The following is a 55,615-nucleotide window of genomic DNA, read 5'->3' on the forward strand; positions in this document are numbered from 1 at the left end:
CGCAGGGTCAGGGATTCTTCCTTCTCGTGGACCGGTCCACGAGAAGGGAGAATCCTTGCCAGCCCGCGCAGCCAGGCGGCCACGATGCTGCGTTCATGTGCGCAGGCCCGAACGATGCTGCGTTCACGACCGGATCCCGACACGAACGCAGAAGCGTTCGTCCCCCAGCGCACGAAAGCAGAATCCTGCGTCCCCCACGCGCGAACGCAGCATCGTGCGCCCCCGCACGTGAACGCAGAATCCTGCGTCCCCCACGCGCAAACGAAGAATCGTGCGCCGCGCCCAGCACCCGCCACGGCCCGAGAACCCGAGCCGCGTCCCGCGCCGGCCGCCCGGTCGAGGCCCTCTCGGAGGCGGACCCCAGCGCGAGCCGAGGCAGCGCAGCAGCGAGTCGAAGCCCCCGCAGGCACCGCAACGGGTCCACGATCCCGCAGGCGACGCAGCGGGCGATCGACCTACACGAACAACGTCGTCGCGGGGTCCTCGAGCAGCTCGACGCCCAGGACGTGGTCGTCGGGGACGTAGTCGATGGAGATCCGGATGCCCCGGTCGCGTGGGGTCACGTCGGCCTGGGGGTCGCCCAGGCCGAACGCGATGTCGCTCAGCGTGATCGTGGCCTCTCCGACCGGGTCCTGCGCCGGCCACTCCGCGATCAGCCGGTGCACGAGCCCGGCGAGCACCGCGCTCGACATGGCCCGGTCGATGCGGTGCTCCGCGCCGCGTCCGTCGGGCACGGTGCCGCGCACGCGGACCTCGGGGAGGCCGAACTGGGCCAGTCCGTCGGTCACGAGGTCACCGTCGAGCAGAGCCGCGTGGTCCAGCACGTACCACTGGGCCGCGTGCGCGAGGGAGACCTGCTCGCTCGTCAGCTCCACCACGCGCGGTGTCAGCAGCTCCACCACCACACCGTCGTGCCGGGAGGCCATCTCGAGGGCCTGGATGCGGGTGTCGCGCGCCGCGGCGGCGGCGGTCTCGACCGGCGCCTGGCTCTGCAGCACGACCTGGTGGGGGCACCGCTCGAGGCGGGCGAGGCCGACCTGCGAGGTGCCGTGCGCGCGCAGGAGCGCCGCGTTCGGGAGGGGCAGGTGGTCCTCGTGCTCGAGGGGCTCCGGCGTCATCACCGCATACATCCACTCGCACGTGGTGGGCACCGGCACGGGTCGAGAGGTCATAGCCGTCCATCCTAGGTCGGGCGCCGACTAGACTGGCGCGTGTGATCAGCGACGAGTTCCACGTCTACGACACCACGATGCGCGACGGTGCCCAGCAGGAGGGTCTCAACCTCTCCGTGCAGGACAAGATGCACGTGGCGCGTCACCTCGACGACCTCGGGGTGGGGTTCATCGAGGGCGGTTGGCCGGGCTCGAACCCGAAGGACACGGAGTTCTTCGCGCTGGCCGCGAAGGAGCTCGAGCTGCAGAACGCCACGCTCGCCGCGTTCGGCGCCACGCGCCGTGCCGGCGTGGCCGCCGCCGACGACCCGCTCGTCGCCGCTCTCCGGGACTCGGGTGCCTCCGTGGTCACGCTCGTGGCCAAGAGCCACGACCGGCACGTCGAGCTGGCCCTGCGCACCACCCTCGAGGAGAACCTCGCCATGGTGCGCGACACCGTGGCCCACCTGCGCGCCGAGGGGCAGCGGGTCTTCGTCGACTGCGAGCACTTCTTCGACGGGTACGCGGCGAACCGCGACTACGCGCTGCAGGTCGTCGCCGAGGCGGCAGGCGCCGGCGCCGACGTGGTGGTGCTGTGCGACACGAACGGCGGCATGCTTCCCAACCAGGTGGAGGAGGTCGTGGCCGACGCGCTCGGGGTCGGGGCGCGTCTGGGCATCCATGCGCACAACGACACGGGCTGTGCCGTGGCCAACTCGATGGCGGCCGTGCGAGCCGGAGCGACGCACCTGCAGGGCTGCATCAACGGCTACGGCGAGCGCACCGGCAACGCCGACCTCGTGACGTCCGTGGCCAACCTCGAGCTGAAGCTCGGCATGAGCGTGCTGCCCGACGGCGCGCTCGCCGACGCCACGCGCATCGCCCATGCCGTCGCCGAGATCACCAACTACCCGCCGTCGGCGCGTCAGCCCTACACCGGGGTCTCGTCGTTCGCGCACAAGGCGGGCCTGCACGCCAGCGCCATCCGGGTCGACCCCGACCTGTACCAGCACATCGACCCGGCGCTGGTCGGCAACGACATGCGCCTCCTGGTCTCGGAGATGGCCGGCCGGGCCACCATCGAGCTCAAGGGTCGCGAGCTCGGCTACGACGTGGCTGCCGACGCCGGCCGACTCGCCCGGGTGACCGACCGGGTCAAGGCGATGGAGCAGCAGGGCTACACGTTCGAGGCCGCCGACGCGTCCTTCGAGCTGCTCCTCGCCGAGGAGATGGAGGGTGGCCGCCCTTCCTACTTCGACGTCGAGTCCTGGCGCGTGCTGGCCGAGTCGGCCCGGGGCACGGAGGCCACCGTCAAGCTCCGCGCGGCCGGACAGCGGCTGGCCGTCATCGGTGAGGGCAACGGCCCGGTGAACGCCCTCGACCACGCCCTGCGCCAGGCGATCGAGCAGCTCTACCCCGACGTCGCGCGGTTCCACCTCATCGACTTCCGGGTGCGCATCCTCGACCAGGGCCACGGGACCGACGCCGTCACACGGGTGCTCATCGAGACGTCCGACGGTCAGGACTCCTGGGTCACGGTGGGCGTGGGAGCCAACATGATCGAGGCCTCGTGGGAGGCCATGGTCGACGCCCTCACGTACGGGCTGCGCCGCCACGGTGTCCCGGTCGGCAGTGCCTGAGGAGCGAGCGGCGTGACCCGGGGCCGCCTCCTCGCGCTGGTCCTCGCGCCGACGCTCGTCCTCGGGCTGGTGATCGGTGGGTTCGTCGTGGTCGACGCCCGCGCACGTCAGGCGGACGTGGAGCGGGCCGACGACGTCGCCCAGGAGTACGCCGGCGAGGCGGCCGGCTTCCGTGCGGCGCTCGTGAAGGACCTGGAGGCCGTCGACGCGGCCGATCCGACCGACGTCGCCGAGGTGATCGAGGCACGCGGTGACGACCTGCCGGAGCTCGCGTCGGCACCCGAGCGCGGCGAGTCGGGGTCGAGCGCCTACGCCGCAGCGCGCCAGGACGTGGTGACCCTGCGCGAGTCGTGGCAACGGCTGGGCGACGTGGTCGACGTCTCCGTCGACGCCCGGGCCTTCGTGCTGGCCGCGAACCGTGCCCTCGACCTGAACCCGGCCGAGCTCGCGCCGCCGACCGTCGTCACGAGTGGCGATCCGCTGCGGACGCAGCTGCTGCCGCCGATGCGCTCGGCCCTCGCCACGTTCGAGTCCACGGACGCGCCGGAGGCCGCCACGGCCGCTCGCGACGCCGTGCGCGCCGCCTTGCAGCACGTGGTCACCGAGGCCGAACGGCTCGCCGCCCGCCTCGACGCCGGGCAGGGTGGGAGCTTCCAGTACGCCGAGCAGTACACCGCGGCGCGCGCGGCCGTTCGTCAGTACGCCGACGGTGTGCGCGCCGACCTGCGTGAGGCGCTCGACGCGGTCGTGGCCGACTCCACGGTCGTGGGCTGAGCGTCACGCACCCGGCGCGCGGCGCATCGGGACGTGGTCGATCCCGGCCTCGAGGAAGTTGTCGCCGCACCGTTCGAAGCCGAAGCCCGCGTACCAGTCGTGCAGGTACGCCTGGGCGCCGAGCCGGATCTCGGCGTCGCCCCACCGGTCGAGCACCTCGCGCAGGAGCCGGCTGGACAGGCCCTGCCCGCGGCTGTCGGAACGCGTGGCCACGCGGCCGACCTTGCGCACGCCCGCGTCGGTGACGTAGGTCCGCAGGTAGCTGGTCGGTCCGGCCTCGTCGGCGTACCAGAGGTGGGTGCACGTCGGGAGCAGGTCGATGCCGTCGACGTCGGGCTCGTCGCACTGCTGCTCCACCGCGAAGACGGCGTCACGAATCTTCCAGATCGCGTAGACCTCCGCGGCGGTCAGGGCGTCACCGGCGCGGATGATGGGGAGGTCGGCCACCCGATGAGCCTAGTACCGGCGAGGTGGCTCCTGGCCCGGAGCGTCGAGCGCGGGGTGGGCGAGGAGCCGGTCGACGTGGTCGAGGAGGGTCCGGCGCAGTGGCTCGGCCCGGTCGGCGAACGCCCGTTGACGCCGCACGTACTCCGCCTTCCCCTCGGGGGTCTCGATCGCGATCGGCTCCAGCCCGAAGGCGCTCACGTCGTAGGGAGAGGCCTGCATGTCGACCGCGCGGATCTCGAGGGCCAGCTCGAAGCCGTCGAGCACCACCGTCGACTCCACGAACGGCAGCAGCCGGAAGGCGATGCGGTACAGGTCCATGTTGGCGTGGAGACAGCCCGGCTGCTCCTGGTCGAGCTGGTGCTCGCGACCGAGGTGCTGGGCGTTCAGCGGCGCAGCCTGCGGCGTGAAGAAGCGGAAGGCGTCGACGTGGGTGCACGCGAGGGGGTGGGACTCCACGACCGCATCGGTGCCGGAGCGGCCGAGGCGCAGCGGGAGGTCGTGGCGCGGTTGCTCGGCGCGGTAGACCATGGCCCACTCGTGGAGCCCGAAGCAGCCCCACCGAGCCGGCCGGTCGAGGGTGGCCGCCAGCAGGGAGCGAGTCCAGCGCAGTCCGGCCGCGCGCGACGTCAGGCGCTGCGCGTCCACGGTCGTCACCCCCTCGTGGGTGACGTAGGCGCCGAGGGCGGCGTGCGTCGGGGCGTGGAGGAGTCCGGTGCCGAGTCCGGGGTGCCAGCGCTCGAGCTGGCCGGGGGAGAGGTTGTAGTACTCGAACAGGAAGTCCACCACGGGGTGCGGCTCACGCCGTTCGCGTCGCAGCAGGTGCGGCGCGGTCCAACGACGAGCTCGCTCGCGGTGGGCCAGTGCGAGAGGCTTCCAGCGCTCCGGAGGCAGCGTCGTGGCAGGGAGCGTCGTGCCGGCGAGCGTGGTCACCGTGAGCAGTCGACGCAGGTGCCGAAGATCTCCAGCGTGTGCTCGACGTCGGTGAAGCCGTTCTCCGACGCCACCTTGGTGGCCCACGACTCGACCGCGGGGCCGGCCACCTCGACGGCGCGACCGCACGAGCGGCAGACCAGGTGGTGGTGGTGGTCGCCGGCCTCGCAGCGGCGGTAGAGCACCTCGCCGTCGTTGCCGCGCAGGGCGTCGACCTGCTCGGCGTCGACCAGCGCCTGCAGGTTGCGGTACACGGTGGACAGACCGACCTTCTCGCCGCGCTGGCCCAGCTCGCCGTGGATCTGCTGGGCGCTGGCGAAGCCCTCCAGCTCGTCGAGCACCGCGCTGACGGCGCGGCGCTGCCTGGTGTTGCGTACGTCGACCATGGTCCTCCTCAGGGCGAGCGTACCGACCGGCGCCGGAGCCCGACGGTCACTCCCCGGAGGACCGCGGCGAGGGCGAACGCCACGAGGGCGAGGAGCACGATCGTCGGGCCGGGCGCGGTGTCGGCCTCGAAGCTGACGACCACGCCGGAGACCGCGGTGACCAGTCCGATGGCCATCGCAGCCAGGTGGGTGGAGCGGAAGCTCCGGCTGACCTGCTGCGCTGCGGCCACCGGCACCACCATCAGCGCCGAGACGAGGAGCAGCCCGACGGTGCGCATGGCGACCGTGATGGTCGCCGCCGCGAGCACCGCGATGAGCACGCCGTACAGACGCACGGGCACGCCGCACACTCGGGCGTGCTCCTCGTCCTGGCAGACCGCGAACAGCTGGGGCGAGAGCACCAGGCACAGGGCGACCACGACGACGCCCAGCACCGAGACGACGGTGACGTCGGACGGCGTGACGGTCGTGATGGAGCCGAAGAGGTACCGGTTCAGCGTGGCGGCACCCTCGCCGGCGAGACCGATCAGCAGCACGCCTCCGGCGATGCCGCCGTAGAACAGCATCGCGAGAGCGACGTCGCCGCTCGTGCGGGTGAACGTGCGCAGCACCTCGATGAGCACGGCTCCCAGCACCGCCACGACGAGGGCGGTCAGTAGAGGCGCGGTGCCGGTGAGCAGGCCGATCGCCACGCCCGTGAGCGCCACGTGGCCCAGACCGTCGCCGAGCAGCGCGAGGCGGCGCTGCACCATGTAGGTGCCGATGGCGGGAGCGGCCAGGCCGGTGAAGACGGCGGCGACGATCGCCAGCCGCATGAACTCGTAGTCGAGGATCTGGAGCATCACCACACCCCTTCCTCGGGCAGGGGTCGGAGGCGACCGGGCTGCGCGGAGTGCGGGTGGGCGTCGCCGTGGTGCTCCTGGTGGGCCCCCGCGACGTGGTCGTCGACGGGCCCGTCGTGGACCACCCGACCGCGATCGAGCACGACCGCACGGTCGATCAGGGGGAGCATCGGGCCCAGCTCGTGGGCCACCAGCAGCACGGTGGTGCCGTCGGCGGCGAGATCGGCCAGCAGCCCCGCGAGGTCCTGGGTGTGGTGGGCGTCGACGCCTGCGGTGGGCTCGTCCATCACCAGGAGGTCCGGCTCCCCGGCGAGCGCCCGAGCGATCGAGACCCGCTGCTGCTGCCCGCCGGAGAGCTCCACGAGCGGGGAGCCGGCACGGTGGGCGAGCCCGACGCTCTCGAGCGCCGTCGTCACGGCCTCCCGGTCGGAACGACGGGGCAGCCCGAACCGGGGCCGGCGCGACAGCCGACCGCTCGCGACGACCTCACGGACGGTGGCCGGGACACCCGCCACGGCCGCCGACCGCTGGGGCACGTAGCCGATGCGCTGCCAGCCGTGGAACCCGTCGAGCGGCTCGCCGAACAGCTCGATGGTGCCGGTCGACGGCACGAGCCCGACGGCGGCGCGGACGAGGGTCGACTTGCCCGAGCCGTTGGAGCCCAGCAGCGTGACGAACTCACCCTGCGCGACCTCCAGGTCGACGTCGCGCAGCACCGGGTCCCCGCCGAGCGTGACGTCGACGCCACGCATCAGGAGCGGAGGGTGTGTCATGAGCAGTCGTTGGCCTTCTGCAGGGTGGCGAGGTTGGTGCGCATGATCGAGAGGTAGTCCTCGTCGGACGTCGCCTTGGTGAGTCCCTCGATCGGGTCGAGCGTAGCCGTCTCGACCCCGGCCTCGCGGGCCACGGTGTTCGCCACGGCGGGGCTCACGAGCGTCTCGGTGAAGACCGTGGTGATGCCGTCGGTCCTGACCAGGTCGGAGATCGTGGCGAGCTGGGCGGCGGACGGCTCCGTGCCGGGGTCGATGCCGGCGATCGGGATCTGCGTCAGGTCGTAGGCCTGGGCGAGGTAGGCGAAGGCTGCGTGGCTCGTCACGATGTCGCGGACCTTGCAGTCGGCGAGCCCGGTCGTCAGGTCCTCGTCGAGGGTCGTCAGGTCCTCGACGAGCGCGGCGGCGTTGGCGCGGTACTCGTCGGCGTGGTCGGGGTCGATCTCGACCAGGGCGTCGCGCACGTGCTCGGTGACCGGGACGAGGTTGGTCGGGTCGAGCCACAGGTGCGGGTCGACCCCGCCGTGGTCGTGGCCGTGGTCATGACCCTCGTGCTCGTCGCCCTCCTCGTGCGCGTGCTCGTCACCCTCCTCGTGGGCGTCGCCCTCACCCTTCTCCTCGGACTCCTCGATGAGCGTGACGCCCTCGGCGGAGTCGATGGTGGTGCCCTCGGTGCGGTCGGCCTGCTCGACGGCTTCGTCGACGGCCGTCTGGAACTGGCTCTGGTAGACGACCAGGTCGGCGTCCTGCACCGCGGCGACCTGCCGCGGGCTCAGCTCCAGGTCGTGCGGCTCCCCGCCGGGGGCCGTGAGGTTGGTGACCTCGGCGCGGTCGCCGGCGACGCGCTCGGTGACGAACTGGACGGGGTAGAACGACGTGACGACCGAGACGTCATCGGTGCTCCCTCCGGAGCTGCCGCACCCGGCCAGCACGAGAGCACAGGACGACAGCAGGACGGCGGGGCGCACGAGGGAGGACGTCATGAGAACGATTCTCAAGAGTTGCGGGAACGATTGTCAAATCGTCACCGTGTCGACCCGGTCACAACCGGCGTGGGTACGCTGAGGCCCACTCGGGCGCGCGCGGCCACGGACGCGCGCACGGCCCGCCGACACCCAGCCGGAACGGAGCGCCTCACCATGGCCACGAGCCTCATCGACACCGTCATCTCCCTCTGCAAGCGCCGGGGATTCGTCTACCAGTGCGGCGAGATCTACGGCGGCACGAAGTCGGCCTGGGACTACGGGCCGCTCGGCACCGAGCTCAAGGAGAACATCAAGCGTCAGTGGTGGCGCTCGATGGTGCAGGGGCGTGACGACGTCGTCGGCCTCGACTCCTCGGTCATCCTTCCCACGTCCGTGTGGGAGGCCTCGGGCCACCTCGCCGCGTTCGTCGACCCGCTCGTCGAGTGCCTCTCGTGCCACCGTCGCTACCGCCAGGACCACCTGCAGGAGGCGTACGCGGAGAAGAAGGGCCTGGCCGACCCCGACGCCGTGTCCATGAGCGACCTCGTGTGCGCCAACTGCGGCACCAAGGGCCAGTGGACCGAGCCGCGGATGTTCAACGGCCTGCTCAAGACCTACCTCGGTCCCGTGGAGTCCGAGGAGGGTCTGCACTACCTGCGCCCCGAGACCGCGCAGGGCATCTTCGTGAACTTCGCGCAGGTCATGACCACCTCGCGCAAGAAGCCGCCGTTCGGCATCGGGCAGATCGGCAAGAGCTTCCGCAACGAGATCACGCCGGGCAACTTCATCTTCCGCACGCGCGAGTTCGAGCAGATGGAGATGGAGTTCTTCGTCGAGCCCGGGACGGACGAGGAGTGGCACGAGCGCTGGCTCGAGACGCGCATGGGCTGGTACACCGGCCTCGGCGTGGATCCCGAGAACCTTCGCTTCTACGAGCACCCCGCCGAGAAGCTCTCGCACTACTCCAAGCGCACCGTCGACATCGAGTACCGGTTCCGCTTCCAGGGTTCGGAGTGGGGAGAGCTGGAGGGTGTGGCCAACCGCACCGACTTCGACCTGCGCACGCACAGCGAGCACTCCGGCAAGGACCTGTCGTACTTCGACCAGGCCACGGGCGAGCGCTACACGCCGTACGTGATCGAGCCCGCGGCCGGCGTCAACCGCTCGATGATGGCCTTCCTCGTCGATGCCTACGCCGAGGACGAGGCCCCCAACACCAAGGGCGGCGTGGACAAGCGCACGGTGCTGCGCCTCGACCCGCGGCTCGCCCCGGCCAAGGCTGCGGTGCTCCCGCTGTCGCGCAACGAGCAGCTGTCGCCCACGGCCCGCGGGCTGGCCGAGGAGCTGCGCGGCTTCTGGAACGTGGAGTTCGACGACGCCGCCGCGATCGGCAAGCGGTACCGCCGCCAGGACGAGATCGGCACGCCGTTCTGCATCACGGTCGACTTCGACACCCTCGACGACCAGGCCGTCACGATCCGTGACCGCGACACGATGCAGCAGGAGCGGGTGGGTCTGACGCAGGTGCGCGACTGGCTCGCGGCGCGCCTGCCCGGGTGCTGAACCCCGCCAGGGCCACAATCGTCCCGTGAGCACGCGCACCGGTCCCGTCGCCGCCTCCGTCCTGGTCCTGGCGCTGGCCGCTGCCTGCTCGTCCGCGGACGAGGCGCCGCCGGTCCCCACGCCGAAGGGCTTCGACGTCCCGGCCGGCGTCACGCTCACCCAGCCGGGAACGTCCCTCGCCCTCGGCAAGCCCGCGACGGTGGTGCTGGACCTCGGCGACGGTGCGGCGAGCGCGGTCACCGTGATCGTCGACGAGGTGCGCAAGGGCACGCTCAAGGACTTCCGGTTCTTCAGCCTCGACGAGCAGAGCTCGACCGCGACGCCCTACTACGTCGACCTCACCGTCCGCAACGACGGACCGGCCGGTCTGGGTGGGTCGTCCCTGCCGGTGCTGGCGCACTCCAGCGCCGAGACGGTGTACCCGGCGAGCGAGCTGGTCGGCGACTTCGAGCCCTGCCCGTCGTCGGCGCTGCCGGGCCGCTTCCTGTCCGGCGCCTCCGCCACGCTGTGCTTCATCTACCTCGTGCCGAAGGGGGAGACCCTCCGGACGATCGACCTCCAGCCGTCGGACGCCTCCTCGGCGGTGCGCTGGAAGCCCTCGTCCTGACCGGTGCCCGTCGGGGTCGAACGGCGGGAAGAATGACTTTTCCATGTTCTTTCCGTCATTCAGGAAGTTCTTTCCACTGAGGTGTTCCGTTGTCGGGTGCCCTGTGCCCAAGATGGACGAGGATCACGCGTCGACCAGGGGCACGCAGATCTGCTGGGAGCATCGACGACGTTCGTCGACCCGGACCGGCGGCGGGCTCGTCGGTGCTTCCAGATCCGGGTGCCTGCACCCGGCTCCCTGGCACAATTGAACTCGGGGTCGTACGCCAGGGCCCCACTCGAGCCTCCTCGTGGGACACGCCCACGGCAGGCGAGCGGCGCCGGACGACTCTCCCATTCGCCCGGCCTGTACGTCGCCCGCCCTCGTCGCCGGGACCGGAGCCACTCCCGCTCCGGGCCCTCCGGGCCACTGCTCACGAGGAACCCACCAGGGTCGGCGTCCGGCGACGGTCGGACGCCGACCCTGCGTGCTGTCCCGTGCACGAGCGACGAGGGCGACCAGGGATACTGGAACCCTCATGACCGTCACCGACCCGAGCGCCGCGCCTGGACTCCGCGAGCCCGCCGCGCTGCGCCTGGGCGACCTCGAGGTCGACGTCCCGGTGGTCCTGGCGCCGATGGCGGGCGTCACCAACGTGGCGTTCCGGCGGCTGTGCGCCGAGCAGGGCGCCGGGCTCTACGTGTGCGAGATGATCACGTCACGCGGGCTCGTCGAGGGTGACGCCACCAGCCTGTCGATGCTGACGTTCGCCGACAACGAGACCGTGCGGTCGGTGCAGCTGTACGGCGTCGACCCGGTGGTGATGGGGCGGGCCGTCGAGATCCTCTGCGCGGACCACGGCGTCGAGCACGTGGACCTGAACTTCGGCTGCCCCGTCCCCAAGATCACCCGCAAGGGTGGCGGGGCCGCGCTGCCGTGGAAGGCCGGGCTGCTCGGACGGATCCTGGAGGAGACGGTACGAGCGGCGCAGCCGTACGGCGTGCCGGTCACCATGAAGACCCGCCTGGGCATCGACGAGGACCACCTGACGTACCTGGACGCCGGTCGGATCGCCGAGGACGCGGGCTGCGCCGCCATCGCCCTGCACGGGCGCACCGCGGCGCAGCACTACTCCGGACAGGCCCGGTGGCAGGCGATCGGCGAGCTCAAGGCCGCGGTCGGCATCCCGGTGCTCGGCAACGGCGACATCTGGGAGGCCACCGACGCCGCGCGGATGATGGCCGAGACGGGCTGCGACGGCGTCGTCGTGGGTCGCGGCTGCCTGGGTCGGCCGTGGCTGTTCCGCGACCTCGCCGCCACCCTCGGCGCCGACTCCGGGAGTGAGGCGCCCACGCCGACCTTGCCGAGGCTCGGCGAGGTGGCTGCCGTCATGCGGCGGCACGCTGAGCTCCTGGGCGACTGGCTGGGGGAGGAGCGCGGCTGCATCGAGTTCCGCAAGCACGTCGCCTGGTACCTCAAGGGCTTCGCAGCGGGCTCGCGGATCCGGACGGAGCTCGGCGGCGTCTCGTCGTACTCCTCGCTCGACCGGCTGCTCCGCGACCTGGACCCCGACGAGCCCTACCCGGTCTCCGAGCTCGGGACGCCGCGCGGTCGTCAGGGCAGTCCCCGCAAGGTGGCCCTGCCGGACGGGTGGCTCGGTTCACGCGAGGTCGTGGGTGCCGTCGACCCCGCGGCCGAGGACGCCACCAGCGGCGGCTGACCCGACGTCGGCACGGGCCGACCGGGCTGCACCGACCGCCCGGAGCGCGACGTCCCGGGCGACGGGGCCCGCCAGGTGGTGGGCGTCGACGTCGACGGGTCCGTCGGGCGTGTGCAGCTCGACCGTGGCGACGCCGAGACGCCGCTGCAGCGGTCCCTGGCGCAGCGCGATCGACTGCACCTTCGCGTGGGGGGCGCTGCTGGTCCGTCGTGCCAACCACCCCGTCGACGACGTCGCGCGCCGCAGGCCCAGGTCGATCCAGCGGTAGCGCCAGCCGATCGGTGCGAAGGGCCACGACCGCCGGCTCGCTCGGACCGGCCCCGTCCGGTCGACCTCGTCGCCGACCGTCTCGGGAACGAGCTCGTCGACCAGAGCGGCCGCGAGGGCACGGTCCGCGATGGGCAGCAGGGTGGTCTCGCGGGCTGCCTCGTCGCCGGTGCCGCTGCCGGCGACGTCGACCTCGAGACGGCACCAGCCGAGAGATCGCCAGAGGATCGGCTCGACCACGGCGATGCCCTGCACCCGGGCGAACGGGATGGTCTGCGAGGTCAGGGACAGCAGTCCTCGCTCGATCCGCAGACCGTGTGGCGTGCGCCAGAGGGTGAAGCCCCACTCCGCCACCACGCGCCGCGAGATCAGCTGGACCGCCCAGGAGAGCGCCGGGAGCACGCCACCGAGGAGCACGAGCGGCGCGCCGAAGCCGATGGCGGCCAGCACCACCGCGGCGACGGCCGCCAGCGCGGTGAGCAGGTCCAGGCTCAGGAGGGCGCCGAGCAGCGTGCGCTCCGGTGTGACCCGGGTGATGAGGTCGCGGTCGTCCAGCGCCTCGACCGGGTCGGCATCGTCGGCAGCGCCACCGTGCGCCCGCCTCAGGAGCAGTCGACGGACGTCGTGGGCCTGGTCGAGCGGGAGGAACTTGACGACGAGCCGGGACTCGTCCCCTCCGGCCAGCTCGATCCGCACCTCGGCGAGGCCCACGACCCGGGCCAGGAGCGGTTCGGCGACGTCGACGGCCTGGATGCGCTCGAACGCGGCACGGCGCGACCGACGGTTCAGGACACCGCTGTCGATGCGCACCTCGTCGTCGTCGACGACGTAGCGGGTGAACCACCAGGACACGAAGCCTGCGGCCTGGCCGAGCAGGAGGCCTCCGCCGAGGACGCCGAGCAGGGCGGCCCACCACGGCACGCCGTCCCAGCGGTCCCCCTGGAGGTAGGAGGTGCCGATCGCGATCACCGCGGCACCGGCCCACAGCCCGCCCTGCACCGCACCGGTCAGGGGGTGGGTGCGGCTGCCGACGGTCGGCAGGGCGGTGCCCGGGTCGCCGGAGGTGGCAGCCTCGACGGGCTCAGACCCCGCCATCGCGCGCCTGCCCGAGCTCGGTGAGCCGGTCGCGGAGCAGGCGCGCCTCGTCGGCCGGGATGCCGGGCACGACGGCCGCGGTCTCGGTGCTGGCCGTGTGCAGGGAGACGCGGGCGATGCCCAGCCGTCGCTCGACCGGCCCGCCCTCGACGTCGACGAACTGGACGCGGCCGTAGGGCACCACCACGAGTCGGCGGAACATGACGCCCGAGGTGACGAGCAGGTCGTCCTCGGCCTCCGCCCAGCCCCAGGACCGACGGTTCCGCTCGGCCCACCACCAGGTCGTCGCGGCGGCCGCGGCGGCGCACGCCGCCAGGGCCCCGAGCCCGATGGTCACGAGGACGTGGGCGTCGACGGCCGCGGTCGTCGCGGCACCCGCGGCGAGCAGGACGGTGAGGACGACGAGCGGGATGACGAGCACGATGCGGCGACGCGTCGTGAGGGCGGGGGAGACGGGACGCCAGGTCTCGGCGACGGGCCGGAAGAGAGATGCGTCCACGTCCTGCAGCCTAGGTGCACGCCGGGCGGGTCCCGGTGGACGCCCGAGGTTTGACCCGGGCCCGGTCGCGGTGGGACACTGGCAGACGCAGCCGCCGCTGTACCCCAGTCCCGCCGCCCGGCACTCGAGCCGGAGCCGCGACCTTCCTGCGGAGGATCACTCATGGCCAAGGCTCTCGTCGGATTCGTCGGTGGACCGACGCTCGACCAGCTGAACGAGGTCGCGCGGCTGCGCCGACGTGTCGCCGACCTCGAGGCCGAGGTGCTGCGACTGAACACCGAGAACGACGGTCTGCTCAAGACCTTGTCCGAGCGGGTCGACCAGGTGACCGCGGGCGACCTGCTCGAGCCGCTCTCGCGCTGATCCCGGTACCCTCGCTCGCCTCCGAGGGCGGGACACGGCGACGCACTAGGGTGGTCGCGTGTACCTGAAGAGCCTCACGCTGCGCGGTTTCAAGTCGTTCGCGTCGAGCACCACCCTGGAGCTCGAGCCCGGCATCACGTGCGTGGTGGGGCCGAACGGCTCCGGCAAGTCGAACGTCGTGGACGCCCTCGCCTGGGTCATGGGCGAGCAGGGTGCCAAGTCGCTGCGCGGCGGCAAGATGGAGGACGTCATCTTCGCCGGCACCTCCGGCCGCCCGCCGCTCGGCCGCGCCGAGGTGGTCCTCACGATCGACAACACCGACGGTGCACTGCCGATCGAGTACAGCGAGGTCACGATCTCGCGGACCATGTTTCGCAACGGCGGCTCGGAGTACGCGATCAACGGCACCAGCTGCCGCCTGCTCGACGTGCAGGAGCTGCTGAGCGACTCCGGCATCGGCCGCGAGATGCACGTGATCGTCGGTCAGGGGCAGCTCGACTCGGTGCTGCGGGCCACCCCCGAGGAGCGCCGCGGCTTCGTCGAGGAGGCCGCCGGTGTGCTCAAGCACCGCAAGCGCAAGGAGAAGGCGCTGCGCAAGCTCGACGCGACGCAGGGGAACCTGACGCGTCTGCAGGACGTGCTCACCGAGCTGCGGCGCCAGCTGAAGCCGCTCGGCCGCCAGGCCGAGGTGGCGCGGCGTGCCGTGACCATCCAGGCCGACGTGCGCGACGCGCGGGCCCGCCTGCTCGCCGACGACATCGTCACCGCGCGGTCCACGATCGCCGAGGAGATGGCCGACGAGGCCGCGCTCAAGCAGCGACGGTCGGCCGTGGAGCACGCGGTGTCCGTCGCGCGCCAGCAGGAGACCGAGCTCGAGGACCGGCTGCGCGAGGACTCGCCGGCGCTGTCGGCCGCCCAGGAGACCTGGTACGCGCTGTCGGGGCTGCGCGAGCGCATGCGCGGCACCGCCGGGCTCGCGAACGAGCGGATCCGGCTGGCCGCCGTGGAGTCCGACGACCGGCCCTCCGGGCGTGACCCCGAGGAGCTCGAGGCGGAGGCCCGACGGGTCGAGGAGCAGCACCAGGCCATGACGACGTCGGTCGCCGAGGCGCGGGCCGCGCTCGAGACCGCCGTGGCGGCGCGGGGCGAGGCCGAGACGTCCTACGGCGAGGAGGAGCGACGGGTCGCGGGTCTGCTGCGGGCCGCCGCCGACCGTCGTGAGGGTCTCGCGCGCCTGCACGGGCAGGTGAACGCGCTCAAGAGCCGTGCCGAGGCCGCCGACGCGGAGGTGGCCCGCCTGCGCTCGGCGCGCGACGAGGCGCTCCAACGGTCCGAGGAGGCGCAGAAGGCGTTCGCCGTGCGCGAGAGCGAGATCGCCGGGCTGAGCCAGGGCGAGTCCGGGCTCGACGAGGCGCTCGAGTCGGCCGAGGCCGCGCTGGCCGAGGCCGAGGCGAAGGCCCGTGAGGTCACGACGGTGGAGCAGGAGGCGAGCCGCCGGCAGGCAGGTCTGGCCGCTCGTGTCGAGGCGCTGGAGGTGGGCCTGGCGCGCAAGGACGGTGCGGGTGCCCTGCTGGCGGTCTCCGACGAGATCAGCGGGCTGCTCGGCTCGGTGGCCGCGCTCATCACCGTGCGCCCCGGCTTCGAGGCCGCGATCGCCTCCGCGCTCGGGTCCGCCGCCGACGCCGTGGCCGTCGACCACCTCGACACCGCCGTCACGGCGATGGAGCTGCTCAAGACGGAGGACCTCGGTCGGGCCGGGCTGCTGCTCGGCGGTGACACCGAGCTGGACGACACCGGGTGGCCGGGTCTGCCGGACGGTGCCACCTACGCCGTCGACGTCGTCGACCCGCCCGCCACCCTGCACGCGGCGCTGCGTCGGCTGCTGTTCAAGGTCGCGGTCGTCGACGACCTCGCGGCCGCCAAGGTGCTGGTCGCCCAGGCGTCCGACCTCACGGCGGTGACGCGCGACGGCGACATCCTCGGGGCGCACTACGCCTCCGGTGGGTCGTCGTCGCAGCAGAGCCTGCTCGAGGTCCAGGCCGCCATCGACCAGGCGCGCGAGGAGCTGGGGGAGGCCGACCGGCAGCTGGAGACGCTCCGCTTCGATGCGCAGCGCATCGCGCAGGAACGTGCAGCGGCGCAGGAGCGGGTCGACGCGGCGATGGAGAAGCTGCACGAGTCCGACGCGGAGATGTCGGCCGTCGCGGAGTCCCTCGGCCAGCTCGGGTCGACGGCGCGCGCGGCCAAGGGCGAGGCCGAGCGGCTGACGGCGGCGATCGCGTCGGCCCAGGAGGCGCACGAGCGCGACCTGGGCGGCCTGGCCGAGCTCGAGGAGCGCCTCACGCAGGCCGAGGAGGCGCCGGAGGAGGAACCCGACACCTCGGCGCTGGAGGAGCTCGCCGAGGTCGCGTCGACCGCGCGTCGCACCGAGACGGAGGCGCGACTGGCGCTGCGCACGAACGAGGAACGGGCCCGCGCGCTCGAGGGCCAGGCGAGTGCGCTGGTGGCGTCGGCGGCTGCCGAGCGCGAGGCGCGCATCCAGGCCCGGCTGCGGCGTGAGCAGCAGCTGCGCGAGGCCGAGACGGCGCGCGCGGTGCTGGCGGTGAGCGACGTCGCGCTCGCCCGGCTCGAGACCACGATCGCCGAGGCGGCGGCGCTGCGGACCGAGATCGAGCAGTCGCGCTCGGGCCGCGAGACGGAGCTGCGCGACGTGCGCGCGCGGCTGCGGACTCTGGCCGAGGAGCTCGACGGTCTCACCACCTCCGTGCACCGCGACGAGATGGCTCGGGCCGAGCAGCGGCTCCGCCTCGAGGCGCTCGAGGCGCGGGCGCTGGAGGAGCTCGGCGTCGAGGTCGAGGCGCTCGTGGCCGAGTACGGTCCCGACCAGCTGGTGCCGCCCCCGGCGCCGGAGGTGGTCGAGGCCACCGACGACGCCGTCGCGACCACCGGTGACGCGGACGACCCGGAGGCCGAGCCGGAAGGTCGGCCGTTCGACCGGGCCGAGCAGACCAAGCGGTTGCGGGCCGCCGAGCGGGCCATGGCCATGCTCGGCAAGGTCAACCCCTTGGCGCTCGAGGAGTTCTCGGCGCTCGAGGAGCGTCATCAGTTCCTGTCCGAGCAGCTCGACGACCTCAAGCGCACCCGGCAGGACCTGCTCGACATCGTGGCCGACGTCGACGAGCGGGTGCAGCAGGTCTTCAGCGAGGCCTGGGCCGACGTGTCGCGCGAGTTCGAGGGGGTCTTCTCCCGACTCTTCCCCGGCGGCGAGGGCCGTCTGCTGCTCACCGACCCCGACGACCTGCTCACGACCGGCATCGACGTCGAGGCGCGCCCGCCCGGAAAAAAAGTCAAGAGGCTGTCGTTGCTCTCCGGTGGCGAGCGGTCGCTCGTGGCCGTCGCGTTCCTCGTGGCGCTGTTCAAGGCCAGGCCCAGCCCGTTCTACATCCTCGACGAGGTCGAGGCGGCGCTCGACGACACCAACCTCGGGCGTCTGCTGGAGATCTACGAGGAGCTGCGCGCCAACTCCCAGCTCATCGTCATCACCCACCAGAAGCGCACGATGGAGGTCGGCGACGCCCTCTACGGCGTGTCCATGCGTGGTGACGGCGTGACGACGGTGATCAGCCAGCGACTGCGTGAGGACGAGATGGCGTGAGCCAGAAAGATCGAACACCGGCCGACGACGGGTCCCGACGGCGCGATGATTTTCCCGTCGTGCGTCGCATCTCCACGCGGTGGGAGGACGAGGACGTCTACGGACACGTCAACAACGTCGTCTACTACTCGTTCTTCGACACGGCGGTGAACGGCTACCTCATCGACGCGAGTGGCACCGACATCCGCACCCTGGACGCGTACGGGGTGGTGGCCGAGACGGGGTGCCGCTTCCTGCGTGAGCTGCGCTTCCCCGGCGACGTCGAGGTCGGCCTGCGGGTGGTCCGGCTGGGGACGTCGAGCGTGGTCTACGAGATCGGCCTGTTCCAGGGCGCGGCACCCGAGCCGGCCGCGATCGGACGGTTCGTCCACGTGTACGTGACCGGTTCCGAGCGCGCGGTCACGCCGGTGCCGGACGTCGTCCGCGCGGTCCTCGAGCCGCTCACGTGACGCGACGGGCGCGGGTGGCCCGCACCGGGAGAGTCGCACCGACCGGTGGCGGCGCGGCGTCGGTGCGCATGAGGACCCGCCGGCCCGGCAGGTCGAGCTCCACGAGCCACTCGTGACCGCGGTACGAGCGGCGCGCGACGACCGCCGGCGTCGCAGCCTCGTCGACCACCACGTGCTCGGGCCGTACGACCAGCCGGGTGCCGTCGTCGCCGTCGATCGTCGCGGACGTGACCAGCGGATCGTCCTGGGCGAGCACGGTGGCCTCACCGAGGAAGGTCGCGGTCCACGCGTGCTCGGGCTCGCGGTAGAGCACCTCGGGCTCGGCCTGCTGCAGGACCGTCCCGTCGTGCATGACGGCCACCTCGTCGGCGAGGGTCAGTGCCTCGGCCTGGTCGTGCGTGACGAGCAGGGCCGTCGCCCTCTCGGCCACGAGCAGCTCGCGCACCTCGTGGCGCAGGTCGTCGCGCAGGCGGGCGTCGAGCGCGGAGAACGGCTCGTCGAGCAGCACGAGGGCAGGGCTCGGTGCCAGGGCGCGCGCCACGGCGACCCGGTGCTGCTGGCCGCCGGACAGCTCGTGCGGGCGACGGTGCGCCAGCTCGGTGAGACCGACGAGGTCGAGAAGGTGGGAGATCCTGTCGCGCGACCCGCGGGGCAGTCCGAACCCGACGTTGGCCGCGACGTCGAGGTGAGGGAACAGCGCCGCCTCCTGCGGGACGAGGGTGATCGACCGGTGATGCGTGGGCACCGATGCTCCGGGTGCGTCGAGCGGTCGTCCGAGCAGGGTGGTGCTCCCCGAGCGGGTGGGGTGCAGGCCGGCGACGCAGCGCAGCAGCGTGGTCTTGCCGCAGCCGCTCGGCCCGACGAGCGCGACGAGGGTCCCCGTGGGCACCCGGAGGTCGACGCCCTGCAGCACGGCTGCGTCGTCGTACCCGGCGACGAGGCCGGAGACGACGAGCCCGCGTGCCACGGGGTCCATGTCGTTCATTCCCATCGGCGGGCCTCCCAGGACGTCGGTCGGGACAGCAGGAACGCGGGGATCGCGGCGAGCGCCACGACGGCGAGCGCGTAGGGAGCAGCGGCCCCGTACGCTGCCGAGCTCGTGCGGCTCCAGACCTCGGTGGCGAGGGTGTCGAGACCGGTGGGCCGCAGCAGGAGCGTGGCAGGGAGCTCCTTCATGACGGTCAGCATGACGAGCAGCGCACCTGCGGCGACTCCCGGAGCGGCGAGCACGCCGGTGGTGCGTGCCTGGGCCGGCAGGGGGTGCCGACCGAGGCTGCGAGCCACCTCCGACAGCACCGGTGGGACGAGCGCCACGCTGGTGCGCGTGGCGCCGACGGCCTTGGGCAGGAACAGCACCACGTAGGCGAGCACCAGCACCACGACGCCCTGGTAGAGCCCGGGAACCACGCGCAGCGAGAAGTACACGAGCGAGAGCGCCACCACGATGCCCGGCAGCGCGTGCCCGGCGAAGGCGAGGCTCTCGACGAGGGCCACGAGCCGGCCGCGGTGCCGGGCCGCCAGCACGCCGACCGGCACGGCGAGGACCACGACGGCCAGCGCGGCGACCATGCCGAGCAGGGTGGTGGTGAGGATCGCCGAGAGCAGCTCGCCGACGTCGAGGGCGCGCGCGGTCCCGGCGACGAGACGCCTGAAGAGGGCCAGGATCGGGACCCCGACGGCCAGCACGGGGACCACGAGCAGGCTGCCCGCCACGAGGACGGTGGGCGCCGGCCCCAGACGGACCGGGCGCGGTGGAGCGGCGGTTCCCCGTCCGGTGCGCCATCGCTCACCGCGACCACGCACCGACCGCTCGAGCACGACGGTCCCGAGGGCGAGGAGCACGAGGAGCAGCGCGAGGACGACGGCCTGCTCCCTGCCGACGAACGAGCCGTACTCGCGCGAGATGGCGAAGGTGAACACGTCGAAGCGCAGCATGGCGACGGCCCCGAAGTCGGACAGGACGTAGAGCGCCACCAGGAGCGTGCCCGCTGCCGCCGCGGGGAGCACCTGGGGCAGCACGGTGCCCGTCCAGGCGCGGAACGGAGGTCGACCGAGGGTGCGCGCGACGGCGGCGGCATCGGGGTCGACACGACGCAGCGCGGCGGCCACGGGGAGCGTGACGTACGGCGTGCACACGAGCGAGAGCACGAGCCACGAGGGCCAGAAGCCGGTCCAGCCCGGGACCGTGGTGAGCCAGCCGAAGGCGGCGACGTACGACGGCATCGCGAGCGGGATGGCCGCGAGCACCCACCACACGCGACCGCCGGGCAACCTCACCGTCGAGGTGGCCGCGGCCGTGGCGAGGCCGACCAGCAGGGTCGTGACGCACACCGCCGCGGCCAGGCCGACGCTCGAGCCGAGCAGGGAGAACGTCCGGGCCCGTCCCAGGGTCTCGGCGAAGACGTCGGGCCCGATCTGTGCCCCTCGGACCAGGAGGTAGCCGAGCGGGAGCGCGGCGACGGCCCCGCCGGCTCCTGCTGCGAGGAGCAGGAGCGGGCGGGGTCGGTGCGCCGGGCGGGTCCGGTCCGAGGTCACGGTCAGGACAGTCCGGCGTCCTGGATCATGCGCACCGTGGCCTCGAGGTCGGCCAGGTCGGAGAGGTCGATGTCCGGACCCTGGAGGTCGGCCAGCGCAGGCAGGCCCTCCGGGGCGTCGATGCCCTCCACGAGCGGGTACTCGTAGGTGTTCTCGACGAAGTACGTCTGGCCGGCGTCGGACAGGAGGTACTCGACGAACGCTGCCGCGTCGTCGTGGTCGGACAGGATGCCCGCACCGGTGACGTTGACGAGTGCGCCCGGGTCGCCGGCCTTCGGGAACGTCAGCTGCGCGCGCATCTGGTCGGCACCCACCTCGGCGGCCGTCTGGAACCAGTAGTAGTGGTTGATCAGGCCGAGGTCGAGCTGGCCGGTGTTGACGGCCTCGAGCACGGCGCCGTTCTTCTCGTACGACTGGTAGTCGTTGGCGGCCATGCCCTCCAGCCACGCCTGGGCCGCGTCGTCGCCCTGGGAGACGCGGAAGCCCGTGACGAAGGCCTGGAACGACGCGTTGCCGGGCGGGAAGCCCACGCGGCCCTTCCACTTCTCGTCCGTGAGGTCGGCGACCTCGTCGGGGACGTCGGCCTCGTCCAGCTTCTCGCTGTCGTACGCGATGACACGGGCGCGACCGGTCACGCCCACCCACGACCCGTCGGTGGAGGTGAGCGACGCCGGGACCTTGTCGGTCAGGTCCGCGTCGAGGTCGCTCAGCAGGCCCGCCTCGGAGAGTGCGCCGAGGGCACCGGCGTCCTGGGACAGGAACACGTCGGCGGGAGTGGCGTCACCCTCCTCGAGGAGGGTGGCGGTGAGCTCCGGGGTCTCGGCGTAGCGGGCCTCGACCTCGATCCCGGTGTCCTTCGTGAACTGCTCGACGAGCGGGGAGACGAGCGCCTCGTCGCGGCCGACGTAGACCACGAGCGGTCCGTCGTCGTCGGCCCCGTCGTCGCTCGAGCCGCCGCAGGCGGAGAGCACGAGCACGAGGACCGTGAAGGGGAGCGCGACGCGCGCGCCGCGGTGCCGCGAACGGGGGAGGGGGGTGCGCATGCAGGTGTCCTTGGTCGAAGTGATGAAGCAAGGCGAGCCTAAGTAAGGTGAGCCTGCCCGTCACTCCCTAACCTAGGGGGGTCTGATCGGCCGGGGGTCAGGAGGCGGCATGGGTGGCATCGAGCGGGTGCTGGTGGTCGACGACCACCAGGTCTTCGCCGACCTGGTGTCCGTGGCGCTCGAGAGCGACCCCACGATGCGCTGCGTCGGATCGGCCGCGTCGGTCGAGGACGCCCGACGGCTGGCCGCGGAGCTCCGCCCGGACCTGGCACTCGTGGACGTGCGCCTGCCCGACGGCGACGGACTCGACCTCGCGGCCGAGCTGCTGGCCGCCCGACCGGAGCTGCGCGTGGTCGTGCTCACCGCCTACCCGCGTGCGGACCTGGTGGAGCGGGCCCGAGCGGTGGGCGTGGCCGCGCTGCTGGCCAAGGAGCTGTCCTTGAGCGAGCTCCTGGCCGCGTTGCGCGACGCGCGCCCCGACGCCCCGGTGCTCGTGCGGCTGCAGGAGCCGCAGCACCGTCTGACCCGTCGTGAGCTCGAGGTGCTGGAGCTCCTGGGCGAGGGATCGGACGTGCGTGCCATCGCCCGCACGCTCGGCATCAGTCCGCACACGACGCGTGACCACGTGAAGAACGTGCTCGCCAAGCTGGGAGCGCGCACGCAGCTCGACGCCGTGGTGATGGCGGCGCGCAGCGGCATCCTGAGGATCGGCGCGCCGTAGTGGTGCTCGGCGGCACGGTGCGGCGGCGAGGGCGGACGGCCAGGGTCCCGTTCGGTGCGGAGGGGAGTCCCGTGCGCGGAGCGGTGGTCCGCTACGTGGCGGGCGCGTCGATCGTGCTGGTGCTCGTGGTGACGGTGGCCGTCGTGCTGGCGGGCCGGATCGCCACGCGGGAGGCACTCGACCATGCGGAGCTGGACGCCCGCACGCTGGCCGAGCAGTACGTCGCGCCCTTGGGTGTCGACGCCCTCGACCCGGTGGGCGAACGTGGCCGGCTCGACGACGCCTTCCTCGGCCGGGTCGACCAGGGTGCGCTGCGGCAGGTCAAGATCTGGGCCGACCTCGGTGAAGGTCGTGGACGGATCGTCTACTCCGACAACCGCCTGTACCAGGGTGCCGAGGTCGTGCTGGGCGAGGAGTACGCCCTGTTCGCGTCGGGACGGGCGGTGGCGCGTCGCGTGGAGCCGGCGGCCGAAGGACCACAGCCCTACCCGGAGGGGACCTACGAGGTGTCCGTGGGGTTCCGCGACGGCCGCGGCACGCCGTTCCTGTTCGAGGCGTACCTACCGACGCCGGCCATGGCGTTGAGCCGGAGCGAGCTGCTCCGGCAGTGGCTGCCGGTGGTGGTGGGTTCCCTGCTGCTGTTCGCGGTGGCGACGTTGCCGTTGGCGGTCGGTCTGGCGCGACGGGCGGGTGCGGCGGAGTCCGACCGCCGGCGCCTGGCGCAGCGAGGGCTGCGCGACGCCCTGTCCGACCGACGCCGGATGGCGCAGCGCCTGCACGACGGCCCGGTGCAGGAGCTCTCGGGCGCGGCGCTCGTGCTGGACAGCGTCGATCGCGGGGGGCTCTCGACGTCGGACGCAGCCGCGCTGGACCGGGCCACCCGGGTCCTCCGCGACGGCGTCGGTGAGCTGCGTTCGGTGGGCGACGACCTGTTTCCCGACGCCGTGTCCGCCGAGGGTCTGCGGGCAGCGGTCGACGAGCTGGGGCGCGGCTCGGGCGAGGTCGGACTCGACGTGGCGGTGCGGGTGGAGGGGGGCCTGGGGCTCGACGCCGACGCCTCGTTCCTCGTGTACCGCGTCGTGCGGGAGGGTCTGCGCAACGTGGTGCGGCACGCGGGCGCGCGGTCCGCATTCGTCGAGGTCACGCAGGTCGTCGACTCCTCGGTGCCCGGGGTGCGCGTGACCGTGACCGACGACGGAGTGGGGCTTCCCGTCGAGGTGCGCCACGGGTTGGGTCTCCGCCTGCTCGCGCACGAGGTGCACGGTGTCGGCGGGACGTTGCGGCTCGCGCCGGCCGAGGGCAGCACCGACGGGGCGTGCTTGCAGGTGTGGCTTCCGGCGGACCTGCCGGAATGAGGCGTGGCCTGACTCAGGCGGCGGGCAGCAGCTCGGGCCACTGCTCGACGGGCAACGGGTCGGGGTCGCGGCGATAGACGTGGCCGGTGCGGGTGGTCCACTCCCAGGATCGTCCGCGACGTCTGAGTCGGTACAGGCCGGCGGTCTTGAGTCGATGGGCCCGTCGGTGGACCGGGCCGAGGTTGGTGCCCCGTGTGGGCGCGGGCCAGGCGTCGGTGTGGTCGATGTCGCTGCGTGAGGCGGGGACGTCGGAGGTCGGGAAGCTGGTCGTGCCGTCGCGGAACCACAGGGCGGTACGGATCTTCTCCGGCGCGAACCGGCCGAGGTGGGCGGCGTCGAGCAGATGCCCGTGGTCGTCGGTGAGCAGCCTGTAGAAGACCGTGCCGGGCTCCACGGCCCTCTCACGGACGAGCGCCGCAGGCACGGAGGCCGAGCGGTCGGCCAGCTCGCCGGGGGCGTCGGAGAGGCCCATGAGCGAGGTGACCGGGACGGTGATGCCGATGACGGTGCTCACGCCGCCGCGGTCCGATCCGCCGGACTCGGCCTCCGGGTCGGGTGAGCCGAGCAGCAACCCGGTGAACAGGTCGGCGCAGCGCTGGTCGTGGGTGCGGGGGTCGGCTGTCAGGCCGCGGGCCTCGGTGTCGAGGCGTTGGAGCGCGGCGTGTGCGTCGACCTCCGGCACCAGCGCCGAGAGCCACGCCATGCCGTCCTCGGCGGGGACGAGCCGCACGTGACGGTCGGCGCGAGCGCGACGGTGACGCTCTCGAGCGGCGTCGGCCTCGAGGCGTTCGACCTGGCGGGCGAGCCAGCGGCGGGTCTGCGCGACGGTGTGGTCGGCCGCGTACCGGGCGATGCGCTCGTCGAGGACGGCAGGGGAGTCCGGCTCGGTGAGCCGCTGCAGCTGGACGTCGACGATGCTCACGTGGTGCTGGCTGACGGATCCGCGCAGGAACGCCTTCCACACCGCGGGCAGCCGACCACGGACCCGGCGTGCCATGGCCAGACGGGCGACCACGGTGCCGGGCGCCACCCCGAGGGCGAGCGAGAGGTCGTGCGCCGCCGCCTGGGCGGCCGTGCGTGAGGCGGACCGCGAGTACTGCTCGCCCTCGGCCCGTGCGGACTCCACGTAGTCGAGCATGTCGACCAGCTGCTCGGCCTCGAGCACGTGGAGGGCGCGGCGACGCACCGTCACCCGGTCGACCGCCTCCGCGCCGGTCGCGCGGAAGGGCTCGTCCAGCTCGGTGTCGTCGAAGGTGAAGTCCAGCTCGTCCATGTCCTCGACCCTAGAGTCGCCTTCCGACACCGTGTTCGAAAGAGCGGCCCGTCGACGGTTGCACCGCGTGGTCACCGCCCGAGCAGCACCTCGACCGCGTGGTACATCCACGGCACCGCGATGAAGACGGTCGGGACGACCAGCACCACCGCCGAGATCGCGATCGACGCGATGGCCGACGCTCGGCGTGCCCGGGTCGGGGCCGGGTCGCGCAGTCGCTCGAGACGCAGGAGCGCGTCGCTGCTCGCGCCGAGGGCGCCGGCCGGGGTGGCGCCTCCGGCGAGGGCGACGATCGCGCGGGCGAGGGGCGGGTCGCCGGTGACCTTGCGCGCCGCGTCGTCGGCCATGAGCTCGACCATCACCTGGCTCTGACGCAGGGGAGCGTCGGTGCGCAGGGGTCGGGGGAACGCGCGGTGCAGCACGCCGAAGGCCTCGAGCACGAGGTCGTGACGGGTGCGCACGTGCGAGCGCTCGTGCTCGAGCACGGCCTGGAGCGCGTCGTCGTCGAGGGACTCCACGGCTCCGCTGGAGATCACGACGCGGGCGTCGCGCAGGCGAGGGATGCAGTAGGCCACGGGTGTCTGCTCGGTCAGGACCCTCACGGCGGGAAGTGCGCCGTGGGGCTCGCCGAGGAGGTCCACCAGCTCGCGGTGGCGGGCGCGTCGGGTCGACGTCTCGCGCCAGACCTGCCAGGCCGCCCACCAGAAGCGCGCCCACACCAGGACTCCGATGCCCATCAGCGTCGCGTGGAGGGCGATCCGCCACCAGGTCGGCTCGTCGTCGGTGACGAGCCAGAGCGCCGTGGAGAGCGCGGCCCCCGAGATGGCGAGCACGGCGGCGAGCGCCAACGACTGCCAGAGCACGATCCCTGCGGCCGGTGCGAGTCGCGGCCACGCGGCGCGCGACAGAAGGGCGGGCACCGGCAGGGCGAGCGCGAGGCCGATCGCGCCGAGGAGCAGCGGGGTCATGGCGGCGGGGTCATGGTGGCGGGCTCAGGGTCGCGGGTGCACGGTCAGCGGCCCGCGTCGATCTCGTCGAGCGCGGCCCGCAGCGCCGCGGCCTCCGCGGGGTCGACGGTGCGCGCGAAGTGGAGCAGGGCCGCGGTGCGGTCGCCGGAGCTGTCGAGCGTGGCGTTCAGCGCCTCGGTCGTGGCCGCCTCACGGGAGAGGGCTGCCGTGTAGCGGAAGGCGCGCCCGTCGCGCTCGCGGCTCACCATCTCCTTGGTGCCGAGCCGGTCGAGCACGGTCATCACGGTCGTGTAGGCGAGGTCGTGCGTGCCCGACGCCTCCAGTCCGTCCTGCACCTCGCGGACGGTGAGCGGGGACGTGGCGCCCCACAGCACGTCCATGACGGAGCGCTCGAGGGAGCCGAGGGAACGGGATGACTGCGGCATGTGACCTAATCTACTACGCCCGGTAGGAGTTCGGCTTGCCGGTGGACCCCTCGAGGTCCTACGCTCGGTAGTAGTTACTACGGAACGTAGTAGACCAGCGAGCGGAGGCGACCATGGAAGCGCTCGACATCGCGCGGTGGCAGTTCGGCATCACGACCGTCTACCACTTCTTCTTCGTGCCGATCACGATCGGGCTGATCTTCCTCGTGGCCATGCTGCAGACCGCGTGGCACCGCACCGGCAAGGAGAAGTACCTCAGGCTCACCCGGTTCTACGGCAAGCTCTTCCTCATCAACTTCGCGATGGGCATCGCGACCGGGATCGTCCAGGAGTTCCAGTTCGGCATGAACTGGAGCGACTACTCCCGCTTCGTCGGCGACATCTTCGGCGCCCCGCTCGCGATCGAGGGTCTGCTGGCCTTCTTCCTGGAGTCCACGTTCCTCGGCCTCTGGATCTTCGGCTGGGACCGGCTCAAGCCGGGGCTCCACCTGGCCTGCCTGTGGCTCGCCGCCATCGGCACGGTGCTGTCGGCCTACTTCATCCTCGCCGCGAACTCGTTCATGCAGAACCCGGTCGGCTTCCGGATGAACGAGGAGGTCGGGCGGGCCGAGCTCACCGACTTCTGGGCCGTGCTGACCAACAAGGTCGTGCTCGTCACCTTCCCGCACACGATCTTCGCGTGCTTCATGGTCGGCGGTGCCTTCGTGGCCGGCATCGCCCTCTGGCAGATGTTCCGCAAGGGCCGCGAGGACGAGCGCGAGACCTGGCGCACCGCCCTGCGGCTCGGCGCCGTGGTGCTCCTCGTCTCCGGCGCCGGCACCATGATCTCCGGCGACTTCCAGGGCAAGGTCATGACCGAGGTCCAGCCCATGAAGATGGCGGCCGCCGAGGGCCTCTACGAGGACGAGGCGCCCGCCTCCTTCTCGCTGCTCACCGTCGGCACCCTCGACGGCAGCGAGCCCGTGCTCGAGCTCAAGCTGCCGCACCTGCTGTCGTACCTCGGCACCGGGTCGTGGAACGGGGAGATCCGCGGCATCAACTCCCTGCAGGCGGAGTACGAGGAGCTCTACGGCCCGGGCGACTACTCGCCGAACATCCCGGTGACCTACTGGACCTTCCGCGCGATGATCACCTCCGGTGGCCTCGCGATGGCCGGCGGTGCCTGGATGCTCTGGGCCACCCGGCGACGCCGCATGCCCAGCGTCGGGACGAGCGAGGGCCGATGGCTCCTGCGCACCGCCGTGGTCCTGCCGTTCCTGCCGCTGCTCGCCAACTCCTTCGGCTGGATCTTCACGGAGATGGGCCGCCAGCCGTGGGTGGTCTTCGGCCTCATGCCGACGTCGGCCGGGGTCTCGCCCGGCACCACCACGGCCGAGGTGCTCACGACGCTCATCGGCTTCACCGCCCTGTACGGCGCCCTGGCCGTCGTCGAGGTGAAGCTCCTGCTCACCTACATCCGCAAGGGCCTGCCCGACGCCGACCCGCCCCAGTACGTCGACGACCCGGACGCGCCGCTCGCGTTCGCCTACTGACCACCAGGAACCGGAGGAGACGACCATGGAGCTCACCACCGTCTGGTTCGTGCTCATCGCCGTGCTGTGGATCGGCTACCTCGTGCTCGAGGGGTTCGACTTCGGCGTCGGCATGCTCACCGCCGTGCTCGCTCGTGACGAGAAGGAGCGCCGCGTCCTGCTGAACACCATCGGTCCGGTGTGGGACGGCAACGAGGTGTGGCTGCTGGTCGCCGGGGGCGCGACCTTCGCGGCGTTCCCCGAGTGGTACGCCACCTTGTTCAGCGGCTTCTACCTGCCGCTGTTCCTCATCCTCGTCGCGCTCATCCTGCGCATCGTGGCCCTCGAGTACCGCAGCAAGCGGCCCGCGATGATCTGGAAGCGTCGCTGCGACCTCGGCATCCTCATCGGGTCCGTCGTGCCGGCGCTGCTGTGGGGCGTGGCGCTCGCCAACATCGTGCGCGGCGTGCCCATCGACGCCGACAAGGAGTTCGTCGGCTCCTTCTTCGACCTGCTCAACCCGTACGCGCTGCTCGGCGGGCTGGTGACCCTCACGGTCTTCCTGGTCCACGGCGCGGTCTTCGTCGGCCTCAAGACCGTCGGCGACATCCGCGACCGCGCCCGGCTGCTCGCCCTGCGCGTCGGCGTGGTCGCCGCGGCGCTGGCCGTCGTGTTCATCGTCTGGACGGCCGTCCGCGACGGCGACCTCGCGGTCTGGATCGCCGGTGGCGTGGCTGCCCTGGCCTTCGTCGCGGCCCTGGCCGCCACGTCGGCGCGGCGCGAGGGGTGGGCGTTCATCGGCACGGCGCTGTCGATCGCGGCGGTCACGGTCATGCTCTTCACGGCGCTCTTCCCCGACGTCATGCCGTCGTCGCTCGACCCTGCGTGGAACCTCACCACCACCAACGCGTCGTCGACGCCGTACACGCTCAGGATCATGACCTGGGTGGCGGCGGCCTTCACGCCGATCGTCATCGGCTACCAGGCGTGGTCGTACTGGGTGTTCCGCCGTCGCATCGGCACGCACCACATCCCTGACGACGTGCTCGCACCCACGCCGGACCTCGAGCCCAGCCGGGAGCGCTGAGCGGCCGTGGGTCCCGTCGATCCCCGCCTCCTGCGCCGGTCGCGGCCGGCGCGGCGCTTCCTCGTCGCCACCGTCGTGCTCGGGTCCGTCGCGGCCGTCGCAGTGGTGGCCCAGGCCTGGCTGGTCTCCGACGTGGTCGTCGGTCTCGTCGAGGGCGAGTCGACCCGTGCGATCGCCACCGTCGCGGCCCTGCTCGCCGCGGTCGTGGCCGCGCGCGGCGTGCTCGCCTGGGCGCAGGCCGCGGCCGGCACCCGCGCCGCCGCCTCCGTGAAGGCCGGGCTCCGGCACGACCTCGTCGACGCCGTGCTCGACCAGCGCCGGGTGGGCGCCGCGCCGTCGAGCGCGCGCGTCGCCACGTTGCTCGAGACCGGGCTCGACGCGCTCGACGGCTACGTGGCGCGCTTCCTGCCCCAGGTGGTGCTCACGGCCGTCGTGCCCGTGGCCGTGCTCCTGACGCTCGCGGTGGTCGACCCCCTCTCGGCGCTCATCGTCGTGCTCACGCTCCCGCTCGTGGTCACGTTCCTGGTGCTCGTGGGGCTCGTGACGCGCGACCGGCTCGACCACCGGTGGGGTGAGCTGCAGCGTCTCGGGCGACACTTCTCCGACGTGCTCGCCGGCCTGACGGTGCTCACCGGGTTCGGTCGCGACTCGGCCCGTGGGCTGCGCGACGTGGGGGAGCGGCACCGTCGAGCCACGATGGAGTCGCTGCGCACCGCGTTCCTGTCCTCGCTCGTCCTCGAGCTGTTCAGCACCCTGTCGGTGGCGCTCGTCGCCGTCGCCGCCGGGCTGCGACTCGTCGGCGGGGGCCTCGACCTGGGGACCGGTCTGCTGGTCATCGTCCTCGCTCCCGAGGCCTACCTCCCGCTGCGCCGGCTCGGCACCCAGTTCCACGACAGCACCCAGGGGCTGGCCGCGGCCGACGAGGCGCTCACGCTGCTCGACGGCCCCCCGCTCGACCGGGCGACCGGCCACTTCGTGGTGGACGGTCCGGCGCCGGTCACGGTGCAGGCCCTCGAGGTCGTCCATCCCGGGCGTGAGCAGCCGGCCCTCGTGCTGCCGGCCTTCACCCTCCTGCCCGGCGACTTCGTCGCGGTCACCGGACCGTCCGGTTCCGGCAAGTCGACGCTGCTGTCGGTGCTCCTGGGCTTCGCCGCTCCCACCGCCGGGGCCGTGCGGGTGGGTCGGCACCGGCTCGACGAGCTCGACCCCGAGGCGTGGCGACGTCGTGTCGCCTGGGTCCCGCAGGACCCCCACCTGCTCGCCGGCAGCGTCGCCGACAACGTACGGCTCGGTGACCCCGACGCCGACGGCGCGCAGGTGTGCGCGGCTCTCGACGACGCGGGAGCCGACGACCTTCCCGCCGAGCGCCACGTGGGGGAGCAGGGACAGTCCCTGTCCGCCGGTGAGCGGCGTCGGGTGGCGGTGGCCCGGGCGCTGCTGCGCATCCGGGCGGGCGACGCGTGGCTCCTGCTCATGGACGAGCCGACGGCGGGTCTCGACGCCCACCGCGAGAGCACCGTGCTCGGCACGCTCTGCCGGCTCCAGGAGACCGGCGACGTCACCGTCGTCGTGGTCGCGCACCGCGCCGAGACCGTGGCCGCCGCCTCGCGCGAGCTGCGGGTCACCGTGGCGAGCGCCGAGTCCGCGACGGTGGTCCCCTCGTGAACGTGGTGCGCAGGCTCATCGCCTCGCCCCGAGGGCACCTGGGTCTCGGGGCGAGCCTCGGCGTGGCGGCACAGCTGAGCTCCCTCGGCCTGCTGCTCACCTCCGGGTGGCTCGTGGTGCGGGCCGCCGAGCAGCCGCCGGTCCTCTACCTCATCGTCGCCATCACGTCGGTGCGCATGTTCGGCGTGGCCCGGGCGGCGCTGCGCTACGCCGAGCGGCTGCTCACGCACGACGCCGCCCTCGCCCGCGGGATCGACGACCGGGTGCGGGCCTACCGTGCCCTGGCACGCACGATGCCCGCCGCCGGTGCGATGCGCCGAGGCGACGTCGTGCGCACCGTCGTCTCCGACGTCGAGACCGTGCAGGACGGCCTGCTGCGCCTGCGGCTGCCGTGGATCTCGGCCGTGGTGGCATCGGCGATGACCGTGGGGGTGGTGTCCGTCATCCTCCCGGCCGCCGGGCTGGCGCTGGCGCTCTACGCCGGCGGGGTGCTCCTCGTCGCGCGGGTCCTCGTCCCTCGGCTCGCCGACGGCGGCACGGGGTCGAGGTCGGACGCAGCGACCTCGGTGGCCGGGAACGTCACCGAGCTGGTGCTGGCCGCACCGGACCTGGTCGCCTACGGGTCCGCGCGGGGACGCGACGCCACCGTGCACGCGGCGGTCGACGCGCTCGCCCTGCAGGACCGTCGACGTGCCTGGGCCGGCGGCGTCGGCTCGCTGGTGGTGCTGCTCGGCGGCGCTGCGTGCGTGCTCGCCACGGCGCTGGTCACGGCCGACGCCGGCCTCGCCGGACCCCTCGTCGGCGTGCTGGTGCTCGCACCCATCGGGCTGGTCGACGTGCTCGACGCCGTGGCCGAGGCCGAGCGGCTCCGCCCGCGGGTCGACGCCGCTCGCGCACGCCTGGCCGCGCTCGAGGGCGCCACGGACCCGATGCCGGCTCCCGTCGCGGACGCGGCGCCCGTGGGCTTCGACCTCGAGCTGCAGGACGTGACGCTCGGCTGGGACCGCGACCTCGTCCGCGGGGTCACGGCCCACGTCGGCGAGGGCGGGGTGCTGGTGGTCACCGGACCGAGCGGGGTCGGCAAGAGCACGCTCGCGGCCACGCTCTCGCGCCTCGTCGAGCCTCGTGCCGGGACGGTGCGTCTGGGCGGTGCGGACCTGCTCGACCTCACGCGGGAGCAGGTGCGCGGCGTCGTCGGCTGGATGCAGCAGGACGCCGTTCTGTTCGACACGACCGTGCGCGAGAACCTGCGCGTCGCCGACCCCGGCGCCGGAGACGACCTCGTCTGGCGCACCCTCGGTCGGGTGCGGCTCGCCGACACCGTCGCGTCCTGGCCCGACGGTCTCGACACCGTCCTCGGCGAGGGCGGGGCCGTGCTCTCGGGCGGCGAGCGCCAGCGCCTCGCCCTCGCCCGCATGCTCCTCGCCGGACACCGGGTCCTCGTGCTCGACGAGCCCACCGAGCACCTCGACGCGCCCACCGCCCGGGCCCTGCTCGACGACGTCGACGCCCTCGCGCCCGAGCACACCCTCGTGATCGTGTCCCACGCCCCGGAGGTCGTCGCCCGGTACGACCACCGGCTCGACCTCGGCGCGTCGCTCGCGCCGGTGGGGGGCGCCTCTAGGGTGGGTGGGTGACCACCGAGCTCCTCGTCGCCCTCATCGCCGTCGCCGTCGTCGTCCTCGGCGGTGGTGCCGCCCTCCTCGTCCGCCGCGGACGTTCCGAGCTGCCGCCACCGCGCGACCTCGACGCGGTCACCGAGGAGGTCATCGACCACCCGGAGCACCCCGAGCCGCACCTGCCGTCCGAGGACGAGGAGCCGCCGTTCGAGGAGGTTCCCGCCGACGAGAAGGCATCGGCGTCCCCGACCACCACCGTCGAGCGTCCCGAGCCCGCGCAGGGTCGGCTCGTGCGGCTGCGCGCCCGGCTCGCCCGCTCCAACAGCTCGCTCGGGCGCGGGCTGCTCTCGGTGCTCGGCCGGGCCGACCTCGACGACGCCGCGTGGGAGGAGCTCGAGGACACGCTGCTGGCCGCCGACGTGGGCGTGGGCCCGACCACCGAGCTCGTGGACCGCCTGCGCACCCGCGTACGCGTGGAGGGCATCACCGACCCGGAGGGTGCCCGCACCGCGCTGCGCGAGGAGCTCATCACCCTCGTCGACCCGTCCCTCGACCGGGCCGTCGCCACCACGGGTGCCGACGGCAAGCCCGGCGTCGTGCTCGTGGTCGGCGTCAACGGCACCGGGAAGACCACCACCGTCGGGCGGCTCGCGCGCGTGCTCGTGGCCGAGGACCGCACCGTGGTGCTGGGCGCCGCCGACACCTTCCGTGCCGCGGCCGCCGACCAGCTGAGCACGTGGGGCCAGCGGGTCGGGGTCGAGGTCGTGCGTGGCCCCGAGGGCGGCGACCCGGCCAGCGTCGGCTTCGACACCGTCAAGCGTGGCATCGAGCTCGGCGCCGACGTCGTGGTCATCGACACCGCCGGACGTCTGCACACCAAGTCCGGTCTCATGGACGAGCTCGGCAAGGTCAAGCGCGTGGCGGAGAAGCAGGCGCCGGTCACCGAGGTGCTGCTCGTCATCGATGCCACCACCGGCCAGAACGGCCTGCGCCAGGCCCAGGTGTTCGGCGAGGTCGTCGACGTCACCGGCGTGGTCCTCACCAAGCTCGACGGCACGGCCAAGGGCGGCATCGTCGTGGCCGTCCAGCGCGAGCTCGGCGTCCCGGTCAAGTTCGTCGGTCTCGGTGAGGGTGCCGACGACCTCGCACCGTTCGACGCCGCCGAGTTCGTCGACGCCCTGCTCGGCTGATCGGGTAACACGCCCGTAACGTGACCGCCGATCTCGTGACCTGAGCGAAACGTGGCGCTGCCGTGGAGGTAATCGGGGCGCTCCACAGTGTGACGCAGGCGCTGCCGCACGGCGTGCCGTCCCACCACGTCACCCCTCAGTCACTCGGAGGTTCCATGGATACCGGCGACACCGCCTGGATCTTGGCCAGCTCGGCGCTGGTCCTGCTCATGACACCCGGACTCGCCTTCTTCTACGGCGGCATGACCCGGGCCAAGAGCGTGCTCAACATGATGATGATGAGCTTCGCCGCTCTCGCGATCGTCCCCGTCCTGTGGGTGCTCTACGGCTACTCGTTCGCGTTCAGCCCCGGAGGCAACGGCTGGCTGGGCGGGTTCGACCGTCTGGGCTTCACCAACATCGGCGTCGAGACCGCCTACGGCACCATCCCCGAGTTCGTCTTCGCCGGCTTCCAGCTCATGTTCGCGATCATCACCGTCGCCCTGATCAGCGGTGCGATCGCCGACCGCGCCAAGTTCTCCGGCTGGGTCGTCTTCGTGGCCGTGTGGGTCACGATCGTCTACTTCCCGGTCGCGCACTGGGTCTTCGACTTCGGCGACGACGGAGGCTGGATCGCCACGCAGCTGGAGGCGGTGGACTTCGCGGGCGGCACCGCCGTGCACATCAACGCCGGTGCGGCCGGACTCGCCCTGGCCCTCGTCCTCGGCAAGCGGACCGGCTGGAAGCGTGACCCGATGCGTCCGCACAACCTGCCGTTCGTGCTCCTCGGCGCCGGCCTGCTGTGGTTCGGCTGGTTCGGCTTCAACGCCGGCTCCGCCGTCGGTGCCAACGGCCTGGCCGGTCTCGCCTTCGTGAACACCGCCGTGGCCACGGGCGCGGCGATCGCCGGGTGGCTCGCCTACGAGCTCGTCAAGGAGAAGAAGGGCACCAGCCTCGGTGCCGCGTCCGGCGCGGTCGCCGGCCTCGTGGCCATCACGCCGGCCGCGGGCGCGCTGTCGCCGTTCGGCTCCATCGTGCTCGGCCTGATCGCCGGCATCGCCTGTGCGGCCGCCGTGAGCCTCAAGTGGAAGCTCGGCATCGACGACTCGCTCGACGTCGTCGGCGTGCACCTCGTCGGTGGCCTCATCGGCACGGTCCTCATCGGCTTCCTGGCCACCACCTCCACCGGAGGCGGTGCGCCGGTCGACGGACTCTTCTACGGCGGCGATGCCGCGCTGCTCGGCAAGCAGGTCCTCGCAGCCGTCGTCGTCATGGTCTTCTCGTTCGTGCTCACCTACATCATCGGTAAGTTGATCGACGTGACCATCGGCTTCCGGATCGACCCGGACGACGAGGTCGCCGGCATCGACCAGGTCGAGCACCTCGAGTCCGCGTACGACTACACCGGTGGATCCGGTGGTTCGCCCTTCAAGACGGGAGTCTGAGATGAAGCTCGTGACCGCGGTCATCAAGCCGCACAAGTGGGAAGAGGTCCGCGAGGCCCTCGCCGCCGCCGGCGTCGCCGGCATGACCGTCACCGAGGCCAGCGGCTACGGCCAGCAGAAGGGCCACACCGAGGTCTATCGCGGCGCCGAGTACGACGTCACGCTCGTGCCGAAGATCCGGCTCGAGGTCGTGGTCGACGCGGCCGACGTCGAGAGCGTGGTCAGCACGATCACCGGTGCCGCGCAGACCGGCAAGATCGGCGACGGCAAGGTCTGGGTCGTCCCGGTCGACTCGGTGGTGCGGGTGCGCACCGGCGAGACCGACGAGGCCGCGCTCTGACCCAGTGCTCTGACCCGGGGCCCACAGCGGTGCGCACGCAGCCCCCGACCCGCCCGGTCGGGGGCTGCGTCGTGCCTCACGCCGAGGCGAGGAGACTGACTCCGTGAGCCACCCCCCGAGCACCGCGACGCAGCGGCGACGTCGGGCCGACGACGCCGACCGGCTGCTCGCCGACGTCTTCGCGACCGCCGTCGGTCCCGACCCCTCCGGTCTCGCCGCGGTGGCGGTGGGCGGGTACGGCCGGCGCGAGCTGTCGCCGTCGAGCGACCTCGACGTCGTGCTGCTCCACGACCCGGCGGTGCCGGAGAGTCGCGTGCGCGAGGTGGCCGAGGCGCTCTGGTACCCGCTGTGGGACGCGAGGATCCCGCTCGACCACTCCGTGCGCGACGCCGAGCAGATGCGGGCCACGGCCCGCGACGACCATCGCGCCGCGATGGGGATGCTCGACGCCCGCGCCGTCGCCGGCGACGCGGGCCTGGTGCTGGGCCTGCGGTCCCACGTGCTGGCCGACTGGCGACGCGAGGCGCGCACGCGCGTGGAGGAGGTCCGCGCAGGCCGGGAGCAGCGGATCGAGCGTTCCGGGTGGCTGGCCTACGCCGCCGTCCCCGACCTCAAGGAGTCAGGTGGGGGACTGCGCGACGGCGTCGACCTGCGGGCGCTCGTGGCCACCTGGCTCGTCGACGTGCCGCACGCCGAGGTCGAGGAGCTGAGGTCGGCGCTGCTGGACGTGCGCGACGCCGTGCACGCCACCACCGGCCGTCGGACCGATCGGCTGGTGGTCGACGACGTGCCCGCCGTCGCCACGTCCGTGGGCATGGACCCCGAGGCGCTCGACCTGCACGTGCGTCACCTCGGGCGGCGCATCGCGCACGTGGCCGACGTGACGTGGCGTCGGCTCGACGGCGTGCTCGTGCCGCGCGCCAGCCCTCGGCCGCGCCCCGGCGTCCGTCGGGCCGGGCCCGCCGTCGTCCAGGTCGACACCGGTGTGGGCTGGCTCGGCGACGAGATCGTGCTCACGGCCGACGCCGCACCCCGCACCGACCCCACGGTGGCCCTTCGCGCTGCTGCTGCGGCCGCCAAGGCGGGGCTGCCGCTCGGTGCCGGCACGGCTCAGCGCCTCGCCCGCGACCTCGGCGACCTGCCCGAGCCGTGGCCGGCGCCGGCGACCCGGTCGCTCGTGGACCTGCTGACGGCCGGCCGCGGGCTCGTGCAGGTGTGGGAGGAGCTCGACATCGCGGGCGTCGTCGACCGGTGGTTGCCCGAGTGGGCCGACGTGCGGCTGCGCGGCTCGAGCTCGCCGGTCCACCGCTTCACCGTCGACCGGCACAGCGTCGAGACGTGCGTGGTCGCCGCCGGTCTGCGCCGCGACGTCGACCGCCCCGACCTGCTCGCGGTGGCCGCCCTGCTGCACGACATCGGCAAGGGCCGCCCGGGCGACCACAGCGAGGTGGGCGCACCGATGGCCGAGCAGGTCGCGCTGCGGTGGGGCTTCACCGAGACCGACGCCGACGTGGTCGGACGACTCGTGCGCTGGCACCTGCTGCTCACCAACGTGGCGACCCGCCGCGACATCGAGGACCCGGCGACCGCGGCGAACGTCGCCGAGATCGTGGGTGACACCGCCTTCCTCGACCTGTTGTTCGGACTCACGCAGGCCGACGCGGGCTCCACCGGCCCCACGGCCTGGACGGCGTGGCGGCGAGGTCTGGTGGAGGGACTCGTGGCCAAGACCCGCGACCACCTGGAGGGTGCGGCGCCGGCGGTGACGTCGGACGACTACGCAGGCTGGCCCGCGGACCTGCCCCTGCCCGAGCCCGAGGTGCTGGCGCGCACGGGTGACGGTGTCGCGGAGCTGACGGTCGAGGACCACCAGGGCGGGTCGCTCCTGACGGTGGTCACGACCGACCGACCGGGGGTCATGGCACGCATCGCCGGCGGACTCGCCCTGCAGGGACTGGCCGTCCGCTCGGTCCGTCTGGTCACGCAGGGGGCGGCGGCCGTCTCGCTCTGGGAGGTCACGCGCGCAGGCGTGATCGCCAGCGCGGTGCGAGAGCGCCTGGACCCGGTCCTCGTCGGCGAGGTGGCGCTGGAGCAGCGCATGAGTCTCACCCCGGTCGAGGGCGTCCCCGCGCGGGTGCGGGTCCTGCCCGACTCGTCGGACTCCGCGACCCTGCTGGAGGTGCGCGCCGCAGACCGCCGTGGCCTGGTCTGGACGGTGTGCGACGCCATCGCCCGCAGCGGGTGCTCGATCCGCTCGGCGCACCTGTCCACGTACGGCGACGAGGCGCGCGACGTCTTCTACGTGGTCGACGCGGCGGGGGACCCGTTGTCGGGGGCGAGGGCGCAGGAGCTGCGCGCCACCGTCGACGACGCCCTCGTGTGAGCGCCGGGCGGGACTGGGCTGCGTCGGTGCCGCGACCCGCTCGGTAGGCTGGCCGTCATGTTCGACACCCTGCAGGACCGCCTCCAGTCCGCGTTCAAGAACCTGCGCGGCAAGGGGCGTCTCACCGAGGCCGACATCGACGCCACGGCACGCGAGATCCGCCTCGCGCTGCTCGACGCCGACGTCGCCGTGCCCGTCGTGCGCGACTTCGTCGCCCGCGTCAAGGAGCGCGCGCTCGGTGCCGAGGTGTCCAAGGCGCTCAACCCCGCCCAGCAGGTCATCAAGATCGTCAACGAGGAGCTCGTCAACATCCTCGGCGGCGAGACGCGCCGGATCCGGTTCGCCAAGAACCCGCCGACCGTCATCATGCTGGCCGGCCTCCAGGGCGCGGGCAAGACGACCCTGGCGGGCAAGCTGGGTCGCTGGCTGAAGGAGCAGGGCAACAGCCCGATGCTCGTGGCCTGCGACCTCCAGCGCCCCAACGCCGTCAACCAGCTGCAGGTCGTCGGCCAGCAGGCCGGCGTCACGGTGTACGCGCCGGAGGCGGGCAACACCGGCGGAGGCGATGGTGGAGCCGAGGGCACCCGCTCCTACGGCGACCCCGTCCAGGTCGCCCGCGACGCGGTGGCCGAGGCCCGACGCACGCTGCACGACGTGGTGGTCGTCGACACCGCCGGACGCCTCGGCATCGACGCCGACCTCATGCAGCAGGCGCGCGACATCCGCGACGCCGTCCAGCCCGACGAGGTGCTGTTCGTCATCGACGCGATGATCGGCCAGGACGCCGTGCAGACCGCCGAGGCCTTCAACGAGGGCGTCGACGTCACCGGCGTGGTCCTGACCAAGCTCGACGGCGACGCCCGCGGTGGCGCAGCGCTCTCGGTGCGTCAGGTCACCGGCCGGCCGATCATGTTCGCGTCGACGGGCGAGAAGCTCACCGACTTCGACGTGTTCCACCCCGACCGCATGGCCGGGCGCATCCTCGACATGGGCGACATGCTCTCGCTCATCGAGCAGGCCGAGAAGGTCTACGACGCCGAGCAGGCCGAGAAGGACGCCGAGCGCATGCTGGGCGGCACCTTCACGCTGCAGGACTTCCTCAAGCAGATGGAGGCCCTGTCGAAGATGGGGTCGATGACCAAGCTGATGGGCCTGCTGCCCGGCATGGGTCAGTTCAAGGACCAGCTGGCCGACTTCGACGACCGCGAGCTCGACAAGATCAAGGCGATCATCCTGTCGATGACGCCCAAGGAGCGCGACGACCCCAAGATCATCGACGGTTCGCGCCGCGCCCGGATCTCCAAGGGCTCGGGCACCACGGTCCAGGACGTCAACCAGCTCGTCACCCGTTTCTTCGACGCGCGCAAGATGATGCAGCAGATGGCCAAGGGCGGAGGCGTCCCCGGCATGGGTGGCGTCCCCGGGATGCCGGGCATGCCGGGCAAGCGTGCCGGTGCGCGCCAGAAGCCCCAGAACAAGGGCAAGAAGAAGGGCAAGCGCGTCTCCGGCAACCCCGCCAAGCGGGCCCAGGCCGCGCAGCCGAAGGACGCTCCCACGACCACCGGGGCCGACGCGTTCGGCTTCGGCAAGCAGGGCGGCGACCAGGACTTCGAGCTGCCGAAGGAGCTGCGGGACCTGCTGTAGGTCCGGCGAGGTGCACCTCCGCCTGTTCGGCACGGGATCGGCCGACGGCTGGCCGAACGCGTTCTGCCACTGCGTCTCGTGCGAGGCCCAGCGTGCCGCCGGCGTGCTGCGTGGCCAGACCAGCGCGCTCTTCCGGGTCGACGGCACCGCCGTGCTGCTCGATCCCGGGCCCGAGGTGCTCGCTGCCGCGACCCGCTGCGGAGAGTCGCTGGCCGACGTGCGTGTCGTCCTCGTGACCCACGCCCACGCCGACCACTTCGGGCCGCAGCTGCTGCTGTTCCGGTCCTGGGTGAGCGACGAGCCCCTCGACGTCGTGGGTCCGGCCTCCGTCGTCGACGAGGCGCGCCGGTGGGTGGCGCCGGACTCGACCGTGCGGTTCCACGCGGTGGACGCGGGTGACGTGCTGGATCTCGGCGCGGCCCCGCACGGGGGAGGGGAGCCGATCCGCGTGCAGGTGCTGCCCGCGGCTCACAGGGTGATGGCCTCGGGCGACGCCGTCCTCTACGACGTCACGGGCGCCGACGGTGCACGGGTGCTGTGGGCCTGCGACACCGGACCGTGGGAGGCGTCGTGGTTCGAGACGGTCCGCGACGCGGCCTACGACGCCGTGCTCGTGGAGGAGACCTTCGGCGACCGCACCGACCTCGGGTCGGGGCACCTGCACCTCGGCACGCTCGAGTCGCTGCTCGAGCGGCTGCGCGAGGTCGGCGCCGTGACCACGTCGACCGAGGTGGTGGCCGTGCACCTCAGCCACCACAACCCGCCGGAGGACGAGCTGGTGCGACGCCTCGCCGACCTCGGCGCGCGGCCGGGTGTCGACGGCGAGCGGTGGGATCGGACAGCCCCTGGGCGAGGGCCCGGGCGAGGGAGTCGGTTGTAGCCTGCAACCGTGCTGATCCCGCTGCTGCGTCGCTACCTGGCGCCCTACCGGGGAGCCATCGCTCTCGTGCTGGTCTTCCAGCTGGCCCAAACCGTGGCCAACCTCTACCTCCCCGGTCTGAACGCCGACATCATCGACCGCGGCATCGTCACCGGGGACGTGCCCTTCATCTGGCGCACGGGCGCCACGATGCTGCTGGTCACGGTCCTCCAGGTCGGCGCGACGGTGGTGGCGGTCTATGTCGGAGCGCGGGTGGCCATGGCCCTCGGTCGAGACCTGCGCGCCGCCGTCTTCGACCGCGTCGAGACCTTCGCGGCGCGCGAGATGGCACAGCTCGGCGCGCCGACCCTGATCACGCGGAGCACGAACGACGTCCAGCAGGTGCAGATGCTGGCCTTCATGGGCCTGACGCTGCTGGTGACCGCGCCGATCATGGCCGTCGGGGGCGTGGTCATGGCGCTGCGCCAGGACGTCGAGCTCTCGGCACTCCTCCTCGTGGCGCTGCCGGCGCTGCTGATCAGCGTGGGCCTGATCATCCGTCGGATGCGGCCGCTCTTCCGCCAGATGCAGGACCGCGTCGACGGCCTCAACGGCGTCATGCGCGAGCAGATCCAGGGCATCCGCGTCATCCGGGCGTTCGTCAAGGAGAAGCACGAGACGCAGCGGTTCGACGACGCCAACCAGGCCTACCTCGACGTCGCCGTGGCCACCGGTCGGCTCATGTCGCTGATGTTCCCCGCCGTCATGCTGATCATGAACGTCTCGGTGGTGCTGGCCACGTGGTTCGGCGGGTACCGGATCGCCTCGGGCGACCTGCAGGTCGGCACCCTCACGGCGTTCCAGAACTACCTGATCCAGATCCTCATGGCGGTCATGATGGCCACCTTCATGCTCATGCTGTGGCCGCGTGCGGAGGTGTCGGCCGAGCGCATCACCGAGGTGCTCGAGACCGAGCCCAGCATCGTGGTCGACCCCGACGCCACACCCGCGCACGTCGTCCGTGGCGAGGTCGAGCTGCGAGGCGCCTCCTACGCCTATCCCGGCGCCGAGGTCGACGTCCTGCACGACGTGGACCTCGTGGCCCGGCCCGGAGAGACCACCGCGATCATCGGCTCCACCGGCAGCGGCAAGACCACGCTCATGAGTCTCGTGCCGCGTCTGTTCGACGTCACCGGGGGAGCGGTGCTCCTGGACGGTCACGACGTGCGCGACCTCGAGCCGCAGGCCGTCTGGGCCGCCATCGGGCTGGTGCCGCAGCGTGCGTTCCTGTTCTCCGGCACCGTCGCCTCCAACCTGCGCTACGGCCGTGAAGACGCCACCGACGAGGAGCTCTGGCAGGCGCTGGAGGTGGCACAGGCCCGTGAGTTCGTCGAGGCCATGCCCGGCGGGCTGCAGGCCCCGGTCACCCAGGGCGGCACCAACGTGTCCGGTGGGCAGCGGCAGCGGCTGGCCATCGCCCGTGCCGTGGTCAAGCGACCGCTGGTCTACCTCTTCGACGACTCGTTCTCGGCGCTGGACTACGCCACGGACGCCGCACTCCGCCGGGCGTTGCGCGCCATCACGCGCGAGTCCGCCGTCATCACCGTGGCCCAGCGCGTCAGCACCATCCGCGACGCGGACCGCATCGTGGTGCTGGACCAGGGCACGGTGGTGTCCACCGGCACGCACGCCGAGCTCATGGCCGGCTGCGACGTGTACCGCGAGATCGTCCTCTCGCAGCTGACCGAGGAGGAGGCCGCGTGAGCGGGCGCGGACCCGCCTGGGGCGGCGCCATGAACCACGAGAAGGCCAGCGACTTCCGCGGCACCCTCGGGCGCATGGTCCAGCGGCTGCTGTTCCACCGTCGTCTGGTGCAGGCCATCGGGCTGCTCGGCCTGGTGGCCACCGCGCTGTCGGTCGTCGGACCGCGGATCCTCGGCCACGCCACCGACATCGTCTTCAGCGGCTACCTGTCCGACCAGTTCCCGGCGGGCGCCGACAAGGCCGAGGTGGTCGCGGGGCTCGAGGCCCAGGGCGACGACCGGACGGCCGACCTCGTGCGCGGCACGGACCTGCGGCCGGGTGAAGGCATCGACTTCACCTCCTTGGCCTGGGTCCTGGCCGGCGCCCTGGTGCTCTACGTCGTGGCATCGGTGTTCATGTGGTGGCAGGGACGCCTCACGACCGTCGTCGTGCAGCGCACGGTGGCCGGTCTGCGCGGCGAGGTCGAGGACACCCTCAACCGTCTCCCGCTGGCCAGCGTCGACGCCCACGAGCGTGGTGAGCTGATGTCGCGGACGACCAACGACATCGACAACATCGCGCAGTCGCTGCAGCAGACCATCAGCCAGCTGCTGACCTCGGTCCTGACGGTCGTCGGGACGCTCGCCATGATGCTGTGGATCTCGCCGCTGCTCGCCCTCGTCGCCGTGCTGACGGTCCCGGTGGCCGTGGTCCTCACCCGCGCCATCATGAAGCGCTCCCAGCCCCAGTTCGTGGCCCAGTGGGCGGCGACCGGTGCGCTCAACGGCCACATCGAGGAGGTCTTCACCGGCCACGAGATCGTCATGGTCTACGGGCGGCAGCAGCAGGCGCGCGAGGAGTTCGACTCCCGCAACGACGCCCTGTTCGGAGCCGCCTTCAAGGCACAGTTCATCTCCGGGGTGATCGCGCCGGTGATGATGTTCGTGTCGAACCTCAACTACGTGCTCGTGGCCGTGATCGGAGCGTTCCGCGTCGCGTCGGGGACCCTCTCCATCGGCGAGGTGCAGGCGTTCATCCAGTACTCGCGCCAGTTCACGCAGCCGCTGACGCAGGTGGCCTCCATGATCAACCTCCTGCAGTCCGGCATGGCCTCGGCCGAACGGGTGCTGGCGCTGCTCGACGAGCCGCACGAGGCGCCCGACGCGCCCGACGCGCCGTTCCCGGATCCGCTGCGTGGCCGGGTGGTCTTCGAGGACGTCAGCTTCTCCTACGGCGACGACCCCCTCATCGAGCACCTCGACCTGGTGGCGGAGCCGGGGCAGACCGTGGCCATCGTCGGGCCCACCGGGGCCGGCAAGACGACGCTCACGAACCTGCTGCTCCGCTTCTACGACCTCGACGCCGGACGCATCACGCTCGACGGCGTCGACGTCGCCGTCATGGAGCGTGCTCGGCTCCGCGAGGCGTTCGGCGTGGTGCTGCAGGACGCGTGGCTCTTCCAGGGGAGCATCCGCGACAACATCTCCTACGGTGCGCACCGCGCCACCGAGGAGCAGGTGCAGGCCGCGGCCGAGGCGGCCTACGTCGACCACTTCGTGCGCACGCTCCCCGCCGGCTACGACACGGTCATCGAGGACGAGGGCGGCGGGGTCAGCGCCGGCCAGCGCCAGCTCCTCACCATCGCCCGCGCCTTCCTCGCCGACCCGGCCATCCTGGTGCTCGACGAGGCGACCAGCAGCGTGGACACCCGCACCGAGGCGTTGGTGCAGAAGGCCATGGAGCAGCTGCGGGCGGGCCGCACGTCCTTCGTCATCGCGCACCGGCTCTCGACGATCCGCGACGCCGACCACATCGTGGTGATGGAGTCGGGTCGCATCGTCGAGCAGGGCACGCACGACTCGCTCGTGGGCGCCGGCGGCCCCTACGAGCGGCTCTACGCGGCGCAGTTCGCCGGCACACCGCTCTAGGGGACGACTCAGCCCTCGCGGAGGAAGGCGTCGGCGCGGCTCTTCGGCCGGCCGATGATCGCCCGGTCGCCGCGGTCCAGCACGGGGCGCTCCATGAGCCGGGGGTGCTCCACGAGCAGGTCCGCGACCTGCTCGGGCGTGGCGTAGGCGGCGGGGTCGAGCCCCTGGTCCTTGAAGAACGAGTCCTTGCGCACGAGGGCGGCCGGCTCGTCCTCGAGGCGGTCCAGCAGGTCGAGCAGGGCGGCCCGGTCGAGCGGCTCCTTGAGGTAGCGCACCTCCTCGACGTCGACCCCGGCCGCTGAGGCCGACTCGAGCGCGTGCCGCGAGGTGGAGCAGGCGGGGTTGTGCAGGATCGTGACGTCGGCCATGCGAGCAGCCTAGCCACGCAGGTCCGTCGGCCGACCTCGACGGATCGCTAGCGTGGGGCCATGTCCTCCGCTGCCGTCCGCTTCGACGTCGACGACGACGTCTGCACCATCACCCTCGACCGGCCCGACGTGCGCAACGCCGTCGACGGCCCCATGGCTGCCGAGCTCCTGGCGGCGTTCGAGGCGTTCGAGGCCGACGACGCACTGGCGGTCGCCGTGCTGCACGGCGAGGGCGGCACCTTCTGCGCCGGAGCGGACCTGACGTGCGTCGGTGACCCCGACCGTGGTCACGTGCTCGACCCCGACGGGGCCGGACCGATGGGTCCCACGCGGATGGCGCTCACCAAGCCGCTGGTGGCCGCGATCGAGGGACACGCCGTGGCCGGCGGGCTCGAGCTGGCGCTGCTGGCGGACCTGCGGGTCGCCGCGGAGGACGCCGTGCTGGGCGTGTTCTGTCGACGCTGGGGTGTTCCCCTCATCGACGGCGGCACGGTGCGGCTCCCGCGTGTGGTGGGGCACGGCCGCGCGATGGACCTCATCCTCACCGGACGTGCCGTCGAGGCGCACGAGGCGCTGCAGATGGGGCTCGTGAACCGCGTCGTGCCCGCGGGTCGCGCCCTCGACGTCGCCCACGAGCTGGCCGAGCAGCTCGCCCGCTTCCCGCAGGAGTGCCTGCGCGTCGATCGAGCGTCGGCGATCGCCCAGTGGGACCTGCCGCTCCGCGAGGCCCTGCGGGCCGAGGGCGCGGGTGGCTTGCCCGTGGTGGCCTCCGAAGCCGTCGCGGGTGCCGAGCGCTTCGTCTCGGGGGCGGGGCGGCACGGGTCGTTCGACGATCCGACGACTCCGCCGTGAGCCGAACCGGTCGACTCGCGAGGCGATGTGGTCGTTCCGGGTCCCGTCTGGCAGAATGTCGGCTTGTGTCCGACGCGGACGGGACCCTCTCAGCCCGGCCGCATGGGCCCACCAGCTTCGTGCCCGGATCGTGACCCCACCCGGTCCGGCGCGTCACCACACCACAGAGACCTGAGGAGACACCACACTCGTGGCCGTCAAGATTCGCCTGAAGCGGATGGGCAAGATCCGCACCCCGTTCTACCGCATCGTCGTCGCCGACTCGCGCACCAAGCGCGACGGTCGCGTGATCGAGGAGATCGGCACGTACAACCCCAAGACCGAGCCGTCCACGATCCACGTCGTGTCCGAGCGCGCCCAGTACTGGCTCGGCGTCGGCGCCCAGCCGACCGAGGCCGTCGCCGCGATCCTCAAGATCACCGGTGACATCGGTGGCACCAGCACCCTCAAGACGCCGGAGCCGAAGGCCGACAAGGCCGCGCTGTTCGACGCCGCGCTCAAGGAGCTGCACGCCGAGCCCAAGACCGAGGCGACCACCAAGAAGAAGGCCGCCAAGAAGGCTGCGCCGAAGGCCGACGACGCCGAGAAGGCTGAGGAGCCCAAGGCCGAGAAGGCTGAGGAGCCGAAGGCCGAGGAGCCCAAGGCCGACGACGCCGCCGAGAGCACCGAGGCCTGAGCATGGCCGGTCGCACGCAGGAGGTCATCGAGCACCTCGTGTCGGGCATCGTGGACCACCCCGACGAGGTCGACGTGAGCGAGAAGCAGACGCGGCGCGGCGACCTCTTCGAGGTGCGCGTCAACCCGGCCGACCTCGGCAAGGTGATCGGCCGTCAGGGTCGCACCGCGTCGGCGATCCGCACCGTCAGCGGAGCGGTCGCCGGCACCAAGGGTGCCCGCATCGACTTCGTGGACGTCGACCGCCAGCGCTGAGGTCCTGACCATGCGCGTCGTGGTCGGTCGGATCGGCCGGGCTCACGGGATCAAGGGTGAGCTGACGGTCGACGTCCGCACCGACGAGCCCGAGCGAAGGTTCGCCCCGGGCACGGCGCTCGTGGCCGGCGACCGCACCGTCGTCGTGGCAGCCGCCCGGAACCACTCCGGGCGGCTGCTGCTGCGTCTGGAGGGGGTCGCCGACCGCACGGCGGCCGAGGCGCTGCACGGTCGTGTGCTGGAGGTCGACATCGATCCGGCCGACGAGCCCGACGAGGACGACGCCTACTACGACCACCAGCTCGTGGGCCTGCGCGTGCACGACCACCACGGGGTCGACGTCGGCATCGTGACCGAGGTGCTGCACCTGCCTGAGCAGGACCTGCTCTCCGTCGATCTCGACGACGGCGCCCGCGGCGTCCTGGTCCCCTTCGTCACGGCTCTCGTGCCCGAGGTCGACCTCGCCGCCGGTCACGTCGCGCTGGCCGACGTCCCGGGTCTGCTGGACCCAGACGCCCAGGCCGTCGCCACCCCGGACGCGGGCGACGGGACGTGAGCGGGGGACCGGGCGACCACGTCGCCCCGACGATGCGCATCGACGTCGTCTCGATCTTCCCCGCCTACCTCGACGCCCTCGACCTCTCGCTCGCCGGCCGGGCCCGCGCGAGCGGGCTGCTCGAGATCCGCACCCACGACCTGCGCGACTTCACCCACGACCGCCACCGCACCGTCGACGACACGCCCTACGGAGGCGGCGCCGGCATGGTCATGCGCCCCGAGCCCTGGGGTGAGGCCCTCGACGCCGTCACCAGCGACGAGGCCGTCGTCCTGGTGCCCACGCCCTCGGGCACGCCCTTCCGGCAGTCCCTCGCCCACGACCTGAGTCGCGAACGACACCTCGTCTTCGCCTGCGGCCGCTACGAGGGGATCGACCAGCGGGTCATCGACCACGCCCGCGGGCGCTGGCGCGTCGAGGAGGTCTCCCTCGGGGACTTCGTGCTCAACGGGGGAGAGGTCGCCGCGCTCGCCGTCATCGAGGCCGTCGTGCGGCTCGTCCCCGGCTTCATGGGCAACCCCGCCTCCCTCGCCGAGGAGTCCCACGGGGACGACGGGCTGCTCGAGTACCCGGTCTACACCAAGCCCGCGTCGTGGCGCGGTCTCGACGTGCCCGACGTGCTGCTCTCCGGCCACCACGGGGCCATCGCGGCCTGGCGGCGCGAGCAGGCGGTCGCCCGCACGCGGGAGCGTCGGCCCGATCTCCTGACCGACTGACGACGTCGAACACCCACCGACGAGGCCCTGTGCGCCGGATTTAACACGGGGGCCACCGGCGTCATGCAGGTGAAACATTCCGGGCGTGGTTGAGGAAACCTGGCCGCCCCATGATGAACGCGGCTCCTCCAAGGACAGCAGCGTGGCTGTGGGACGCCGATGTTCACTCAACCAGTTACAACGAGGTGGGTATGTCAGTCGATCTTTCATGGCAGCTGCTGTGCACGGCACTCGTCATCTTCATGACGCCGGGTCTTGCGTTCTTCTACGGCGGTCTGGTCAAGTCCAAGTCCGCGATCTCGATGATGATGCTGAGCTTCGGCTCGCTCGCCCTGGTCACGGTGCTCTACGTCCTCTACGGCGGCACGGGCATCGCCGGCAACGGCACGAGCGGCGGCAGCAAGCTCTTCGGCAACCCGTTCGAGGACTTCGGCATGTCGGACCTGATGTCGGGGGTCGGTGGCGGTGACGCGGCCAACGCCTTCGGCGGTCACGCGTTCCTCGTCGCCTTCTGCATCATCACGGTCGCCCTCGTCTCGGGCGCCGTCGCCGACCGGGCACGCTTCTGGCCGTGGATGCTCTTCGCCGGGCTGTTCACGACCTTCGTCGTGTTCCCGACGTTCCGCTGGCTCTTCGGGGTGGACGCCGACGGCAACTTCTACGGCTGGCTGGCCAACGACGTCTTCGGCTTCGGTGCGGCACTCGACTGGGCCGGCGGCACGATCATCCACCAGTCCGCCGGTGCTGCGGCCCTCGCTCTCGCCCTCGTGCTCGGCAAGCGCAAGCTCGGCTTCTCCAAGGAGGAGTCCCAGCCGCACAACGTGCCGCTGGTGCTCCTGGGCGCCTCGATCCTGTGGTTCGGCTGGTTCGGCTTCAACACCGGTGTCTACGGCGCCGACGAGGGCCAGACGTCGCTGATCTTCTTCAACACGCTCATCACCCCTGCGGCCGCGCTGATCGGCTGGATCGTCGTCGAGACTTTCCGTGACGGCAAGGCCACCGCGGTGGGTGCGGCGTCCGGCATCGTGACCGGGCTCGTCGCCATCACGCCGGCCTGCGCCTTCGTCACGCCGCTCTGGGCGATCGTGCTCGGCATCGTGTCGGGTGTCGCGTGCGCCCTCGCGGTCGACCTGAAGTTCAAGCTCGGCTACGACGACACGCTCGACGTCGTGGGCATCCACCTCGTCGCCGGCTTCATCGGCTGCGTCTACATCGGTCTGTTCGGCTCGGAGGCCCTGACCGGTGGCAGCCTGTTCTTCGGTGGCGAGACCGACCTGCTGTTCGCCCAGATCCTGTCGTCGCTCACGATCATCGTGTTCTCGTTCGTCGTGGCCTTCGCGATCGGCTTCGGCATCGAGAAGACGATCGGCTTCCGCGTGACCGAGGAGGACGAGGTCGCAGGCATCGACACCGCACTGCACGGCTCGGAAGGCTACGCGCTCGACTGAGTCGTCACCTGAACCCCACGGAGGGCTCCTGCTCGGGCAGGGGCCCTTCGTGGCGTCCGGGGACCGATCTCGGGCGCCACGGTTCCCGGGGCGCGCCGAGGGCCGGTTTCGACCGGCCAGCTTCGGCGGGGCCGGTTTCGGCTGGGCCAGTTTCATCCGGGCCGGGTCGCTGTGGCAGAATCGTCCCTTGGTGCACCGCGGTTCTGCCACAGGGGAGCCGTCGACGAGCACCGGCACGACACCAAGACTTTTCTCACCATCGTTTCCGTGGGTGACCTGTGGCACCGGCGAGGAGTAGACATGACCAACTTGGTCGACCAGGTCGCAGCCGAGTCGCGACGCGACGACATCCCCGCGTTCCGCGCCGGCGACACCCTCAAGGTCCACGTCAAGGTCGTCGAGGGCAACCGCTCGCGCGTCCAGGTGTTCCAGGGCGTGTGCATCAAGGTGCAGGGCTCGGGCATCGGACGCACGTTCACGGTCCGCAAGGTCAGCTTCGGCGTCGGTGTCGAGCGCACGTTCCCGCTCCACACCCCGGTCATCGAGAAGATCGAGGTCGCCACCCGCGGCGACGTCCGCCGGGCCAAGCTCTACTACCTCCGCTCGCTGCGCGGCAAGGCCGCGAAGATCAAGGAGAAGCGCGAGGACTGAGCGTCCTCCCGCGTGGCCGTCGAGCCCGCCCAGGATGCTGCGTCTAGGCTCACGTCGTGAGTGAGACCACGAAGCGCCAGCTACCCGTCTGGCAGGAGTCCATCCTCCTCGTCGTCACCGCCATGGTGATGGCCGTCGTGGTCAAGGCGTTCTTCCTCCAGGCCTTCTACATCCCGTCGGAGTCCATGGAGCCGACGATGCTCGTCAACGACAAGATCCTCGTCCAGAAGGTCTCCTACTGGACCGGGGATCCGCAGCGTGGCGACATCGTCGTCTTCGACGATCCCGGTGGATGGCTCGACCAGAGCGAGTCCGCCCGCGCCAGCAACCCGGCGCAGAAGGCGCTCGAGGTCATCGGGCTGTTCCCCACGGGCGGCCACCTCATCAAGCGCGTCGTGGGCGTCGGTGGGGACCGCGTGGCCTGCTGCGACGACGAGGGTCGCCTGACGGTGAACGGCGTGTCGATCGACGAGCCGTACCTGAGGGACCCGAGCGCCAACGCCGAGTCACGCTTCGACGTCGTGGTGCCCAAGGACCACCTCTGGGTGCAGGGCGACAACCGGGGCAACTCCGCGGACTCCCGCGTGCACCAGGGCGACCCCGGTGGCGGCTTCATCCCCGTGGACTCGGTCGTCGGCAAGGCGTGGGTCCGCGTGTGGCCGTGGAAGCGGATCGGTCTCATCCGGGGCAGCGAGGCCTTCGCCGAGGTCCCGTCCGAGCCCGCGTCGTCGCAGTGACCGGTCGGCCCACCCTCCGACTCGAGCGCAGCCTCCTGCGCGAGCGCTGCACCGTGCTGGCGTGCGCCGACGAGGTCGGCCGCGGCGCCCTGAGCGGTCCGGTGAGCGTCGGCGTCGTGGCGATCACCGCGAGCACGCGCACCGCGCCCCAGGGGGTGCGTGACAGCAAGCTGCTGACCCCCGACGCGCGCGTCCGACTCGCGCCCCGCATCCGGCGCTGGGCCGCCACCCACGGAGCCGGGTACGGCGTCGGCCACGCGTCACCCGCGGAGATCGACGACGTCGGCATCATGGCGGCCATGCGCCTGGCCGCGCGACGAGCGCTGGAGCAGGTCGGGACCCCGCCCGACCTGGTCCTGCTCGACGGCAACCACGACTACCTGAGCGTCCCGGAGCAGGCCTCGCTCTTCGACGTCACGGAGGTGCCGCTGCCGCCGGTGGTCACGGCGATCAAGGCCGACCTGCGCTGCGCGGCGGTGGCCGCGGCGAGCATCCTCGCCAAGACCGAGCGTGACGCGCTCATGGTCGAGCTGGCCCGTGAGCACCCGGAGTACGGCTGGCACGAGAACAAGGGTTACGCGGCGCCGGCGCACGTGGAGGCCCTGCGCACCCACGGGCCCAGCCACCACCACCGCCGCTCGTGGAGCCTGCCGGGCAGCGTGCCGGCGGCCGGTAGTGTTCCGGTCATCGAGTCCGGTGCCGTCCGGGCGAGCGACGAGGCGATGGGGAGCAGATGAGCGCAGAGGACCTCGAGCGGTACGAGACCGAGGCCGAGCTCGCGCTGTACCGCGAGTACCGCGACGTCGTGAAGATCTTCAAGTACGTGGTGGAGACCGACCGGCGCTTCTACCTCTGCAACGCCGTCGACGTGAAGGTGCGCTCCGAGACGGGCGACGCCTACTTCGAGGTGTCCATGAACGACGCCTGGGTGTGGGACATCTACCGTCCGGCGCGGTTCGCCAAGAACGTCAAGGTGCTCACCTTCAAGGACGTCAACGTCGAGGAGCTGGCCGACTCCGACGTCAAGGTGCCGTCGAGTTGAGCTGAGCCGGCGCCCACGGTCGGTCCACAGGCCGTCGCACGCTCGAGCGCCGTCGTCCACAGCCTGCGCGCGTGGTCTGTCGCCAGGCCGTCGTCCCGCCGACGCTTGAGGCATGACCTACGCACGCAACGACGCCGTCGGGCAGTACGGCGAGCAGGTGGCTGCGCGACACCTGGAGTCCCACGGCATGACGATCCTCGACCGGCGCTGGACGTGCCGGTGGGGCGAGCTCGACATCGTTGCCCGTGACGGTGCGACGATCGTCTTCTGCGAGGTCAAGACCCGCACCAGCCAGCGGCACGGCACCGGCTTCGAGGCGGTCTCGAGCCGCAAGGCGCAGCGGCTGCGTCGTGCGGCGTCGGCGTGGCTGCAGGCGCACGGGCTGGAGCCGCTGGGCGTGCGGATCGACGTCGTGTCCGTGCGCATCCCCCGCCGTGGCGGGCCGGTCGTCGAGCGCGTGAGCGGGGTGGCCTGATGGCGGCCCTGCACTCGGTGACCCTGGACGGCCTCACCGGGCGCGCGATCGAGGTGGAGGTCGACATCGCCAACGGCTTCCCGTCGACCGTCGTCGTGGGTCTTGCCGACGCGATCGTCAACGAGGCTCGCGACCGGGTGCGTGCGGCGGTGGTCAACTCCGGCGCCACGTGGCCCGACCAGCGGGTCACGATCAACCTCGCCCCGTCCACGCTGCCGAAGACCGGGTCCCACTACGACCTGGCCATCGCGCTCGCGATGTTCGTCGAGAAGAAGATCGTGCCGCTCGCGGCCACCGTCGGGACGGTGTTCATCGGGGAGCTCGCGCTCGACGGTCGCCTCCGCGCGGTGCGGGGCGTCCTGCCCGCCACGGTCGCCGCCGCCGAGGCCGGGTTCGAGCGCGTGTTCGTGCCGGAGTCCAACGTCGGCGAGGCCGAGCTGGTCGACGGCATCGGGGTGGTCGGCGTGCGGTCGTTGCGCCAGGTGGTGGCCATGCTGACCGGGCAGGAGGAGCCCGACGACCCGCCGGTCCCTCCGCTGGACGGCGGCGACGGTCTCGGCCACGCCTACAGCGACCGCGTGGCCGGTCTCGACCTCGCCGACGTGGCCGGGCAGGAGGACACCCGTACGGCCGTGGTGGTCGCTGCGGCCGGTGGACACCACGTGCTGATGACGGGTCCGCCGGGCATCGGCAAGACCATGCTCGCCCAGCGGCTGCCCGGTCTGCTGCCGGACCTCACCCGCCCCCAGGCGCTGGAGGTCAGCGCGGTGCACTCCCTGGCGGGCGTCCTGCCGTCCGACGTCCCCCTCGTGCGGCGTCCTCCGTTCGTCGACCCGCACCACACGGCGAGCGCCGTCGCGATCGTCGGTGGGGGGCAACGGGTCATCCGTCCGGGTGCGCTCTCGCTCGCGCACCGCGGGGTGCTGTTCCTCGACGAGGCGCCGGAGTTCGCCTCGAACGTGCTCGACGCGCTGCGCCAGCCCCTGGAGAGCGGGCACGTGGTGGTCTCGCGGTCCGCCCAGACCGCAACGTTCCCGGCCCGCTTCCAGCTGCTCCTGGCGGCCAACCCGTGTCCGTGCGGACAGGGTGGGTCGGTGAGCGAGCCCTGCGAGTGCACCCCGCTGATGCAGCGGCGCTACCGCGACCGCATCTCCGGACCGGTGCGAGACCGCATCGACATCCACCGCATCCTCGTGGCGCCGACCCGGCCGGAGCTCGTCCACGGCGTGTCCGACGCCCGGTCGACGCGGGACCTCGCGCCGCTCGTCGCGCGGGCCCGGTCCCGCCAGGCCGAACGGCTGGCGGGCACGCCCTGGCAGGTCAACGCGGAAGTGCCCGGCGTCGACCTGCGCAAGCACTGGCCGGCGACGGACGCAGCCAGGCGGCTCGTGGACTCCCAGCTGCGCGGTCAACGGCTCTCCGCCCGTTCCGCGGACCGGGTGCTCCGCGTCGCCTGGAGCGTCTGCGACCTGCGCGAGGGGGAGCGGCCCGACGTCGAGGAGGTCGAGCTGGCGCTCGCCCTGCGCCGGGGCACCCCGCTCGGACCCCTGCTGCGGGACGTGGTGGTGGCGCCATGACCTCCGCGAACCGTCCCGCACGGCGGGGCACGCACGCCACGGACGCCGATGCGCGGATGGCGTTGAGTCTGCTCGTCGAGCCAGGCGACCCACGCCTCGTGGAGTGGGTGCGCGAGCTCGACCCGGCGGGCCTCCTCGAGGTGGTACGTGGTGACTCCCGACGCTCCCGTCGGGACGTCCCGCACGCCTGGCTGGAGGGGGCCGCTCGGCTGGACCGAGCCGTGAGCAGTGCGCGCGCGAGGTCCGAGGCGCACGGACTCCGCTGGGTCGTGCCCGGCGACGCGTCGTGGCCCGCGGCGCTCGACGACCTCGACCACGTGGAGCCCCTCGGCGGGAGCACCGGTGCACCGCTCGGGCTCTGGGTCCGCGGCCCCGCCGACCTCGCGTCGCTCGTGGAGCACGGCATCGCCGTGGTGGGCGCCCGCTCGTGCACGGCCTACGGGAGCGACTGCGCCTCCGAGATCGCGGCCGACGTGGCAGACCAGGGCGGCACGGTCGTGAGCGGGGCGGCGTTCGGCATCGACGCCGCGGCCCACCGCGGCGCCCTCGTGCAGGACCGACCGACCGTGGCGGTGCTCGCCTGTGGTGCCGACGTCGAGTACCCACGCACCCACGCCGCGCTGCTGCAGCGCATCGCCCAGGACGGTCTCGTGGTCTCCGAGCAGACCCCCGGGCAGGTCGCGATGCGGTCACGCTTCCTCACCCGCAACCGCATCATCGCCGGGCTCACGGTGGGCACGGTGGTCGTCGAGGCGGCCCGCCGCAGCGGATCGCTCAACACGTTGAACTGGGCCGACGCCCTGGGGCGGGTGACGATGGCCGTGCCCGGCCCGGTCACGTCACAGCAGTCCGCCGGGGTGCACCAGGCGCTGCGCGACGGGCGGGCGGTCCTGGTGACGAGCGGCCGCGAGGTCCTCGACGCGGTGGCCGGCGTGTCGGCCGACGTGCCCGAGCCGGTCCGGCCGTCCGACACCGACCACGACCGGTTGGGCGGGCTGGCTCGGCGGGTCCTCGATGCTCTCTCCTTCACCGAGGCGCGCAGCACCGCCGACGTCGCGGCCGCCGCGCGAGGCAGCAGGGTCGACGTGGCCGACCTCCTGGCGGGTCTCGAGCGGCAGGGATGGTGCGCTCGCGTGGGGGACCGGTGGCTGGTGCTCCCGCGTGGTGCCTCGATCGCGGCCCGCCGACCCGTCACGCTGGGACCATGAGCGGAGCCTGGGACGACGCGCTCGAGGCGTTCACCGAGCACCTGCGCCACGAGCGCGACCTCTCCGAGCACTCCGTCCGCGGCTACCTCGTCGACCTCGGCCACCTGGCTGACCACGCTCGCGCCCTCGGGGTGGGCGAGCCGTCGGGGCTCACCACGCGGGCGCTGCGGAGCTTCCTGGCCAACCAGCAGACCCTCGGCCGGTCACGGGCCACGCTGGCCCGACGCGCGACGTCGATCCGCTCGTTCACGGCCTGGCTGGTGCGCACCGGCCGCGCGACGAACGATCCCGGAGCACTGCTCGCCAGTCCTCGTTCACAGCGCGCCCTGCCCGACGTGCTGAGCCAGACCGAGGTCCGGGCGCTCCTCGACGCCACGTCGGCCGCGATCGAGACCGATGGTCCCGTGGGCCTGCGGGACCTGGCCATCCTCGAGCTGCTCTACGCAACGGGCGTGCGGGTGGGTGAGCTGTGCGGCCTCGACATCGACGACATCGACCGTGGCCGTCGCCTGCTGCGGGTCCTCGGCAAGGGTCGCAAGGAGCGCTCGGTGCCCTACGGGCTTCCGGCAGCCGATGCGGTCGACGCCTGGGTCACCATCGGGCGGCCGACGCTGGTCGGTCCGGAGAGTGGACCGGCGCTCCTGCTGGGCGTCCGCGGCGGTCGACTCGACCCCCGCGCGGCCCGCAAGATCGTGCACGACCGGCTCGCGGTGGTCGAGGGTGCCCCCGACCTCGGCCCCCACGGCCTGCGGCACACCGCCGCCACCCACCTGCTCGAGGGCGGCGCCGACCTGCGCAGCGTTCAGGAGGTGCTGGGCCACGCCTCCCTCGGCACCACCCAGATCTACACCCACGTGAGCACCGAACGGCTGCGCGCCGCGTACCGGTTGGCGCACCCGCGGGCGTAGGAGCCGGGCGTAGGACGTCGCGTCCTGCGGCTGCGTCGCCCGGGCCGGCCGTCGTCCTGGTGCTGCGTCGCTGTGGCTCCGAGTCGGGGTGGTTTCCGAAAGGGCATCGACCGGCGCGGTGGGTCTCGGGTCGGTTGGGTCTGCGGGGCGCGGCTGGGATCTCGCCTGGTGCTGCGTCGCTGTGGCTGCGCGTCGGGGTGGGCTCCGAGAGGGCCTCGACCGGCGCGGTGGGTCTCGGGTCGGTTGGGTCTGCGGGGCGCGGCTGGGATCTCGCCTGGTGCTGCGTCGCTGTGGCTGCGCGTCGGGGTGGGCTCCGAGAGGGCCTCGACCGG

General features: G+C 72.4%; 52 protein-coding genes. 36 read left to right on the top strand and 16 right to left on the bottom strand.

From position 1 onward, the window contains the following. Positions 1-455: 455 nt before the first annotated feature. A complete protein-coding gene (locus RQG84_RS17445) occupies positions 456-1,172 on the bottom strand; it encodes a hypothetical protein (protein ID WP_311211079.1) in 717 nt (238 codons plus the stop codon). A 41-nt stretch (positions 1,173-1,213) separates the two neighbouring features. Between RQG84_RS17445 and cimA the strand changes: the two genes are divergently transcribed. Further along, positions 1,214-2,791: a citramalate synthase gene (gene cimA, locus RQG84_RS17450; RefSeq protein WP_311211080.1), complete on the top strand. Its 1,578-nt coding sequence runs from the start codon at positions 1,214-1,216 to the stop codon at positions 2,789-2,791. 12 nt (positions 2,792-2,803) lie between these two features. Next, positions 2,804-3,565, top strand: a complete 762-nt coding sequence (locus RQG84_RS17455; RefSeq protein ID WP_311211081.1) for a hypothetical protein — start codon at positions 2,804-2,806, stop codon at positions 3,563-3,565. 3 nt (positions 3,566-3,568) lie between these two features. Here RQG84_RS17455 and RQG84_RS17460 read toward each other — a convergent pair whose 3' ends face one another. From RQG84_RS17460 to RQG84_RS17485, 6 genes are read right to left on the bottom strand one after another with little or no spacing between them, the layout of a single operon-like run. After that, on the bottom strand, positions 3,569-4,012 hold the full coding sequence (locus tag RQG84_RS17460; protein WP_311211082.1) for a GNAT family N-acetyltransferase: 444 nt from the start codon (positions 4,010-4,012) through the stop codon (positions 3,569-3,571). A 9-nt stretch (positions 4,013-4,021) separates the two neighbouring features. Beyond that, the gene (locus RQG84_RS17465) at positions 4,022-4,942 is read right to left on the bottom strand and encodes a 3-methyladenine DNA glycosylase (protein ID WP_311211083.1); all 921 of its coding nucleotides are present in this window, start codon (positions 4,940-4,942) and stop codon (positions 4,022-4,024) included. Then, positions 4,939-5,328 (bottom strand): Fur family transcriptional regulator, encoded by a 390-nt coding sequence (locus tag RQG84_RS17470; protein ID WP_257727799.1) that lies wholly within the window; start codon positions 5,326-5,328, stop codon positions 4,939-4,941. Before RQG84_RS17470 ends, RQG84_RS17465 begins: the two co-directional genes overlap by 4 nt. An 8-nt stretch (positions 5,329-5,336) precedes the next feature. After that, positions 5,337-6,170, bottom strand: coding sequence for a metal ABC transporter permease (locus RQG84_RS17475; protein WP_055968532.1), 834 nt, complete (start codon positions 6,168-6,170; stop codon positions 5,337-5,339). Next, positions 6,170-6,943: a metal ABC transporter ATP-binding protein gene (locus tag RQG84_RS17480; protein WP_311211084.1), complete on the bottom strand. Its 774-nt coding sequence runs from the start codon at positions 6,941-6,943 to the stop codon at positions 6,170-6,172. The genes RQG84_RS17475 and RQG84_RS17480 overlap by 1 nt, the downstream gene beginning before the upstream one ends. Next, positions 6,940-7,923, bottom strand: a complete 984-nt coding sequence (locus RQG84_RS17485) for a metal ABC transporter substrate-binding protein (protein ID WP_311211085.1) — start codon at positions 7,921-7,923, stop codon at positions 6,940-6,942. Before RQG84_RS17485 ends, RQG84_RS17480 begins: the two co-directional genes overlap by 4 nt. A gap of 156 nt (positions 7,924-8,079) precedes the next feature. On the opposite strand from RQG84_RS17485, the gene RQG84_RS17490 reads away from it, so the two are divergent. The 3 genes from RQG84_RS17490 (at position 8,080) to dusB (ending at position 11,774) form a co-directional block, all read left to right on the top strand. After that, on the top strand, positions 8,080-9,468 hold the full coding sequence (locus tag RQG84_RS17490) for a glycine--tRNA ligase (protein WP_311211086.1): 1,389 nt from the start codon (positions 8,080-8,082) through the stop codon (positions 9,466-9,468). A 25-nt stretch (positions 9,469-9,493) separates the two neighbouring features. Further along, positions 9,494-10,075 (top strand): hypothetical protein, encoded by a 582-nt coding sequence (locus RQG84_RS17495; protein WP_311211087.1) that lies wholly within the window; start codon positions 9,494-9,496, stop codon positions 10,073-10,075. Positions 10,076-10,592: 517 nt separating this feature from the next. Further along, positions 10,593-11,774, top strand: a complete 1,182-nt coding sequence (gene dusB, locus RQG84_RS17500) for a tRNA dihydrouridine synthase DusB (protein WP_311211088.1) — start codon at positions 10,593-10,595, stop codon at positions 11,772-11,774. On the opposite strand, the gene RQG84_RS17505 is transcribed toward dusB, so the two are convergent. Further along, entirely contained in the window at positions 11,715-13,136 is a 1,422-nt protein-coding gene (locus RQG84_RS17505) for a PH domain-containing protein (RefSeq protein WP_311211089.1), read from the bottom strand. The genes dusB and RQG84_RS17505 overlap by 60 nt on opposite strands. Continuing rightward, the gene (locus tag RQG84_RS17510; RefSeq protein WP_311211090.1) at positions 13,123-13,635 is read right to left on the bottom strand and encodes a PH domain-containing protein; all 513 of its coding nucleotides are present in this window, start codon (positions 13,633-13,635) and stop codon (positions 13,123-13,125) included. Before RQG84_RS17510 ends, RQG84_RS17505 begins: the two co-directional genes overlap by 14 nt. Before the next feature lie 162 nt (positions 13,636-13,797). Here RQG84_RS17510 and RQG84_RS17515 point away from each other — a divergent pair, with 162 nt between their 5' ends. The 3 genes from RQG84_RS17515 to RQG84_RS17525 are packed head-to-tail and all read left to right on the top strand — an operon-like array spanning position 13,798 to position 18,102. Continuing rightward, entirely contained in the window at positions 13,798-13,998 is a 201-nt protein-coding gene (locus tag RQG84_RS17515) for a hypothetical protein (RefSeq protein ID WP_055967237.1), read from the top strand. 58 nt (positions 13,999-14,056) lie between these two features. Then, complete coding sequence (gene smc / locus RQG84_RS17520) at positions 14,057-17,653, top strand: chromosome segregation protein SMC (protein ID WP_311211091.1); 3,597 nt, start codon at positions 14,057-14,059, stop codon at positions 17,651-17,653. After that, the gene (locus RQG84_RS17525) at positions 17,650-18,102 is read left to right on the top strand and encodes a thioesterase family protein (RefSeq protein ID WP_311211092.1); all 453 of its coding nucleotides are present in this window, start codon (positions 17,650-17,652) and stop codon (positions 18,100-18,102) included. Before smc ends, RQG84_RS17525 begins: the two co-directional genes overlap by 4 nt. Here the strand turns inward: RQG84_RS17525 and RQG84_RS17530 are convergent. Genes RQG84_RS17530 through RQG84_RS17540 form a run of 3 tightly spaced genes read right to left on the bottom strand, consistent with a single transcriptional unit; the run spans position 18,095 to position 21,680 of the window. Then, positions 18,095-19,093: an ABC transporter ATP-binding protein gene (locus tag RQG84_RS17530; protein WP_311211093.1), complete on the bottom strand. Its 999-nt coding sequence runs from the start codon at positions 19,091-19,093 to the stop codon at positions 18,095-18,097. The two genes, RQG84_RS17525 and RQG84_RS17530, sit on opposite strands and share 8 nt — an antisense overlap. After that, positions 19,084-20,637 (bottom strand): ABC transporter permease subunit, encoded by a 1,554-nt coding sequence (locus RQG84_RS17535; RefSeq protein WP_311211094.1) that lies wholly within the window; start codon positions 20,635-20,637, stop codon positions 19,084-19,086. The genes RQG84_RS17530 and RQG84_RS17535 overlap by 10 nt, the downstream gene beginning before the upstream one ends. A gap of 2 nt (positions 20,638-20,639) precedes the next feature. Then, on the bottom strand, positions 20,640-21,680 hold the full coding sequence (locus RQG84_RS17540) for an iron ABC transporter substrate-binding protein (RefSeq protein ID WP_311211095.1): 1,041 nt from the start codon (positions 21,678-21,680) through the stop codon (positions 20,640-20,642). Positions 21,681-21,789: 109 nt separating this feature from the next. Between RQG84_RS17540 and RQG84_RS17545 the strand changes: the two genes are divergently transcribed. Together RQG84_RS17545 and RQG84_RS17550 are read left to right on the top strand one after the other, a co-directional pair. Beyond that, a complete protein-coding gene (locus RQG84_RS17545; protein ID WP_311211096.1) occupies positions 21,790-22,401 on the top strand; it encodes a response regulator transcription factor in 612 nt (203 codons plus the stop codon). A 71-nt stretch (positions 22,402-22,472) separates the two neighbouring features. After that, complete coding sequence (locus tag RQG84_RS17550; protein ID WP_311211097.1) at positions 22,473-23,756, top strand: ATP-binding protein; 1,284 nt, start codon at positions 22,473-22,475, stop codon at positions 23,754-23,756. A gap of 13 nt (positions 23,757-23,769) precedes the next feature. Here RQG84_RS17550 and RQG84_RS17555 read toward each other — a convergent pair whose 3' ends face one another. The 3 genes from RQG84_RS17555 to RQG84_RS17565 form a co-directional block, all read right to left on the bottom strand. Continuing rightward, a complete protein-coding gene (locus RQG84_RS17555; RefSeq protein ID WP_311211098.1) occupies positions 23,770-25,029 on the bottom strand; it encodes a DUF222 domain-containing protein in 1,260 nt (419 codons plus the stop codon). 71 nt (positions 25,030-25,100) lie between these two features. Continuing rightward, positions 25,101-25,997 (bottom strand): M56 family metallopeptidase, encoded by an 897-nt coding sequence (locus RQG84_RS17560; RefSeq protein ID WP_311211099.1) that lies wholly within the window; start codon positions 25,995-25,997, stop codon positions 25,101-25,103. A 44-nt stretch (positions 25,998-26,041) separates the two neighbouring features. Further along, a complete protein-coding gene (locus RQG84_RS17565) occupies positions 26,042-26,422 on the bottom strand; it encodes a BlaI/MecI/CopY family transcriptional regulator (RefSeq protein WP_311211100.1) in 381 nt (126 codons plus the stop codon). Positions 26,423-26,535: 113 nt separating this feature from the next. Between RQG84_RS17565 and RQG84_RS17570 the strand changes: the two genes are divergently transcribed. The 12 genes from RQG84_RS17570 to RQG84_RS17625 all read left to right on the top strand — a co-directional run bounded on the left by RQG84_RS17570 (position 26,536) and on the right by RQG84_RS17625 (position 43,815). Continuing rightward, positions 26,536-27,954: a cytochrome ubiquinol oxidase subunit I gene (locus RQG84_RS17570; RefSeq protein WP_311211101.1), complete on the top strand. Its 1,419-nt coding sequence runs from the start codon at positions 26,536-26,538 to the stop codon at positions 27,952-27,954. 25 nt (positions 27,955-27,979) lie between these two features. Next, positions 27,980-29,020 (top strand): cytochrome d ubiquinol oxidase subunit II, encoded by a 1,041-nt coding sequence (gene cydB, locus RQG84_RS17575; RefSeq protein WP_311211102.1) that lies wholly within the window; start codon positions 27,980-27,982, stop codon positions 29,018-29,020. A 6-nt stretch (positions 29,021-29,026) separates the two neighbouring features. After that, the gene (cydD, locus tag RQG84_RS17580; protein WP_311211103.1) at positions 29,027-30,685 is read left to right on the top strand and encodes a thiol reductant ABC exporter subunit CydD; all 1,659 of its coding nucleotides are present in this window, start codon (positions 29,027-29,029) and stop codon (positions 30,683-30,685) included. A gap of 2 nt (positions 30,686-30,687) precedes the next feature. Beyond that, a complete protein-coding gene (gene cydC, locus RQG84_RS17585) occupies positions 30,688-32,322 on the top strand; it encodes a thiol reductant ABC exporter subunit CydC (RefSeq protein ID WP_311211104.1) in 1,635 nt (544 codons plus the stop codon). Beyond that, positions 32,319-33,494, top strand: coding sequence for a signal recognition particle-docking protein FtsY (ftsY, locus tag RQG84_RS17590; RefSeq protein WP_311211105.1), 1,176 nt, complete (start codon positions 32,319-32,321; stop codon positions 33,492-33,494). The genes cydC and ftsY overlap by 4 nt, the downstream gene beginning before the upstream one ends. Positions 33,495-33,649: 155 nt before the next feature. After that, on the top strand, positions 33,650-34,918 hold the full coding sequence (locus RQG84_RS17595) for an ammonium transporter (RefSeq protein WP_311211106.1): 1,269 nt from the start codon (positions 33,650-33,652) through the stop codon (positions 34,916-34,918). Between the two features lies 1 nt (position 34,919). Next, positions 34,920-35,258 carry a P-II family nitrogen regulator gene (locus RQG84_RS17600; protein WP_055967282.1) on the top strand — a complete coding sequence of 113 codons (339 nt, stop codon included), beginning with the start codon at positions 34,920-34,922 and terminating at the stop codon, positions 35,256-35,258. A gap of 103 nt (positions 35,259-35,361) precedes the next feature. Then, on the top strand, positions 35,362-37,641 hold the full coding sequence (locus tag RQG84_RS17605) for a [protein-PII] uridylyltransferase (protein ID WP_311211107.1): 2,280 nt from the start codon (positions 35,362-35,364) through the stop codon (positions 37,639-37,641). A 57-nt stretch (positions 37,642-37,698) separates the two neighbouring features. After that, the gene (ffh, locus tag RQG84_RS17610) at positions 37,699-39,285 is read left to right on the top strand and encodes a signal recognition particle protein (protein ID WP_311211108.1); all 1,587 of its coding nucleotides are present in this window, start codon (positions 37,699-37,701) and stop codon (positions 39,283-39,285) included. Positions 39,286-39,295: 10 nt separating this feature from the next. After that, positions 39,296-40,165 (top strand): MBL fold metallo-hydrolase, encoded by an 870-nt coding sequence (locus RQG84_RS17615; RefSeq protein ID WP_311211109.1) that lies wholly within the window; start codon positions 39,296-39,298, stop codon positions 40,163-40,165. Between the two features lie 9 nt (positions 40,166-40,174). Further along, entirely contained in the window at positions 40,175-41,908 is a 1,734-nt protein-coding gene (locus tag RQG84_RS17620) for an ABC transporter ATP-binding protein (RefSeq protein WP_311211110.1), read from the top strand. Then, positions 41,905-43,815, top strand: a complete 1,911-nt coding sequence (locus RQG84_RS17625; RefSeq protein WP_311211111.1) for an ABC transporter ATP-binding protein — start codon at positions 41,905-41,907, stop codon at positions 43,813-43,815. Before RQG84_RS17620 ends, RQG84_RS17625 begins: the two co-directional genes overlap by 4 nt. 8 nt (positions 43,816-43,823) lie before the next feature. Here RQG84_RS17625 and RQG84_RS17630 read toward each other — a convergent pair whose 3' ends face one another. Then, positions 43,824-44,183, bottom strand: coding sequence for an ArsC/Spx/MgsR family protein (locus RQG84_RS17630; protein ID WP_311211112.1), 360 nt, complete (start codon positions 44,181-44,183; stop codon positions 43,824-43,826). Positions 44,184-44,243: 60 nt separating this feature from the next. Between RQG84_RS17630 and RQG84_RS17635 the strand changes: the two genes are divergently transcribed. The 14 genes from RQG84_RS17635 to RQG84_RS17700 all read left to right on the top strand — a co-directional run bounded on the left by RQG84_RS17635 (position 44,244) and on the right by RQG84_RS17700 (position 55,283). After that, positions 44,244-45,035, top strand: a complete 792-nt coding sequence (locus tag RQG84_RS17635) for a crotonase/enoyl-CoA hydratase family protein (RefSeq protein ID WP_311211113.1) — start codon at positions 44,244-44,246, stop codon at positions 45,033-45,035. A gap of 190 nt (positions 45,036-45,225) precedes the next feature. Next, on the top strand, positions 45,226-45,711 hold the full coding sequence (gene rpsP / locus RQG84_RS17640) for a 30S ribosomal protein S16 (RefSeq protein WP_056576876.1): 486 nt from the start codon (positions 45,226-45,228) through the stop codon (positions 45,709-45,711). 2 nt (positions 45,712-45,713) lie between these two features. Continuing rightward, on the top strand, positions 45,714-45,965 hold the full coding sequence (locus tag RQG84_RS17645) for an RNA-binding protein (RefSeq protein ID WP_055967311.1): 252 nt from the start codon (positions 45,714-45,716) through the stop codon (positions 45,963-45,965). A gap of 10 nt (positions 45,966-45,975) precedes the next feature. Further along, a complete protein-coding gene (gene rimM / locus RQG84_RS17650; RefSeq protein WP_311211114.1) occupies positions 45,976-46,521 on the top strand; it encodes a ribosome maturation factor RimM in 546 nt (181 codons plus the stop codon). 32 nt (positions 46,522-46,553) lie between these two features. Continuing rightward, positions 46,554-47,237 carry a tRNA (guanosine(37)-N1)-methyltransferase TrmD gene (gene trmD / locus RQG84_RS17655; RefSeq protein WP_311211118.1) on the top strand — a complete coding sequence of 228 codons (684 nt, stop codon included), beginning with the start codon at positions 46,554-46,556 and terminating at the stop codon, positions 47,235-47,237. Between the two features lie 191 nt (positions 47,238-47,428). Further along, positions 47,429-48,685 carry an ammonium transporter gene (locus RQG84_RS17660; RefSeq protein ID WP_055967317.1) on the top strand — a complete coding sequence of 419 codons (1,257 nt, stop codon included), beginning with the start codon at positions 47,429-47,431 and terminating at the stop codon, positions 48,683-48,685. A gap of 300 nt (positions 48,686-48,985) precedes the next feature. Next, complete coding sequence (gene rplS, locus RQG84_RS17665; protein WP_055967319.1) at positions 48,986-49,336, top strand: 50S ribosomal protein L19; 351 nt, start codon at positions 48,986-48,988, stop codon at positions 49,334-49,336. A gap of 56 nt (positions 49,337-49,392) precedes the next feature. After that, positions 49,393-50,073 (top strand): signal peptidase I, encoded by a 681-nt coding sequence (gene lepB, locus RQG84_RS17670; RefSeq protein WP_235492941.1) that lies wholly within the window; start codon positions 49,393-49,395, stop codon positions 50,071-50,073. Then, positions 50,070-50,810: a ribonuclease HII gene (locus tag RQG84_RS17675; RefSeq protein ID WP_311211115.1), complete on the top strand. Its 741-nt coding sequence runs from the start codon at positions 50,070-50,072 to the stop codon at positions 50,808-50,810. Before lepB ends, RQG84_RS17675 begins: the two co-directional genes overlap by 4 nt. Further along, positions 50,807-51,115 (top strand): DUF2469 domain-containing protein, encoded by a 309-nt coding sequence (locus RQG84_RS17680; protein ID WP_055967326.1) that lies wholly within the window; start codon positions 50,807-50,809, stop codon positions 51,113-51,115. The genes RQG84_RS17675 and RQG84_RS17680 overlap by 4 nt, the downstream gene beginning before the upstream one ends. 112 nt (positions 51,116-51,227) lie before the next feature. Further along, positions 51,228-51,590 carry a YraN family protein gene (locus tag RQG84_RS17685; RefSeq protein ID WP_055967329.1) on the top strand — a complete coding sequence of 121 codons (363 nt, stop codon included), beginning with the start codon at positions 51,228-51,230 and terminating at the stop codon, positions 51,588-51,590. Beyond that, the gene (locus RQG84_RS17690; RefSeq protein ID WP_311211116.1) at positions 51,590-53,167 is read left to right on the top strand and encodes a YifB family Mg chelatase-like AAA ATPase; all 1,578 of its coding nucleotides are present in this window, start codon (positions 51,590-51,592) and stop codon (positions 53,165-53,167) included. Before RQG84_RS17685 ends, RQG84_RS17690 begins: the two co-directional genes overlap by 1 nt. A gap of 56 nt (positions 53,168-53,223) precedes the next feature. Beyond that, on the top strand, positions 53,224-54,375 hold the full coding sequence (dprA, locus tag RQG84_RS17695) for a DNA-processing protein DprA (RefSeq protein WP_311211117.1): 1,152 nt from the start codon (positions 53,224-53,226) through the stop codon (positions 54,373-54,375). Beyond that, complete coding sequence (locus RQG84_RS17700) at positions 54,372-55,283, top strand: tyrosine recombinase XerC (RefSeq protein WP_056554138.1); 912 nt, start codon at positions 54,372-54,374, stop codon at positions 55,281-55,283. Before dprA ends, RQG84_RS17700 begins: the two co-directional genes overlap by 4 nt. Positions 55,284-55,615 lie beyond the last annotated feature (332 nt).

The organism is Aeromicrobium sp. WCS2018Hpa-31, assembly GCF_031843905.1.
In the GTDB taxonomy this organism is placed as follows: Bacteria; Actinomycetota; Actinomycetes; order Propionibacteriales; family Nocardioidaceae; genus Aeromicrobium.

What these genes read in the sequence shown, in the direction of transcription:
- RQG84_RS17445 (WP_311211079.1), bottom strand. Translation starts at nt 1,172, where the DNA reads ATGACCTCTCGACCCGTGCCGGTGCCCACCACGTGCGAGTGGATGTAT.
- RQG84_RS17470 (WP_257727799.1), bottom strand. Translation starts at nt 5,328, where the DNA reads ATGGTCGACGTACGCAACACCAGGCAGCGCCGCGCCGTCAGCGCGGTG.
- RQG84_RS17475 (WP_055968532.1), bottom strand. Translation starts at nt 6,170, where the DNA reads ATGCTCCAGATCCTCGACTACGAGTTCATGCGGCTGGCGATCGTCGCC.
- RQG84_RS17480 (WP_311211084.1), bottom strand. Translation starts at nt 6,943, where the DNA reads ATGACACACCCTCCGCTCCTGATGCGTGGCGTCGACGTCACGCTCGGC.
- RQG84_RS17485 (WP_311211085.1), bottom strand. Translation starts at nt 7,923, where the DNA reads ATGACGTCCTCCCTCGTGCGCCCCGCCGTCCTGCTGTCGTCCTGTGCT.
- RQG84_RS17490 (WP_311211086.1), top strand. Translation starts at nt 8,080, where the DNA reads ATGGCCACGAGCCTCATCGACACCGTCATCTCCCTCTGCAAGCGCCGG.
- dusB (WP_311211088.1), top strand. Translation starts at nt 10,593, where the DNA reads ATGACCGTCACCGACCCGAGCGCCGCGCCTGGACTCCGCGAGCCCGCC.
- RQG84_RS17505 (WP_311211089.1), bottom strand. Translation starts at nt 13,136, where the DNA reads ATGGCGGGGTCTGAGCCCGTCGAGGCTGCCACCTCCGGCGACCCGGGC.
- RQG84_RS17515 (WP_055967237.1), top strand. Translation starts at nt 13,798, where the DNA reads ATGGCCAAGGCTCTCGTCGGATTCGTCGGTGGACCGACGCTCGACCAG.
- RQG84_RS17530 (WP_311211093.1), bottom strand. Translation starts at nt 19,093, where the DNA reads ATGGGAATGAACGACATGGACCCCGTGGCACGCGGGCTCGTCGTCTCC.
- RQG84_RS17540 (WP_311211095.1), bottom strand. Translation starts at nt 21,680, where the DNA reads ATGCGCACCCCCCTCCCCCGTTCGCGGCACCGCGGCGCGCGCGTCGCG.
- RQG84_RS17545 (WP_311211096.1), top strand. Translation starts at nt 21,790, where the DNA reads ATGGGTGGCATCGAGCGGGTGCTGGTGGTCGACGACCACCAGGTCTTC.
- RQG84_RS17555 (WP_311211098.1), bottom strand. Translation starts at nt 25,029, where the DNA reads ATGGACGAGCTGGACTTCACCTTCGACGACACCGAGCTGGACGAGCCC.
- RQG84_RS17560 (WP_311211099.1), bottom strand. Translation starts at nt 25,997, where the DNA reads ATGACCCCGCTGCTCCTCGGCGCGATCGGCCTCGCGCTCGCCCTGCCG.
- RQG84_RS17565 (WP_311211100.1), bottom strand. Translation starts at nt 26,422, where the DNA reads ATGCCGCAGTCATCCCGTTCCCTCGGCTCCCTCGAGCGCTCCGTCATG.
- RQG84_RS17570 (WP_311211101.1), top strand. Translation starts at nt 26,536, where the DNA reads ATGGAAGCGCTCGACATCGCGCGGTGGCAGTTCGGCATCACGACCGTC.
- cydB (WP_311211102.1), top strand. Translation starts at nt 27,980, where the DNA reads ATGGAGCTCACCACCGTCTGGTTCGTGCTCATCGCCGTGCTGTGGATC.
- RQG84_RS17595 (WP_311211106.1), top strand. Translation starts at nt 33,650, where the DNA reads ATGGATACCGGCGACACCGCCTGGATCTTGGCCAGCTCGGCGCTGGTC.
- RQG84_RS17600 (WP_055967282.1), top strand. Translation starts at nt 34,920, where the DNA reads ATGAAGCTCGTGACCGCGGTCATCAAGCCGCACAAGTGGGAAGAGGTC.
- ffh (WP_311211108.1), top strand. Translation starts at nt 37,699, where the DNA reads ATGTTCGACACCCTGCAGGACCGCCTCCAGTCCGCGTTCAAGAACCTG.
- RQG84_RS17630 (WP_311211112.1), bottom strand. Translation starts at nt 44,183, where the DNA reads ATGGCCGACGTCACGATCCTGCACAACCCCGCCTGCTCCACCTCGCGG.
- RQG84_RS17635 (WP_311211113.1), top strand. Translation starts at nt 44,244, where the DNA reads ATGTCCTCCGCTGCCGTCCGCTTCGACGTCGACGACGACGTCTGCACC.
- RQG84_RS17645 (WP_055967311.1), top strand. Translation starts at nt 45,714, where the DNA reads ATGGCCGGTCGCACGCAGGAGGTCATCGAGCACCTCGTGTCGGGCATC.
- rimM (WP_311211114.1), top strand. Translation starts at nt 45,976, where the DNA reads ATGCGCGTCGTGGTCGGTCGGATCGGCCGGGCTCACGGGATCAAGGGT.
- trmD (WP_311211118.1), top strand. Translation starts at nt 46,554, where the DNA reads ATGCGCATCGACGTCGTCTCGATCTTCCCCGCCTACCTCGACGCCCTC.
- RQG84_RS17660 (WP_055967317.1), top strand. Translation starts at nt 47,429, where the DNA reads ATGTCAGTCGATCTTTCATGGCAGCTGCTGTGCACGGCACTCGTCATC.
- rplS (WP_055967319.1), top strand. Translation starts at nt 48,986, where the DNA reads ATGACCAACTTGGTCGACCAGGTCGCAGCCGAGTCGCGACGCGACGAC.
- RQG84_RS17680 (WP_055967326.1), top strand. Translation starts at nt 50,807, where the DNA reads ATGAGCGCAGAGGACCTCGAGCGGTACGAGACCGAGGCCGAGCTCGCG.
- RQG84_RS17685 (WP_055967329.1), top strand. Translation starts at nt 51,228, where the DNA reads ATGACCTACGCACGCAACGACGCCGTCGGGCAGTACGGCGAGCAGGTG.
- RQG84_RS17690 (WP_311211116.1), top strand. Translation starts at nt 51,590, where the DNA reads ATGGCGGCCCTGCACTCGGTGACCCTGGACGGCCTCACCGGGCGCGCG.
- dprA (WP_311211117.1), top strand. Translation starts at nt 53,224, where the DNA reads ATGGCGTTGAGTCTGCTCGTCGAGCCAGGCGACCCACGCCTCGTGGAG.
- RQG84_RS17700 (WP_056554138.1), top strand. Translation starts at nt 54,372, where the DNA reads ATGAGCGGAGCCTGGGACGACGCGCTCGAGGCGTTCACCGAGCACCTG.